This window comes from Sphingomonas sp., from assembly GCF_019746015.1.
Classification (GTDB): domain Bacteria; phylum Pseudomonadota; class Alphaproteobacteria; order Sphingomonadales; family Sphingomonadaceae; genus Sphingomonas.
In genome coordinates this window covers 1-47,084 of the sequence record NZ_JAIESM010000077.1, presented here as the reverse complement: position 1 = coordinate 47,084, position 47,084 = coordinate 1, and the positions used below count along the sequence as shown (strand labels likewise).

General features: G+C 68.1%; 51 protein-coding genes. 27 read left to right on the top strand and 24 right to left on the bottom strand.

Features of this window, described 5'->3' with window-relative positions; all coding sequences use genetic code 11:
• The 8 genes from K2Y03_RS11205 to K2Y03_RS11170 all read left to right on the top strand — a co-directional run.
• On the top strand, positions 1 to 863 hold an 863-nt coding region (locus K2Y03_RS11205), incomplete at its 5' end, for a cbb3-type cytochrome c oxidase subunit I (protein ID WP_294090780.1).
• 81 nt (positions 864 to 944) lie between these two features.
• On the top strand, positions 945 to 1,850 hold the full coding sequence (locus K2Y03_RS11200; protein ID WP_294090779.1) for a heme o synthase: 906 nt from the start codon (positions 945 to 947) through the stop codon (positions 1,848 to 1,850).
• Positions 1,850 to 1,987 carry a hypothetical protein gene (locus tag K2Y03_RS11195; protein WP_294090778.1) on the top strand — a complete coding sequence of 46 codons (138 nt, stop codon included), beginning with the start codon at positions 1,850 to 1,852 and terminating at the stop codon, positions 1,985 to 1,987. The genes K2Y03_RS11200 and K2Y03_RS11195 overlap by 1 nt, the downstream gene beginning before the upstream one ends.
• Complete coding sequence (locus K2Y03_RS11190; protein ID WP_294090777.1) at positions 1,984 to 2,517, top strand: cytochrome c oxidase assembly protein; 534 nt, start codon at positions 1,984 to 1,986, stop codon at positions 2,515 to 2,517. Before K2Y03_RS11195 ends, K2Y03_RS11190 begins: the two co-directional genes overlap by 4 nt.
• A 32-nt stretch (positions 2,518 to 2,549) precedes the next feature.
• Positions 2,550 to 3,410 carry a cytochrome c oxidase subunit 3 gene (locus tag K2Y03_RS11185; protein WP_294090776.1) on the top strand — a complete coding sequence of 287 codons (861 nt, stop codon included), beginning with the start codon at positions 2,550 to 2,552 and terminating at the stop codon, positions 3,408 to 3,410.
• A gap of 5 nt (positions 3,411 to 3,415) precedes the next feature.
• On the top strand, positions 3,416 to 4,087 hold the full coding sequence (locus tag K2Y03_RS11180) for an SURF1 family protein (protein ID WP_294090775.1): 672 nt from the start codon (positions 3,416 to 3,418) through the stop codon (positions 4,085 to 4,087).
• Positions 4,088 to 4,098: 11 nt separating this feature from the next.
• A complete protein-coding gene (gene thrC / locus K2Y03_RS11175; RefSeq protein ID WP_294090774.1) occupies positions 4,099 to 5,490 on the top strand; it encodes a threonine synthase in 1,392 nt (463 codons plus the stop codon).
• Positions 5,487 to 6,368 (top strand): class I SAM-dependent methyltransferase, encoded by an 882-nt coding sequence (locus K2Y03_RS11170; RefSeq protein WP_294090773.1) that lies wholly within the window; start codon positions 5,487 to 5,489, stop codon positions 6,366 to 6,368. The genes thrC and K2Y03_RS11170 overlap by 4 nt, the downstream gene beginning before the upstream one ends.
• Positions 6,369 to 6,388: 20 nt before the next feature.
• Here K2Y03_RS11170 and K2Y03_RS11165 read toward each other — a convergent pair whose 3' ends face one another.
• From K2Y03_RS11165 to K2Y03_RS11155, 3 genes are read right to left on the bottom strand one after another with little or no spacing between them, the layout of a single operon-like run.
• The gene (locus K2Y03_RS11165) at positions 6,389 to 7,024 is read right to left on the bottom strand and encodes a heme exporter protein CcmB (RefSeq protein ID WP_294090771.1); all 636 of its coding nucleotides are present in this window, start codon (positions 7,022 to 7,024) and stop codon (positions 6,389 to 6,391) included.
• A complete protein-coding gene (gene ccmA, locus K2Y03_RS11160) occupies positions 7,021 to 7,590 on the bottom strand; it encodes a heme ABC exporter ATP-binding protein CcmA (protein ID WP_294090770.1) in 570 nt (189 codons plus the stop codon). The genes K2Y03_RS11165 and ccmA overlap by 4 nt, the downstream gene beginning before the upstream one ends.
• Positions 7,587 to 7,973 (bottom strand): metallopeptidase family protein, encoded by a 387-nt coding sequence (locus tag K2Y03_RS11155; RefSeq protein WP_294090769.1) that lies wholly within the window; start codon positions 7,971 to 7,973, stop codon positions 7,587 to 7,589. The genes ccmA and K2Y03_RS11155 overlap by 4 nt, the downstream gene beginning before the upstream one ends.
• 16 nt (positions 7,974 to 7,989) lie before the next feature.
• Between K2Y03_RS11155 and K2Y03_RS11150 the strand changes: the two genes are divergently transcribed.
• Positions 7,990 to 8,310 carry a 4a-hydroxytetrahydrobiopterin dehydratase gene (locus K2Y03_RS11150; protein WP_294090768.1) on the top strand — a complete coding sequence of 107 codons (321 nt, stop codon included), beginning with the start codon at positions 7,990 to 7,992 and terminating at the stop codon, positions 8,308 to 8,310.
• Between the two features lie 9 nt (positions 8,311 to 8,319).
• On the opposite strand, the gene K2Y03_RS11145 is transcribed toward K2Y03_RS11150, so the two are convergent.
• Positions 8,320 to 9,096 carry an SDR family oxidoreductase gene (locus K2Y03_RS11145; RefSeq protein ID WP_294090766.1) on the bottom strand — a complete coding sequence of 259 codons (777 nt, stop codon included), beginning with the start codon at positions 9,094 to 9,096 and terminating at the stop codon, positions 8,320 to 8,322.
• A gap of 121 nt (positions 9,097 to 9,217) precedes the next feature.
• Here K2Y03_RS11145 and K2Y03_RS11140 point away from each other — a divergent pair, with 121 nt between their 5' ends.
• Positions 9,218 to 10,000 carry an ATP-binding cassette domain-containing protein gene (locus K2Y03_RS11140; protein ID WP_294090765.1) on the top strand — a complete coding sequence of 261 codons (783 nt, stop codon included), beginning with the start codon at positions 9,218 to 9,220 and terminating at the stop codon, positions 9,998 to 10,000.
• On the top strand, positions 9,997 to 11,529 hold the full coding sequence (locus tag K2Y03_RS11135) for an ABC transporter permease/substrate-binding protein (protein WP_294090764.1): 1,533 nt from the start codon (positions 9,997 to 9,999) through the stop codon (positions 11,527 to 11,529). The genes K2Y03_RS11140 and K2Y03_RS11135 overlap by 4 nt, the downstream gene beginning before the upstream one ends.
• A 33-nt stretch (positions 11,530 to 11,562) precedes the next feature.
• Here the strand turns inward: K2Y03_RS11135 and K2Y03_RS11130 are convergent, their stop codons facing one another.
• Positions 11,563 to 11,976 carry a DUF2147 domain-containing protein gene (locus K2Y03_RS11130; protein ID WP_294090763.1) on the bottom strand — a complete coding sequence of 138 codons (414 nt, stop codon included), beginning with the start codon at positions 11,974 to 11,976 and terminating at the stop codon, positions 11,563 to 11,565.
• 157 nt (positions 11,977 to 12,133) lie between these two features.
• Here K2Y03_RS11130 and mtnP point away from each other — a divergent pair, with 157 nt between their 5' ends.
• Positions 12,134 to 13,003, top strand: coding sequence for an S-methyl-5'-thioadenosine phosphorylase (gene mtnP, locus K2Y03_RS11125; protein WP_294090762.1), 870 nt, complete (start codon positions 12,134 to 12,136; stop codon positions 13,001 to 13,003).
• A gap of 131 nt (positions 13,004 to 13,134) precedes the next feature.
• Here the strand turns inward: mtnP and K2Y03_RS11120 are convergent, their stop codons facing one another.
• Entirely contained in the window at positions 13,135 to 14,562 is a 1,428-nt protein-coding gene (locus K2Y03_RS11120) for a glycosyltransferase (protein ID WP_294090761.1), read from the bottom strand.
• A 116-nt stretch (positions 14,563 to 14,678) separates the two neighbouring features.
• Between K2Y03_RS11120 and K2Y03_RS11115 the strand changes: the two genes are divergently transcribed.
• Together K2Y03_RS11115 and K2Y03_RS11110 are read left to right on the top strand one after the other, a co-directional pair.
• Positions 14,679 to 15,248 carry a cytochrome b gene (locus tag K2Y03_RS11115; protein WP_294090760.1) on the top strand — a complete coding sequence of 190 codons (570 nt, stop codon included), beginning with the start codon at positions 14,679 to 14,681 and terminating at the stop codon, positions 15,246 to 15,248.
• Positions 15,249 to 15,261: 13 nt separating this feature from the next.
• Positions 15,262 to 16,440: an aminoacetone oxidase family FAD-binding enzyme gene (locus tag K2Y03_RS11110; protein ID WP_294090759.1), complete on the top strand. Its 1,179-nt coding sequence runs from the start codon at positions 15,262 to 15,264 to the stop codon at positions 16,438 to 16,440.
• A gap of 1 nt (position 16,441) precedes the next feature.
• Here K2Y03_RS11110 and K2Y03_RS11105 read toward each other — a convergent pair whose 3' ends face one another.
• From K2Y03_RS11105 to K2Y03_RS11090, 4 genes are read right to left on the bottom strand one after another with little or no spacing between them, the layout of a single operon-like run.
• Entirely contained in the window at positions 16,442 to 17,026 is a 585-nt protein-coding gene (locus K2Y03_RS11105; protein ID WP_294090758.1) for an ABC-type transport auxiliary lipoprotein family protein, read from the bottom strand.
• Between the two features lie 8 nt (positions 17,027 to 17,034).
• Entirely contained in the window at positions 17,035 to 18,006 is a 972-nt protein-coding gene (locus K2Y03_RS11100; protein WP_294090757.1) for an MlaD family protein, read from the bottom strand.
• Positions 18,006 to 18,821 carry an ABC transporter ATP-binding protein gene (locus K2Y03_RS11095; RefSeq protein WP_294090755.1) on the bottom strand — a complete coding sequence of 272 codons (816 nt, stop codon included), beginning with the start codon at positions 18,819 to 18,821 and terminating at the stop codon, positions 18,006 to 18,008. Before K2Y03_RS11095 ends, K2Y03_RS11100 begins: the two co-directional genes overlap by 1 nt.
• Positions 18,821 to 19,930: an ABC transporter permease gene (locus tag K2Y03_RS11090; protein ID WP_294090754.1), complete on the bottom strand. Its 1,110-nt coding sequence runs from the start codon at positions 19,928 to 19,930 to the stop codon at positions 18,821 to 18,823. The genes K2Y03_RS11095 and K2Y03_RS11090 overlap by 1 nt, the downstream gene beginning before the upstream one ends.
• Before the next feature lie 62 nt (positions 19,931 to 19,992).
• Here K2Y03_RS11090 and K2Y03_RS11085 point away from each other — a divergent pair, with 62 nt between their 5' ends.
• Entirely contained in the window at positions 19,993 to 20,664 is a 672-nt protein-coding gene (locus tag K2Y03_RS11085) for an HAD family phosphatase (RefSeq protein ID WP_294090753.1), read from the top strand.
• Here K2Y03_RS11085 and K2Y03_RS11080 read toward each other — a convergent pair.
• From K2Y03_RS11080 to K2Y03_RS11060, 5 genes are all read right to left on the bottom strand, one after another.
• On the bottom strand, positions 20,661 to 21,917 hold the full coding sequence (locus tag K2Y03_RS11080) for a DUF445 domain-containing protein (protein WP_294090752.1): 1,257 nt from the start codon (positions 21,915 to 21,917) through the stop codon (positions 20,661 to 20,663). The genes K2Y03_RS11085 and K2Y03_RS11080 overlap by 4 nt on opposite strands.
• A gap of 42 nt (positions 21,918 to 21,959) precedes the next feature.
• On the bottom strand, positions 21,960 to 25,112 hold the full coding sequence (locus K2Y03_RS11075; protein WP_294090751.1) for an efflux RND transporter permease subunit: 3,153 nt from the start codon (positions 25,110 to 25,112) through the stop codon (positions 21,960 to 21,962).
• Between the two features lie 65 nt (positions 25,113 to 25,177).
• Positions 25,178 to 26,365, bottom strand: a complete 1,188-nt coding sequence (locus K2Y03_RS11070; protein ID WP_294090750.1) for an efflux RND transporter periplasmic adaptor subunit — start codon at positions 26,363 to 26,365, stop codon at positions 25,178 to 25,180.
• Between the two features lie 241 nt (positions 26,366 to 26,606).
• Positions 26,607 to 26,906, bottom strand: coding sequence for a DUF1153 domain-containing protein (locus K2Y03_RS11065; RefSeq protein ID WP_294090749.1), 300 nt, complete (start codon positions 26,904 to 26,906; stop codon positions 26,607 to 26,609).
• A gap of 100 nt (positions 26,907 to 27,006) precedes the next feature.
• Entirely contained in the window at positions 27,007 to 27,225 is a 219-nt protein-coding gene (locus tag K2Y03_RS11060) for a hypothetical protein (RefSeq protein ID WP_294090748.1), read from the bottom strand.
• 134 nt (positions 27,226 to 27,359) lie between these two features.
• On the opposite strand from K2Y03_RS11060, the gene mnmA reads away from it, so the two are divergent.
• Entirely contained in the window at positions 27,360 to 28,469 is a 1,110-nt protein-coding gene (gene mnmA, locus K2Y03_RS11055) for a tRNA 2-thiouridine(34) synthase MnmA (protein WP_294090746.1), read from the top strand.
• 8 nt (positions 28,470 to 28,477) lie between these two features.
• Here mnmA and K2Y03_RS11050 read toward each other — a convergent pair whose 3' ends face one another.
• The gene (locus K2Y03_RS11050) at positions 28,478 to 28,858 is read right to left on the bottom strand and encodes a hypothetical protein (protein ID WP_294090745.1); all 381 of its coding nucleotides are present in this window, start codon (positions 28,856 to 28,858) and stop codon (positions 28,478 to 28,480) included.
• On the opposite strand from K2Y03_RS11050, the gene K2Y03_RS11045 reads away from it, so the two are divergent.
• Entirely contained in the window at positions 28,842 to 29,882 is a 1,041-nt protein-coding gene (locus K2Y03_RS11045) for a serine hydrolase (protein ID WP_294090743.1), read from the top strand. The genes K2Y03_RS11050 and K2Y03_RS11045 overlap by 17 nt on opposite strands.
• A 13-nt stretch (positions 29,883 to 29,895) precedes the next feature.
• On the opposite strand, the gene K2Y03_RS11040 is transcribed toward K2Y03_RS11045, so the two are convergent.
• The 3 genes from K2Y03_RS11040 to pdxH are packed head-to-tail and all read right to left on the bottom strand — an operon-like array spanning position 29,896 to position 32,230.
• Positions 29,896 to 30,690: a PhzF family phenazine biosynthesis protein gene (locus tag K2Y03_RS11040; protein ID WP_294090742.1), complete on the bottom strand. Its 795-nt coding sequence runs from the start codon at positions 30,688 to 30,690 to the stop codon at positions 29,896 to 29,898.
• The gene (locus K2Y03_RS11035; RefSeq protein WP_294090781.1) at positions 30,690 to 31,610 is read right to left on the bottom strand and encodes a cation diffusion facilitator family transporter; all 921 of its coding nucleotides are present in this window, start codon (positions 31,608 to 31,610) and stop codon (positions 30,690 to 30,692) included. The genes K2Y03_RS11040 and K2Y03_RS11035 overlap by 1 nt, the downstream gene beginning before the upstream one ends.
• A 44-nt stretch (positions 31,611 to 31,654) precedes the next feature.
• Positions 31,655 to 32,230 carry a pyridoxamine 5'-phosphate oxidase gene (pdxH, locus tag K2Y03_RS11030; RefSeq protein WP_294090740.1) on the bottom strand — a complete coding sequence of 192 codons (576 nt, stop codon included), beginning with the start codon at positions 32,228 to 32,230 and terminating at the stop codon, positions 31,655 to 31,657.
• Positions 32,231 to 32,493: 263 nt separating this feature from the next.
• On the opposite strand from pdxH, the gene K2Y03_RS11025 reads away from it, so the two are divergent.
• The 6 genes from K2Y03_RS11025 to K2Y03_RS11000 all read left to right on the top strand — a co-directional run bounded on the left by K2Y03_RS11025 (position 32,494) and on the right by K2Y03_RS11000 (position 37,052).
• Positions 32,494 to 33,450, top strand: a complete 957-nt coding sequence (locus tag K2Y03_RS11025; RefSeq protein WP_294090738.1) for a J domain-containing protein — start codon at positions 32,494 to 32,496, stop codon at positions 33,448 to 33,450.
• Between the two features lie 6 nt (positions 33,451 to 33,456).
• Complete coding sequence (locus K2Y03_RS11020; protein WP_294090736.1) at positions 33,457 to 34,410, top strand: YihY/virulence factor BrkB family protein; 954 nt, start codon at positions 33,457 to 33,459, stop codon at positions 34,408 to 34,410.
• Complete coding sequence (gene fabI / locus K2Y03_RS11015) at positions 34,407 to 35,234, top strand: enoyl-ACP reductase FabI (RefSeq protein WP_294090734.1); 828 nt, start codon at positions 34,407 to 34,409, stop codon at positions 35,232 to 35,234. The genes K2Y03_RS11020 and fabI overlap by 4 nt, the downstream gene beginning before the upstream one ends.
• Positions 35,231 to 35,608, top strand: a complete 378-nt coding sequence (locus K2Y03_RS11010; protein ID WP_294090732.1) for a hypothetical protein — start codon at positions 35,231 to 35,233, stop codon at positions 35,606 to 35,608. The genes fabI and K2Y03_RS11010 overlap by 4 nt, the downstream gene beginning before the upstream one ends.
• Positions 35,608 to 36,675 carry a chorismate synthase gene (gene aroC, locus K2Y03_RS11005; protein WP_294090731.1) on the top strand — a complete coding sequence of 356 codons (1,068 nt, stop codon included), beginning with the start codon at positions 35,608 to 35,610 and terminating at the stop codon, positions 36,673 to 36,675. Before K2Y03_RS11010 ends, aroC begins: the two co-directional genes overlap by 1 nt.
• An 89-nt stretch (positions 36,676 to 36,764) precedes the next feature.
• Entirely contained in the window at positions 36,765 to 37,052 is a 288-nt protein-coding gene (locus tag K2Y03_RS11000) for a hypothetical protein (RefSeq protein WP_294090730.1), read from the top strand.
• A gap of 127 nt (positions 37,053 to 37,179) precedes the next feature.
• On the opposite strand, the gene K2Y03_RS10995 is transcribed toward K2Y03_RS11000, so the two are convergent.
• Entirely contained in the window at positions 37,180 to 38,469 is a 1,290-nt protein-coding gene (locus K2Y03_RS10995; protein WP_294090727.1) for an adenylosuccinate synthase, read from the bottom strand.
• An 88-nt stretch (positions 38,470 to 38,557) separates the two neighbouring features.
• Between K2Y03_RS10995 and K2Y03_RS10990 the strand changes: the two genes are divergently transcribed.
• The gene (locus K2Y03_RS10990; protein WP_294090725.1) at positions 38,558 to 39,247 is read left to right on the top strand and encodes a TonB-dependent receptor; all 690 of its coding nucleotides are present in this window, start codon (positions 38,558 to 38,560) and stop codon (positions 39,245 to 39,247) included.
• A gap of 22 nt (positions 39,248 to 39,269) precedes the next feature.
• On the opposite strand, the gene K2Y03_RS10985 is transcribed toward K2Y03_RS10990, so the two are convergent.
• From K2Y03_RS10985 to K2Y03_RS10970, 4 genes are all read right to left on the bottom strand, one after another.
• Positions 39,270 to 40,097, bottom strand: coding sequence for a hypothetical protein (locus K2Y03_RS10985; protein WP_294090723.1), 828 nt, complete (start codon positions 40,095 to 40,097; stop codon positions 39,270 to 39,272).
• A gap of 97 nt (positions 40,098 to 40,194) precedes the next feature.
• Entirely contained in the window at positions 40,195 to 41,298 is a 1,104-nt protein-coding gene (locus K2Y03_RS10980) for an ATP phosphoribosyltransferase regulatory subunit (RefSeq protein ID WP_294090721.1), read from the bottom strand.
• A 14-nt stretch (positions 41,299 to 41,312) separates the two neighbouring features.
• Positions 41,313 to 42,893, bottom strand: a complete 1,581-nt coding sequence (gene serA / locus K2Y03_RS10975) for a phosphoglycerate dehydrogenase (RefSeq protein ID WP_294090720.1) — start codon at positions 42,891 to 42,893, stop codon at positions 41,313 to 41,315.
• Between the two features lie 93 nt (positions 42,894 to 42,986).
• Complete coding sequence (locus tag K2Y03_RS10970; RefSeq protein ID WP_294090717.1) at positions 42,987 to 44,150, bottom strand: phosphoserine transaminase; 1,164 nt, start codon at positions 44,148 to 44,150, stop codon at positions 42,987 to 42,989.
• Between the two features lie 133 nt (positions 44,151 to 44,283).
• On the opposite strand from K2Y03_RS10970, the gene K2Y03_RS10965 reads away from it, so the two are divergent.
• From K2Y03_RS10965 to K2Y03_RS10955, 3 genes are all read left to right on the top strand, one after another.
• On the top strand, positions 44,284 to 45,525 hold the full coding sequence (locus tag K2Y03_RS10965; protein WP_294090716.1) for an MFS transporter: 1,242 nt from the start codon (positions 44,284 to 44,286) through the stop codon (positions 45,523 to 45,525).
• A gap of 35 nt (positions 45,526 to 45,560) precedes the next feature.
• Positions 45,561 to 46,205 (top strand): extensin family protein, encoded by a 645-nt coding sequence (locus tag K2Y03_RS10960; protein WP_294090715.1) that lies wholly within the window; start codon positions 45,561 to 45,563, stop codon positions 46,203 to 46,205.
• Positions 46,206 to 46,392: 187 nt separating this feature from the next.
• The coding region (locus K2Y03_RS10955; protein WP_294090714.1) for an LOG family protein at positions 46,393 to 47,084 on the top strand (692 nt) is incomplete at its 3' end.

Sequence of the window (47,084 nt, the reverse complement as noted above, 5' to 3'; positions counted from 1 at the left end):
AGCACCTGTTCTGGTTCTTCGGCCACCCCGAAGTGTACATCATGATCCTGCCGGGCTTCGGCATCGTCAGCCAGATCATCTCCACCTTCTCGAAGAAGCCGGTGTTCGGCTATCTCGGCATGGCCTATGCCATGGTGCTGATCGGCGTTGTTGGATTTGTGGTGTGGGCGCACCACATGTTCACCACCGGTATGAGTGTAAACGTGAAGCTCTACTTCACCGCCGCCACCATGATCATCGCGGTGCCGACCGGCATCAAGATCTTCAGCTGGATCGCCACGATGTGGGGCGGCTCGATCAGCTTTAAGACGCCGATGATGTGGGCGATCGGGTTCATCTTCATGTTCACCGTGGGCGGCGTGACCGGGGTGGTGCTGGCCAATGGCGGCATCGACGATGCCCTGCACGACACCTATTACGTGGTCGCGCACTTCCACTATGTGCTGTCGCTGGGCGCGGTGTTCGCGCTGTTCGCGGGCTTCACCTACTGGTTCCCGAAAATGTCGGGCCGGATGCTGAGCGAGGTGCTGGGCCAGCTGCATTTCTGGGTGTTCTTCGCGGGCGTGAACCTGCTGTTCTTCCCGATGCACTTCCTGGGGCTGCAGGGCATGCCGCGCCGCATGCCCGACTATGCCGACGGCCTGACCACCTACAATGAGTGGGCGTCTTATGGTTACGCCGTGATGCTGGTCGGCATGGTCTTCTTCTTCGTCAACATCTTCTACTCGCTGGTTGCCGGCCGCAAGGCGCCGGGCAATCCGTGGGGCGAAGGCGCGACGACGCTGGAATGGACGCTGTCGAGCCCGCCGCCGTTCCACCAGTTCGAAACGCTGCCGGTGATCGAGGATACGCCGCACCATTAAGGCCCATGGCCCCTTTCCCGGCCGGTGATCGGGAAAGGGGCCTGCCGCTTCCGGGCGGCTTGCGATTGGCAAAGACTGACTATGACCACGCTTACCCTGGCCCAGGGGCTGCCCGCAGACTGGCGCGATTTCGTCGCGCTCACCAAGCCGCGCGTGATGACGCTCGTCGTCTTCACCGGGCTGGCCGGCATGCTGGCGGCACCCACCGCGATCGACCCGGTGCTGGGCTTCACCGCGATCCTGTGCATCGCGCTGGGGGCAGGGGCCGCCGGTGCTCTCAACCAGTGGTATGAGGCGGATATCGACGCGGTGATGAAGCGCACGCGCGGTCGCCCGCTGCCGGCGGGGCGGATGGAGCGCGAGTCGGCGCTGCATTTCGGCGTCGGCCTGTCTGCTTTCTCCGTGCTGCTGATGGGGGTGGCGGTCAACTGGCTCGCGGCCGCGATCCTGGCGGTGTCGATCCTGTTCTACGTGCTGGTCTATACTGTGTGGCTGAAGCGCCGCACGCCGCAGAATATCGTGATCGGCGGGGCCGCCGGCGCGTTTCCGCCGCTGATCGGCTGGGCGGCGGCAACCGGCCAGGTCGCGCTGCTGCCGGTGCTGCTGTTCGCGCTCGTCTTCCTGTGGACGCCGCCGCATTTCTGGGCGCTCGCGCTGTTCGTCGAAACCGATTATGCCGCCGCTGGCGTGCCGATGCTGCCGGTGGTGGCGGGTGAGCGCGCGACACGGCGCCAGATCGGCCTTTACACCGTGCCGATGGCGGCGGCTGCCGTGCTGCCCTGGGCGCTGGGGCTGACCGGGCTGATCTATGGCGCGGTGGCGGGGCTGGCGACGCTCTATTTCGCCTATCTGGCGGTGCGCGTCACCTTCCGCCAGCGGCAGGCGACCGACACGATGCGCCCGGAAAAGCGGCTGTTTGCCTTTTCGATCGTCTATCTCTTCATCCTGTTCGGCGCGGTCGCGGTCGACCGGCTGGTGCTCGCCTGATGACGCCGGCCGAGGAAGAGATGATCCGCGCCCGCCAGCGCAGCCGCGCCCGCGTGATGGGGCTGGTGCTGGGCGCGTTCGTGATTCTGGTCTTCCTGATCGCGATTGCCAAGATCCGCGCCGGGGTGGCGGGATGAACCGCAACGCGCGGACCGCCCTGATTGCCGCCCTCGGCGTGTGCGGGATGACCGGGCTCGGCTATGCGAGCGTCCCGCTCTACCGCATGTTCTGCGAGGCGACCGGGCTGAACGGCACCACCCAGCGTGCCCTGCGCGCGCCGGGCGCCGTCAACGCCACGGTGCGCGTCGATTTCGACAGCAATGTCAGCGCCGGCCTGCCCTGGCGGTTCCAGCCAGAGAACCGGTCGCAGACGGTGCGGCTGGGCGCGCGCAACCTCGCCATCTTCACCGCGACCAACACCAGCGACAAGACGATCACCGGCACCGCCGCGTTCAACGTCACCCCCGATCAGGCGGGGCGCTATTTCAGCAAGATCCAGTGCTTCTGCTTCAGCCAGCAGACGCTGAAGCCGCATGAGACGGTGCGCATGCCCGTCATCTTCTTCGTCGACCCGGCCATGCTGAAGGATGCGGACGCCGCCGACGTGCAGACCATCACCTTGAGCTATACCTTTTATCCGGTGGATTCCGGCGCCGGCCAAGGGTAGAGCAGACCTGTAAAGCGAGTTGAGGAAAGACAATGGCAGGGGCCAAAACGCACGATTTTCACATTCTTCCGCCCAGCATCTGGCCGCTGGTTGGCGCTGTTTCGGCTGGCATCATGGCAACCGGCGGCATCATGTGGATGCACAAGGCGGCCTGGGGCGGCCAGCTGTTTGGCGTCGGCCTGATGGGCGTGCTCGCCACCATGTTCCTGTGGTGGGGCGATGTGATCCGCGAAGCGCACAAGGGTGACCATACCCCCGTGGTGCAGCTGCACCTGCGCTATGGCATGATCCTGTTCATCGCATCGGAAGTGATGTTCTTCCTCGGCTGGTTCTGGGCCTATTTCGACTTCTCGCTGTTCCCCGCGCCGGTTGAATATGTCGCGAAGGAAGTCACCCGCCTGCCCGAGACGGTGACGCAGATTTACGGCACCTGGCCGCCCAAGGGGCTGGAGGTGATCAACGCCTTCGGCTTCCCGCTGCTCAACACCGTCATCCTGCTGCTGTCGGGCACCACGGTCACCTGGGCGCACCACGCGCTGATCCATGGCGACCGCGAGGGCACCAAGCGCGGCCTGTGGATCACCATCCTGCTCGGCCTGCTGTTCAGCTCGATTCAGGCCTATGAGTATATGGAAGCGCCGTTCCCCTTTGCGGGCATCAATTATGGCGCGGCCTTCTTCATGGCGACCGGCTTCCACGGCTTCCACGTCATCATTGGCACGATCTTCCTGATCGTGTGCCTGGCGCGCGTCTATGCCGGCCACTTCACCCCCCGCCAGCATTTCGGCTTCGAAGCCGCCGCCTGGTACTGGCACTTTGTCGACGTGGTGTGGCTGTTCCTGTTCGTCTCCATCTATGTCTGGGGCGGCTGGGGCGCGACGGTCCACGGCTGACCGGCATGACCGGCGGGGAGAATGCCGGCGTGCCGCCCCCGCCGGCCCGCCCCCGGCGGGTGCCGGTATTCGCGACATTGCTCGTTGTCGCCGCCGTCGCAACGATGGTGGCGCTCGGCATCTGGCAATTGCAGCGCAAGGGCGAGAAGGAAGCGCTGATCGCGCGCTATGCCGCCAATCGTGCGCTGCCGCCGGTTGCCTTTCCCAATATCCCCACCGATCAGGCGCTGCTGTTCCGGCATACGACCGCCTTCTGCCTGTCCGTCACCGGCTGGCGGGTTGAGGGCGCGGGCAAGGCCGGCTGGCGCTATCTGGCGCGCTGCCGCACCGGGGCGGAAGGGCCGGGTTTCATGGCCGACATGGGCACCAGCCCCAACCCGCGCGCCAACCCGGCGTGGAAGGGTGGCGCAGTGAGCGGCATCATCGTTCCCGCGCCCGGCCATGCCAGCTGGATCGCGGGGCTGCTGGCGCCGGCGCCGAAGACGCTGATGATCGTCGCCGCCGCGCCCGCGCCGGGGCTGGCGGCAAGTGCGACACCCGATCCGCAATCCATCCCCAACAACCATCTGGTCTATGCCATCCAGTGGTTCTTCTTCGCCAGTGCAGCGGGGGTGATCTATGCGCTGGCGCTGCGGCAGCGGCTGGCGGGGCGGGCCGAACCGCCGCCCGGCGCGTGATCGACCCCGCGATGCACTATCTCAGCACCCGGGGAACCGCGCCTGTGCTGGATTTCCGCGCGGCGACGCTTGCCGGTCTCGCCAGCGATGGCGGGCTCTATGTGCCCGCGCAGTGGCCGCGCTTCTCGGCCGACGACATCGCCGGACTGGCCGGGCTGTCCTATGCGGAGACGGCGGCCAGGGTACTGGCGCCTTTTGTCGGTGATGCCCTGGCGCCCGCCGAGCTTCGGCAGTTGTGCGGGCAGGCCTATGGCGGCTTTGCCCATGCCGCCGTCGCGCCGCTCGTTCAGCTCGACGCGCAGCACTGGCTGCTCGAGCTTTTCCACGGGCCAACGCTTGCCTTCAAGGATGTCGCGCTGCAGCTGCTGGGCCTGTTGTTTGAGCGCTTCCTGGCCGATGACGCGCGCGCGCTGACGGTGATCGGTGCCACCTCCGGGGATACCGGTTCGGCGGCAATCGCGGCGCTTGCCGGGCGCGCTGGCGTCGACATCTTCATGCTCCATCCGCGCGGGCGCATTTCCGACGTGCAGCGCCGCCAGATGACGACGGTCCTATCGCCCAACGTTCACAACATCGCGATCGAGGGCAGCTTCGACGATGCGCAGGCGCTGGTGAAGGCGATGTTCGCGGCGCCCGGTTTTGCCGACCGCTTCGCGCTGTCGGCGGTCAATTCGATCAACTGGGCGCGGCTGGCGGCGCAGATCGTCTATTATTTCTATGCCGCCGTCCGGCTGGGCGCCCCGGCGCGGCCGATTGCCTTTTCGGTGCCGACGGGCAATTTCGGCGATGTCTATGCCGGCTATGTCGCCGCGCAGATGGGGCTGCCGGTCGCGCGGCTGATCGTTGCCACCAACGAGAATGACATTCTGCACCGCGCCTTTGCCACCGGCCACTATGCCGCCGGTGAGGTGGTGCCGACGCAGGCGCCGTCGATGGATATTCAGGTTTCCAGCAATTTCGAGCGGCTGCTGTTCGACCTGAACGACCGCGACGGGGCGGCGACGGCAGCGCAGATGGCAAGTTTTGATCGTGATCGGCGATTGGCGCTGTCGCCCGCGCAGCGCGCGCGCGCGGCCCTCTTCGCCAGCGCGCGGATCGACGGCGCGGTAATGGCGCAAGCGATGCGCTGGGCCTGGGACGAGGCCGGCATGCTGATCGACCCGCACACCGCCATTGGCCTGGCCGCCGCACGGGGCGCCGCTGGCATCGATGCGCCGATCGTGACGCTGGCCACCGCGCACCCGGCCAAGTTCCGCGATGCGGTGGAGCGGGCGACCGGGCGGCGTCCGCCGCTGCCGGCGCGGCTGGGCGACCTGTTCGCGCGCGAAGAGCGATGCGCCACGCTCCCGGCGACGCTGTCTGCCGTCACTGATTATATTGCCGCGCGGGCGCGCGCCGCATGACGCTGCAGACGCTGATCGCCGAACCCTGGGCGGATTATGGCCTGGTCGATTGCGGGCATGGCCGCAAGCTGGAACGCTATGGCCGCTTCCGCTTCATCCGGCCCGAGCCGCAGGCGCTGTGGGCGCCGGCCTCGGCCGACTGGCGCGCCGATGGCGAATTCGTGCCCGGCGCGGACGAGGATGGCGGGGGCCGCTGGCAGTTCGCCACCCCGGTCCCGCGCGAGGGGTGGCCGCTTAGCTGGCACGAGGCGCGCTTCACCGCCCAGACCACGCCCTTTCGGCATCTGGGCTTCTTCCCCGACATGGCGCCGATATGGGGCTGGATGCGCGGGCAGCTGGGCGATGCGCCGGCACCCAGCTGCCTCAACCTGTTCGGCTATACCGGCGTCGGCACGCTGGCGCTGGCCGCCAGGGGCGCGCAGATGGTGCATGTCGATGCCTCGAAAAAGTCGGTGGAGGCGGCGCGCGGTAATGCGGCGCTCAGTGGCCTTGCCGATGCGCCGGTGCGCTGGATCGTCGACGATGCGACCAAATTCGTCGCGCGCGAGGTGCGGCGCGGCCGGCGTTATGACGGTATCCTGCTCGACCCGCCCAAATATGGTCGCGGGCCGGAAGGGGAAGTGTGGAAGCTGGAGGAGGGGCTGCCCGGCCTGATCGCCGACTGCCGGCGCCTGCTCGACCGCGAGTCGCGCTTCCTGTTCCTCACTGTCTATGCGGTGCGGATGTCGGCGCTGGCGCTGGAGGAATTGCTGCGCCAGGCGCTGGGCGATCTGGGTGGCGTGGTGGAAGCGGGCGAACTGGCTGTGCGCGAGGAAGCGCGCGGGCTGTTGCTGCCGACCGCTATCTGGGCGCGCTGGTCACGCGGGGCTGAGGGCTGACCGTGGCGCCGGCCGCCTGATCAGTCGCGCCCCGCCCGGATGGCCGCCGCCCAAAGCAGCGGCGCGCCGGCAAGCAGCAGCAGCGTGACCGCGCCCAGCAGTTTGAGCGCGCCCGGCCCGCCCGAACTGGCGCCTGCCCCGAAGATCACCAGCGGCACCCCGAGCGGCAGCATCACCAGCCCGGCGACCGCGCCGCTGCCCCGCATGCCCGCCACCAGCGCCGATGTCGCCACCGCCAGCGCCGCCAGCCCCGGCGTGCCGATGAGCAGCGCCAGCTCGACTATGCCCAGCTCCGCCGCGCCCATGCCGAACAGCCCGCCGGCCAGCAGCGCCGCCAGCATCATCGGCGGGCCGAAGCTCAGCCAGTGCGCCGCGAGCTTGGCCGCGCCGACCAGCGTCAGCGAAATGCCGCGCACGGCGAGCTGATCGAGCACGCCCGCCTCCACATCGGGCGTCGCCAGCCGCTCCACCGGCAGCAGCGCGGCGAGCAGCGCGGCGGCCCAGATCACCCCGGCGCCGGCGCGGGCGAGCAGGGCACGATCCGGTCCGATGCCGAACGGGAACAGCACCGCCACCAGCAGGAAAAAGGCGATGGGCAGCACCGCGCTGCCTCCCGCAATCGCCCGGCGCAGATCGCGCAGCAGCAGCGCGGTCATCCCAGCCGCACCTCCGCCATGCCGGGCAGGGCAAGCGGCTGGTGGGTGGCGAGCAGGATCGCGCCGCCCGCCGCCCGGTGCGCCGCCATCAGTGCTTCCAGCCGCGCGGTTGCCGCCTGATCGAGCCCGCTTGCCGGCTCGTCGAGCAGCCAGACGGGTTGCCGCGCCGCCAGCAGCGGCACCATCGCCGCGCGCCGCCGTTGCCCGGTCGACAGCAGCCGCACCGGCACCTGGGCGAGTGCGGCCAGCCCCGCCGCTTCCAGCGCCTGTGCCACCGCGCCGCGCACGCCGTCGAGCGTTGCCCAGAAACCGAGTGCCTGGGCCAGCGTGCGGTCGCCATCGAGCGCGTGCAGCTCGCCCAGCCAGCCGCGCGGGGCCGTGCCGACCACGCGGCCGGCAGCGGGAGAGAGCAGCCCGGCGGCGATCCGCAACAGGCTGGACTTGCCGGTGCCGTTCGGCCCGCTCACCAGCAGCGCGTCGCCCGCGCCAAGCGAGAAGCTCAGATTTTCGAACAAGGTGCGGCCGCCGCGCGCGCCGGTGACGCCGTCAAACGCGATCAGGCTCACGCCGCCGCTTCCAGCGCGTGCATGTCTGCATCCGACAGGCCGAAATGATGGCCCACCTCGTGGATGACAATATGCGCGACCAGCGCGTCCAGCCGCACCCCGGTTGCGCTCCATTCGTCCAGGATCGCGCGGCGATAAAGATGGATGCGGTCGGGCAGGTCGCCCGAGGCCAGCGCCTTTTCCCCCACCGGCCGCCCGACATAGAGCCCGGTCAGATCGAACGGATCGTCGATGCCCATCTGATCGAGCGTTTCGTCATCGGCAAATTCCTCGACGATCAGCACCACGCCCTCCAGATGCTGCGCGAAGGGCCCGGGCAGCCGGTCGAGCGTGGCGCGGGCAAGACCTTCGATCGCTTCCAGGGATGGCGCTTGCCCGTACATGCGATGGTGATAGGCGTTGGAGCAACAATGTCGCAAGGGGAGCCGGATGATCGAGCCGCTGAACGAAACCGAACGCGCCGAAGCGCTGGATGGCCTGCCCGACTGGGATTTTGACGAGGAGCGCGACGGTATCCGCCGCACCTTCAACTTTGCTGATTTCGTCGAGGCGTTCGGCTTCATGACGCAGGTCGCGCTGCTCGCCGAAAAGGCCGACCACCACCCCGAATGGTTCAACGTGTGGAACCGGGTGGAAATCCTGCTGACCACCCACGATGCCGGCGGCCTTTCCGCCCGCGACATCGAGCTGGCACAGGCGATCGACGCGCTGGCGGAATAGCCGGCCCGCTCAGCGCATCGCCCGGCGCCGCAGCTGCTTGCGCAGGCCCCCGGGCATCCAGCGCGCGGCAAAGGCCATGCGCCGCGCGGTCTTGCCGACCACGGTGTGGACCGCATCGCCATGCACCGCGCGCCACGCCGCCTCGGCCGCGTCGACAACGGGGGTGATCTCCATCCCGCCGGCGCGCACGGTTTCGCGCACATTGTGGTTGGTGCCGGCCACGCCCGCGTCGAGCAGCGGCGTTTCGATGAAGCTGGGCATCAGCGAGCGGACGCGAATCCCATCTGCCGCCCATTCGATATCGAGCGATTCGGTCAGGCCGCGCACCGCGAATTTGGTCGCGGCATAGATGCCGATGCCCGGGCCGCCATAGATGCCGGCGGCCGATGCCGTGTTGAGCAGACAGCCACCGGCCGCCTTCAGGTGGCGGTGGCCGATCTTTGCCCCGTTCACCACGCCCATCAGGTTGATCGCCACCACCCGGTCGATCTCGTCCCAGCTATTGACGATCAGCGGGCCGCCCACCGCGATGCCGGCATTGTTCATCAGCACGTCGATGCCGCCATCCGGGCCGGCGAAATCGGCCAGCGCTGCCTGCCACTGGTCGCGGTCGCGCACGTCCATCACATGGGTGCTCGCGCGCCCGGCCGGCAGCGATGCCGCCGTCTGCGCAAGGGCTGTGGCATTGATGTCCGCCAGCCCCACCTGCCAGCCGCGCTCGGCAAACAGCCGTGCCGTCGCCGCGCCGATGCCCGATCCGCCGCCGGTAATGAAAATCCGCTTCATGCCACGCCCCTGTTGTCCGCTCCCCGCCTATTGGGGCCGGCGCGGGCGCGGACGCAAGCGCTTTGGCGGGCGTGGCGCCGGCGGTTTGACCTTGGCGCGCTGATCGCCCATCACTCTGGCGATGGCGCGCGGCCCTTCCCATGGACCCTCGGTGAGCTTTGCTAGCGTCGCCAAGCATTATCCGGGCGGTGTCACGGCGGTTGCCGGCGTCACGCTCACCATCGCGCCGGGCAGTCTGGTGGCGCTGGTCGGCGGCTCGGGCTCGGGCAAGTCGACGCTGCTGAAGACGATCAACCGGCTGATCGAGCCGAGCGCGGGCACAGTGCTGGTCAACGGCGCCGACGTGGCCGAAGAAAAACCGCACCTGCTGCGCCGGCGGATCGGCTATATCTTTCAGAACACGGGGCTTTTCCCGCACATGACGGTGGCGGAAAACATCGCCATCGGCCGTCGGCTGATGGGCCTGAAGGACCATGGTGCGCGGGTGGCCGAATTGCTCGATCTGGTCGAGCTGCCGCGCGATTTTGCCGCCCGGCTGCCCGATGCGCTGTCGGGCGGGCAGCGCCAGCGCGTGGGGGTGGCGCGCGCGCTGGCGACCGAGCCGGGGCTGCTGCTGATGGATGAGCCGTTCGGCGCGCTCGACCCCGTAACCCGCGATTCGCTGGGCACGTCGCTGCGCGCGCTGCACGACCGGCTGGGCCTGACCACGATCATGGTGACGCACGACATGGCCGAGGCGCTGCTGCTCGCCGACCGGGTGCTGGTGATGAGCGCGGGACAGGTGGTGACCGATTTGCCACCGGCAGCGCTGCTGGCGGGCGAGGGGAGCGCGGAGGCCGCCGCGCTGGTCGCCGTGCCGCGCGAGCAGGCCCGCCGGCTGGCCGCATTGGACAAGCGGCCATGAGCCCGTTTCTGGAAGCCATGCGCCGCGTGCCGGACCTGCTCGCCGCGCATCTGCTGCTGGCGGCATCGGCGCTGGCGCTGGGGCTGGCGATCAGCCTGCCGCTGGCGATCTGGTCGGCGCGGCGGCCGTTCGTCGCCCGCGCGGCGCTGGGCTTTGCGAGCCTGGTTCAGACCATCCCCAGCCTTGCGCTGCTGGCTTTGTTCTATCCGCTGCTGCTCAGCCTCTCGGCGCTGGTGGGGGGCGGCATTCCGGCGCTCGGTTTTCTGCCGTCGATGCTGGCGCTGACGCTCTATGCGATCCTGCCGATCCTGCGCAACGGCGTGACCGGGCTCGCCACGCTCGACCCCGCCGTGATCGAGGCGGCCGACGGCGTCGGCATGACCGGCTGGCAAAAGCTGCGGCTGGTCGAGGCGCCGTTGGTCTCGCCGGTGCTGATGGCGGGCATCCGTACCGCGGCTGTGTGGACGATAGGCGCTGCGACACTGTCCACGACAGTCGGCCAGCCGTCGCTGGGCGACATGATCTTTGCCGGCCTGCAGACGCAGAACTGGGCGCTGGTGCTGGCCGGCTGCGTCAGTGCCGCCGCGCTGGCGCTGGCGGTGGATGCGCTGCTGGGGCAGGTGGAACATGGCATCGCCACGCGCCAGCGCGTGCGGGCCGGCGTGGCACTTGCCGCCCTTGCCGCCGGCATCCTGGCCGCGCTGTCGCCGATGCTGGGCACGCGCGCGCCGGCGGTGGTGGTGGGCGCGAAGGGCTTTGGCGAGCAATATATCCTGGCCCGGCTGATCGGCCACCGGCTGGAGGCGGCCGGCTACCGCGTCACCTATCGCGAGGGGCTGGGTTCGGCGGTGGTGTTCGGCGCGTTGAAGGCGGGCGATGTCGATGTCTATGTCGATTATTCGGGCACGTTGTTCACCAACGAGATGAAGCGGCAGGACGTACTGCCCCGCCCCGCGATGGTGCGCGCCGTCGCGGACTGGGCCGGGCGGCAGCACGGCATCAGGCTGGTCGGCGCGCTGGGGTTTGAAAATGCCTATGCCTTTGCGATGCGCGGCGATGATGCGGCGCGGCGCGGCATCCGCACGCTTGACGATCTGACCGATCAGGCCGCGGCGCTGAAAATGGGCACCGATCTGGAGTTTCTGGAGCGGCCCGAATGGGCAGCGGTGAAGCGCGCCTATCCGCTGGGGTTCAAGGCGACACAGGCCTATTCGCCCACCTTCATGTACCGCGCCATCGCCAGCGGCGAGGCCGACGTGATTACGGCGTTCTCATCCGATGGCCGGATCGCGGCGCAGAAGCTGACGGTGCTTGCGGACCCCAAGGGGGCGATCCCCGGCTATGATGCGGTGCTGCTGATCGGGCGCCGCCACGCCGGCGATGCGGCCTTTGTCGGCGCGCTCAAGCCCCTGATCGACGCCATTCCGGTCGCGACGATGCGCGAGGCCAATTACATGGTCGACCGCGACCGCAACAAGGCCAGCCCCGAAGCCGCCGCCCGCTGGCTGGAGCGCCAGATCGGGCGGTAGAGCTTTAGGCGGCACCAGCCCGCTCAGAGCGTATCAGCGCCGCGGCTGCCAGATCTGGGTGCGGCACAGCACCGCTGCCAGGCACCCCTTCACCTGCAGCGTGCCGTCGGGCAGGCGCTGGACATAGGCGGCGTAATCGCGGCCATCTTCGGGGCTGTAGATGCGGCCCTGCCAGTCGCTGCCCGAGTCCTTCAGATTGGGCAGAATGGTCAGCCCCTCGATCTTGCGGCCCTTCAGCGCAGGGTCGGGGTTGCGTTCGTCAAGGCCGGTGCTGCCCGGGCGCGGCTTCAGGATCTTGACGATCCGGCCGCACATCCCCTGACCGCATTTGGCGATGCGCACGACAGCGCGGCCATTTTCGGTCAGCCACTGGCCGGTCAGCGGTTCCGACGCGTGCGCGGCGACCGGCACGGCAACAATCAACGAAACAGCGGCAATCAGGCGCATTGAAAACTCCCCCAAGTTGATGGCCGGGGGTTTAGCCGTTCATTTCGTACCCGTCCACGCCGCCCGGCCGATCAAACAGGGCGCTGGTCGCACGAGACCATTGCCCAATCGCGCGCGCATCGGCATGGGCGTCGCTTCAACAGCGGGGGATAGGGGCATGGGCGGCTGGACCATCGGCATCATTGGCGGATCAGGGCTCTATGCGATCGACGGACTGGAGGAGGCCGAGTGGCGCGCAGTCGACACGCCCTTTGGCGCGCCGTCCGACCAGCTGCTGTTCGGGCGGGTCGGCGCGGTCAACATCGTGTTCCTGCCGCGCCACGGCCGTGGCCATGTCATCCCGCCCAGCGAGCTGAACGCCCGCGCCAACATCTATGCGCTGAAGGCCGCCGGCGTCACCGACGTACTCGCCATTTCGTCGATCGGCAGCCTGCAGGAAGAGCTGGAGCCGGGCCGCTTCGTGATCGTCGAGCAGTTCATCGACCGCACCACCCAGCGCAACCCCAGCTTCTTCGGGCGCGGCCTCGTTGCGCATGTCTCGATGGCTGAGCCCGTCTGCCCGCGCCTGTCGGGCTTTGCTGCCGCCGCCGTTGCCCGGGCGGGCGGCAAGCTGAGCGAGGGGGCCACCTATCTGGCGATGGAGGGACCGCAATTTTCCAGCCGCGCCGAAAGCCTGCTCTACCGCCAATGGGGCGCCGACGTGATCGGCATGACCGCGATGCCCGAGGCGCGCCTGGCCCGCGAGGCGGAGCTGCCCTATGCGCTGATCGGCATGGTGACCGATTATGATTGCTGGCGCGAGAGCGAGGCGCATGTCGAGGTCAGCGAGGTGATTCGCCAGATGCACGCCAATGGCGATCTCGCCCGGCGCAGCGTGGCGCATTTTCTCGCCGCGCTTCCACCGGAGCGTACGCCCTCGCCGCTCGACACGGTGCTCGACGCCGCGCTGATCACCGCACCCGACCACCGCGACCCGGCGCTGATCGCCAAGCTTACGCCACTGCTGGCGCGGGTGCTGGGGGGCTGATCGGTTTTTTGCAGCGTAGAAGCGGCGCCGGCCCGCTCCCCCACCCGGCCTCCCACGGGCGTATCCTGATGGGTGGCCGGGTGGGGGAGTGGGCCGGTGCGGTAACCGTTTCAGCCAAGCTGACACCAGCCCTAACGGCCAGCGCCGATGGCCGTGCGGTGCTGCCGCCCCCAGGTTTCGCGCCCGGTCAGGAAGGCATGCCAGCCCCAGATTGCGCCGGCATGGCGCAGCAGCTGGAAACTGAACGGCTCCAGGATGGAGGCAAGCAGCGCCCAGCGCGTGCTGAGCCCGGTGCCGTGGCCGGTCCAGCGGCGATAGAGGTGCAGCGACCACAGATGGAATGAGAGATCGAGCACGACCTTTGCCAGCATCACGCCGACAATCGCGCCGGCGGTGAACAGCCGCCCCGTCGCCAGCAGCCAGATCAGGATGGCAAAGGCCGTGATGCCATAGACAGGCTGCAGCGTGTCAAGCGTCTTGACCGGCATATGCGCGGTGCCCAGCGTGCCGAAGCGCGCATTGCCGATCATGTCGCGGTTCCAATATTGCGTCTGCAGATAGCCGCCGAACCAGCGCCGCCGTTGCTTCAGGAACCCCAGGAACGACGCCGGCGCATCGGTGCGTGCGGTGGCGCCGCCCACCACCCGCACGCGCCAGTCGAGCCCGCGGTCGGCGGCATGGCGGTGGAGCCGGTGGATCAGCTCATAATCCTCGACCAGACAACCGGGGTCGAACCCGCCGACCTTCAGCAGCGCGCTCAGCCGATAGGCGCCGAACGCGCCCGAGACGAGCAACAAGCTGCGCACCTGCATCCAGGCATGGCGCGACAGGAAGTTGCGGACATATTCGTATCGCTGGAACCATTCGAAGAAGCGCCCCTTGGCACCCGGTCCGCAGATCGGCACCAGCACGCCGGTGGCGGCGACCAGTTCGGGCTCGGCGGCAAAGGCCGCGCGCATCGCCGTCAGCGCGCCCGGATCGAGCAGGGTGTCGGCATCGACCGTCAGCACCAGATCAGTCTCCGCGCACTGGATCGCGGCGTTCAGCGCGCGTGCCTTGCCGCCATGGGGCAGGCGCAGCCAGCGCAGCACCGGAAGGCCGGATGCGGGCGCGCTCAACTGGCCCATGTCCGGCGTAATCAGGCCATAGGCGCGCGCCAGCATGTCGGCCGTAGCATCGGTGGAGCCATCGTCCGCGATCAGAATCTGTTCGGGCGGCCCCTCCTGCGCCATCAGGTGCGCGATCGTGGTTTCCAGCACGCCCGCCTCGTTATGCGCGGCGATGATGACGCCCAGCGTCGGCCGCGCGACTGTGGCGTCGGCCGCTGGTGCGGGTGCGTTGCCCAGCCCCCGGATGTGCCATGCCGTGAACGCCAGCAGCACCGTATCGTACAGGATATAGGCCAGCCCCACCGACCAGCCCCATAGATCGGACCGCAGGGCGAGCTGCACCAGCGTCAGCGCAAACAGCAGCACGCCAGCCCCCGCAATCGCATAAGCGCGCAGCGGCACCGGGCGGGGCGTGAAGCGCGGCGATTCCGCGATGAGCGACCTGTGCATGAAAGTCATCGCGGAAAAAGGCCAATCCTGGATTGCTGCAGCGCGTCTGCTCGCTAAACTAGGGATTGCCGCGTTGCCCTGCCAGTGCACGGGGTGGATTTCGGCGGAGGAAAAGCATGGAACGCCGCTATACGACTATTGCCATCACGCTCCACTGGCTGGTGGCGGTGGCGGTGATCGCCAATGTCGCGCTTGCGCTGATCTGGCCCAATGTCGCCGATGAACAGGTGCGGCCGCTGATCAATGCGCACAAGTCGATCGGCATCACCGTGCTGGGGCTTGCCGTGCTGCGGCTGCTGTGGCGGCTGGGCAATCCGCCGCCGCCGCTTCCGGGAGGCTATCGCCCGTGGGAGCGGACGCTGTCGCACATCACCCATTGGTCGCTTTATGCGATCATTTTCGCGATGCCCATTACCGGCTGGGTGATGGACTCGGCATGGGACCGTGCGGCGCAGAACCCCAATTTCTGGTTCGGCCTGTTCGAATGGCCGCGCCTGTCGTTCATCATGGCGCTCGATCCGGCCACGAAAAAGGCCGTGCACGACGCCTTTGGCGAGGCGCATGAGCTGATCGGCTATCTGGTCTATGCGCTGACCGGGCTGCACATTGCCGGCGCGCTGAAGCACCAATGGATCGACGGCGTGCGCGAGATGCAGCGTATGTGGTGGGGCGGGCGCCCGATCTGACCGGCACCAGCGGTTGACGCCACGCCCGACCCGCTTTGACGCGATCATCCTGGGGGCGGGCGCTGCCGGGCTGATGGCCGCACGCGTTGCCAGCCAGCGCGGGCGCCGCGTGCTGGTGATCGACCATAATGCGGAGCCGGGCCGCAAGATCCTGATCTCGGGCGGCGGGCGGTGCAATTTCACCAATCTGGGCACCGCGCCCGACCGGTTTCTGTCCGCCAACCCGCATTTCGCCAAGTCGGCGCTCAGCCGCTACACGCCCGCTGATTTCCTCGCGCTGGTCAACGGCCATGGCATCGCCTGGCACGAAAAGACGCTGGGCCAGCTGTTCTGCGATGGTTCCGCCAAGCAGATCGTCGCGATGCTGATGGCGGAAGCCGCAGCGGCAAGCTTTGCGTTCGGGGCGCCGGTGCGCGCGGTCGAGCATGCCGATGGCGCCTTCCGCGTGGCGCACGGCGCGCATGTCTCGGTCGCGCCGGCGCTGGTTATCGCCACGGGCGGCCCCTCCATCCCCAAGCTAGGCGCCAGCGACTTTGCCTATGGCCTTGCCCGCCAGTTCGGCCTGAAGCTGGTGGAGCCCCGCCCGGCGCTGGTGCCGCTCACCCTGCCGCCGGCGGAGGCGCTGTTCCAGGCCCTGTCGGGCGTGGCGACCCCGGTCGTGGCGCGCGCGGGCAAGGCGGCGTTTCGGGAAGCGGCGCTGTTCACCCATCGTGGCCTGTCCGGCCCGGCGATCCTGCAGGCGTCGAGCTATTGGCGGCACCGCGAACCGCTCTGGGTCGATTTCGTGCCCGATTGCCCGCACGACTGGCTGACACAGGCCAAACGCGCCCGCCCGCGCGCGACGCTGAAGACGGTGCTGGCCGAGCAGCTGCCGTCGCGGCTGGCCGAGGCGCTGGCGGACCGGCTGGCGCTGGCGGGCGAGCTTGGCAGTCTGCCCGACCGCGCGCTGTCGCAGGCTGGCGAGCGGCTGGCGGCATGGGCATTCATGCCGAGCGGGACCGAGGGCTATGCCAAGGCCGAGGTTACCGCGGGCGGCATCGCCACCGCCGGGCTGTCGTCCCAGACCATGGCCGCGCGCCACCTGCCCGGGCTCCATGCGATTGGCGAGGCGGTGGACGTAACCGGCTGGCTGGGCGGCTACAACTTCCAATGGGCCTGGGCGAGCGGCTGGGCCGCCGGCATGGCGGTTTAGGTTATTGCCCCACCCAGGCGGCGACCTCGCCTGCCACTTGATTGGCGGCGCGGTTCAGCGCTGTGGCCGCGCTAACCGGCGCGATCGCGTCGTTGAGTGGCACGCGCGCCTCGAACCGGCGTTTTTCCCATGTCTTGACGCCGTCGCGCATCAGCGCGGCGTCATAGATGACGACCGCGCGATTGCCCGCGCTTTCCACGCCGAAGGACCGCAGCTCGCCCGACAATTTGGCACCCGGATCGCCGAAGCTTTCGGCGTTGGAGAGCACCAGCCGGCCAGTGCGTGCGGCGATGGTGTCGCTCATCAGCCGCCCAAACAGGCGCGCGGGCGCCTCCGACCAATAGGCCTGGCGGATATAGGCGATCGAGGCGGGGCCCGTCGCCACCGGCACGCGCGTGGTCGCCAGCGCCTGGGGCACCGCCGGCACCAGCACGGTGATGCTGCGCGCCTTGGCGCCCGTCACCGTGGCGCCGGCGGCGGGCGCCTGATCGGCGGTCAGCGTCAGCAGCGAGGGCGGCGCCTTGGCCGCTAGGCTGATACAGCCGCCAAGCAGCAGCGCGGTGCAGGGCACAAGGAGCAGCTTCATGGCGGGCCTCATTTCTTGCCGGGCTTGTAATCGGGCAGCGCGGGTTGGGTGAGCAGCGCGCCGGCGCCGCCCTGGTCGATCTTTTCAGCAACGCTGGTCAGCGCCGCAGACATCACGCGCAGGTCGCGCACCAGCTGGCCTAGTTCGGGCACCGTCTGCGTCGCAAAGGCGCGCACGCCCGGCCGCGCCTCAGCAAGCGTCGCGTCGAGCGTTTCCAGCGTGCGCTGCGCCGCGGCCACTGCCCCGCCCAGCTTGGCGGCAGCAGGCTTCAGATCGTCGCGCACCAGGCCGTTGGTGGTCTCTGCGAGCTTGCCGATCTGGTCGGCGGCGACCGCGACCTTGGCCAGCGCGGTGCGGGTTTCGACCAAGGTCGGCCCGATCTGGGGCGACTGGTCGGCGAGCGACTTGGTCAGCCGGTTGGTGTTTGCCAGAATGCCCTGGATCGACGCCTGGTTCTTGTCATCAAGCACTTCGTTCAGCCGCCCGGCGAGCGTCGACAGCCGTTCGAGCAGCTGCGGCGCTGATGAAAGCAGCGCGCCCAGCCCGCCGCGCCGCGTGGGGATGACCGGCACGCCGAACGGGCAATCGGCCAGCGGGTTGACCTTAGGGCATTCGAGCCGCTTCTGCCCCTTCACCCCGCCATCGAGCAGGATTTCGCTGACGCCGGTAAAGCCCACGCCCTGGATGGTGGCGGTCGTCCCTTCCAGCACCGGCACATCCTCGTTCACGCCAATGCGCACGCGCACATATTCGGGGTCTTCCTTCCACAGCGCGATTTCGCGGACCTCGCCCGAGGGAACGCCGGCATAGGCAACGTTCGACCCCTTGTTGATGCCGGTCACCGACTGTTTGAAGAAGATGTCGTACTCGCGGTCACCGCCGCCGTTCAGCCGCGCGATCCACACGAAGAACAGCGCGAGCATCAGCAGCATGATCAAGACCACCGAGCCGACGAGCACCTGGTTGGAGCGTGTTTCCATCAGTTCCCCATTTCCGGCTGGGCAAGAAGACGGGCGTGGCGTGCCCGATCGGTGGTGGCAGTGGCCGCGCGGCCACGTGGCCCATTGAAATATTGCTGGATCCAGGGATGGTCCAGTGCCAGCAGCTCGGCAATCGTGCCGACGGCGATCACGCGCTTGTCGGCAAGCACCGCCACCCGGTCGCAAATCGCATAGAGCGTATCGAGATCATGGGTGATGAGGAACACGGTCAGCCCCAGCGTCTGCTGGAGCGAGCGGGTCAGCTCGTCGAACGCGGCCGCCCCGATCGGGTCGAGCCCGGCGGTCGGCTCGTCGAGGAACAGCAGTTCGGGGTCGAGCGCAAGCGCCCGCGCCAGGCCCGCGCGCTTGCGCATCCCGCCGGAAAGCTCGGCCGGATATTTGGGCGCGGCATCGGGCGGCAAGCCGGTCATCGTCACCTTGTAGGCGGCAATTTCGTCGAGCAGCGCGGGGCCAATGCCGGGGTAGAATTCGCGCAGCGGCACCTGCACATTTTCGGCGACCGTCAGCGTGGAAAACAGTGCTCCCCCCTGGAACAACACGCCCCAGCGGCGGCGGATGGCAATGGCCTCGGTCTCGTCGCGGCCGATGGTCTGCTCGCCGAACACGCGCACATCGCCTTCCTCGGGCGTCTGCAGCCCGATGATCGAGCGCATCAGCACGCTCTTGCCGGTGCCGGAGCCGCCGACCACGCCCAGAATCTCGCCACGCTGAACGTCAAGGTTCAGCCCGTCATGCACCAACTGCTCGCCAAAGGCGTTGCGCAGGCCGCGCACGCAGATGACCGTCTCCGGCATCAGATCCACCCGATCCAGGTGAAGAACACCGCGAAGAACGCATCGAGCACGATCACCAGGAAGATCGCCTGCACCACCGCAGAGGTGGTGCGCTGGCCCACCTGTTCGGCATCGCTTTCCACCTGCATGCCCTGGAAACAGCCGGTCACCGCAATGATGAGGCCGAACACCGGCGCCTTCAGCAGCCCGACATAGACATCGGTCGTCGGCACCACTTCGCGCAGCCGCTGGATGAAGGTGACGGGCGGAATGTCGAGCGCGGCCCAGCACAGCAGCCCGCCGCCGATGATCGCGACGACCGACGAATAGAAGCCGAGCAGCGGCATCATCAGCACCGCCGCGATCACCCGGGGCAGCACCAGCGCCTCCATTGGCGAGACGCCGATCGTGCGCATCGCGTCGATTTCCTCGGTCAGCTTCATCGTGCCGATCTGCGCGGCAAAGGCCGAGCCGGAGCGGCCGGCGACCATGATCGCCGTCATCAGCACACCCAGCTCGCGCAAGGTGATGCGGCCGATCAGATTGATGGTGAAAATCTCCGCGCCGAACTGGCGCAGCTGCACCGAACCCTGCTGGGCGATCACCAGCCCGATCAGGAAGCTCATCAGCCCGATGATGCCCAGCGCCGAAATGCCGACCACTTCGAACCGGCGCACGGTTGCGTTCAGCCGGAAGCGTCGCGGATGGCGCAGCACCGTCAGGAAGGCGAGCACGGTCGCACCGAAGAAACCGAGCAGCCCGGCCAGCGTCGTCACCGCGCTGATGGATGCCTGCCCCACTTCGCCGACCAGCTTGATGAGGAAGTTGGACGGCGGCGGGCGCATCGCCATGTCGCGGTCGGCGGCGGCGACCTGCGCCATCAGATGCGCGGCCTCGGGGCTCAAGCCCTCGATGCGGGATTCGTGCTCGGCGGCGAAGCGGTGGATGAGCCAGGCACCCACCGTGTCGATCCGGTCGATCCCCGACAGATCGAGCAGATCGACCTTGCCCTCAAAACTGCGCAGCCGCTCTGGAAAGTCGCCCAGGCACGACAGCGACAGCCGCCCCGAAAAGCGCAGTGCCTCGCCGCCGTCAATCGTATCGTGTCGAAAGTCGGCCTGAGCGTTCATCGCCCGCTTCATTGCGGCAAAGCCACTGGATCGGCAAGCCGAAGCCTTGCAAAAAGGCAGGCGTGGAAAAATTCGCCATCTACGACATGGACAAGACGATTACCCGCGCGCCCACCTGGACGCGGTTTCTGGTCCATTATGCTGCCCGGCACGCACCGCACCGCCTGGCACTGCTGCCGGTGGCGGGGGTGATTGCCGCCGGGCACCCGCTGCGCCTCATCGACCGGGCACGGCTGAAGCAGGTGACGCACCGGCTGATGATCGGCCGGCGCACCGCGCCGCAGCGGATGGCGCGGGTGGCCGCAGGCTTTGCCCGGCGGCTTGATCGCAGCGGGCTGTTCGCCGATGCGCGCGCACAGATCGCGGCGGACCGGGCGGAAGGGTATCGCATCATCATCGCCACCGCCTCGCCGCGCTTCTATGCAGAGGCGATCGCGGCGCTGGTGGGCGCCGACGACGTCATCGCAACCGAGGCCGGGCACGATGCCGAGGGGCGCGTGCTGGCGCGGCTGGGCGGGGCCAATTGCTATGGCCCGGCCAAGCATGACCGGCTGGTCGCCTGGCTGGCGGGCCAAGGCGTGGCGCGCGCCGCCGCCCATATCCGCTTCTATTCGGACCATATTTCGGATGCTCCGGCGCTGGGCTGGGCGGATGAGGGGTTTGTCGTCAACCCCGACCGGCAGCTGGCACGGCTCGCCGAGGAGAAGGGCTGGGCCCGGCGCGACTGGCGTTAGAGCAGCACGTCGAGCGTGTGGAGCACCAGCCCCACCAGCCCGCCGACGATGGTGCCGTTGATGCGGATGAACTGCAGGTCGCGGCCCACCGCATTTTCCAGCCGCAGCGTGATGGTGCGCGCGTCCCAGCTGCGGATCGTTTCCGACACCAGCCGCACGATCGAATCGCCATAATTGGCGGCCGTGCCCACCGTCGCGCGGCGGGCAAGGCGGTTGAGCGTGGCCTTCAGCCGTGCGTCGCTCTGCAGCGTCTGGCCAAGCTGCTGCAGCGCTTCGCCGAGCCGGCCATTGTGGATCGCCGCCGGATCGCGCGTCAGCCGCAACAGCGAACCGCGCGCGGACTCCCACAGCCCGTCCAGCCAGCGCTGCATGGCGGGATTGCCGATCACTTCCAGCTTCCACGCCTCGACCCGCGCCTGCATCTCGGGGTCGTGCTGCATGTCATGGGCGAGGTCGGCCAGGCCCTGTTCCACCCGCATGCGCAGCGGGTGGCCGGGGTCTTCGACCATGTCCCAGAGCAGCTGGTCGAGCCCGTCGATCAGCCGGTTGGCAACCGTCTCGTCCAGCCCGGTCCAGCGCAGCAGGCTGCCCGCGCGTTCGTGCACCATCGCGCGGATGACATGCTCGTTGGAGGACAGCGCCCGTCCCGCCCAGCGCAGCAGGCTGTTCATCACCGGCACGTGCCGGTCGCGCGCAATCGCGGCGGCCAGTGCCTGGCCCAGCAGCGGCGCGGCGCGCATCGCCTGCAGCCGGCTGCCGATCGCCCCCTTCACCATGCCGCCCAGCCGTTCCTGATCGAGCGAGTCGAGCAGATCGGCGAACAGCCGTGCCGTCCCCATCCGCAGCCGCGAGTCCGCCTCTGCCGGCTGGGCCAGCCAGCGCCCAGCCGCACCCGCCACGTCGAGCGTCTGCATGCGCCGGGCGACGACGCGCGGCACCAGGAAATTGTCGCGCAGGAAAGCCGCCAGCGCCTCGCCGATGCGATCCTTGTTGCGCGGCACGATCGCGGTGTGCGGAATGGGCAGGCCGAGCGGATGGCGGAACAGCGCGGTCACCGCGAACCAGTCGGCCAGGCCGCCCACCATCGCTGCCTCGGCAAAGGCGCGTACGAAGCCCACCGCCGGGTGCACCGGGCCGATCGCGCGCGCGGCAATGAACAGCGCCGCCATCGCCACCAGCAGCGCCGCCGCCACCAGCCGCATGCGCACCAAGGCAGGCGGCGGCGGTGGGGGCGGGGGCGCACGTCGGGCCATGCCCCCTAGCATCCCCGATTGGGGCAAGGATGCAAGCGGCGCTTACTCGGCCGGCTGGGGCAGGCCGCCGCCGCCATGATAGTCAACCGGTTTTGCGGGTTCATGATCGATCGCCGGAACGCCATCGTCGCCCGTGCGATAGGTGAGCAGGCGGCGGCCAAGGCGCGGCCCGACCCAATTCTCGATCCCGACTGCGATCGAGAAGCTCGCCGGCACGATCAGCAGCGTGAGCAGGGTCGACAGCGTCAGCCCGCCGATCACCGTCACGCCCATCGGCGCGCGCCAGCTGCCATCGCCGTTCAGCGACAGGGCGACCGGCACCATGCCGGCGATCATGGCAACCGTCGTCATCACGATCGGCTGGGCGCGCTTGTGCCCGGCGTCCAGGATGGCGGTGGTGCGTTCCACGCCCTTGGCCATTTCCTCCAGCGCAAAGTCGATCAGCAGGATCGAGTTCTTGGCGACGATGCCCAGCAGCATGAGCAGGCCGATGAACACCGGCATCGAGACGGCGTCGCCCGTCAGCCGCAGCGCCATTGCCGAGCCGAGCGGCGCGAGCAGCAGCGAGGCCAGGTTCACCAGCGGCGGCATCAGCCGCTTGTAGAGCAGCACCAGCACCGCAAACACCAGCAGGATGCCCGCAATCACCGCGATCACGAAATTGATCAGCAGTTCGGCCTGCCACTTGGCTTCGCCGATGGTCAGCCGGCTGACGCCCACCGGCAGCGACTTGAGCGAGGGCAGCGCGTCGATCTTGGGCATCGCGTCACCGGTTACCTTGCCCGGCGCCAGATCGACGCCGATGCTGATCCGCCGCGTCTGGTTGGTGCGCTGGATGAGCGTCGGGCCGGCGCCAAAGCCGATATCGGCGACCACCTTCAGCGGCACCGAGCCGCCATTCGTGGTCGGCACCGGCAGATTCTCGATGGTCGACAGATTGCGGCGCGATGCCTCGCTTAGCGCGACGCGGATCGGGATCTGCCGGTCGGAGAGCGAGAATTTGGCGGCGTTCTGGTCGATATCGCCCAGCGTGGCGATGCGGATCGACTGGCTGAGCGCGGCGGTCGTCACGCCCAGATCGGCGGCCAGATCAAGCCGGGGCCGGATGGTGATTTCGGGCCGCTGCAGATCGCCCACCACACGCGGCGCGCGCAGTTCGGGGATCGTGGCCATTTCCTCGACCACCCGGTTGGCGACTTCCTTGAGCTGATCGGGGTTCGAGCCGCCCAGCGTGATGGTGATGTCGCGGCCCGACGAGCCACCGCCGCCCTGCGACTGGAAGAACACGCGCGCATCGGGAATGGCGGCGAGTTGCGGCGCATAGGCGCGCTCAAACTCGGTGCTGGTGCGGGTGCGTTCCTTCTTCAGCGTCAGGAAGATGCTGGCTGACGCTGGGCTGACATAGACGAATGCCGATTGAACATCGGGCGCGGGCTTCACCACCGCCAGCGCCTCATCGGCCACCGCGCGCGTCTGGTCGCGGGTGGTGCCCGGCGCCATGGTGATGCGGATCTGGCTGTTGTTCGAATTGATCTTCGGCTGGAAAGCAAGCGGCAGCGGCTTCAGCAAGCCCGGCACGCCCGCGAACAGCGCGATCATCAGCACGAACGACAGGCCGCCAATGCCCACGGTCCACCAGCGGTGGCGCATCGTCCAGCGCAGCGCCACCATGTACCAGTCCATCAACATGCCTTCGCCATGTTCGGCATGGCCCTGTGCCTTCAGGAAATAGGCGGCGATCATCGGGGTGATCATGCGCGCCACGCCCAGGCTGATCAGCACCGCGACCACGACGGTGAGGCCGAAATTCTTGAAGAACTGGCCCGAAATGCCGGGCATCAGGCCAACCGGCAGGAACACCGCGACGATCGACATGGTGGTGGCGAGCACGGCCAGGCCGATCTCGTCGGCGGCGTCGATGGCCGCCTGATAGGCTGATTTGCCCATGCGCATGTGGCGCACGATATTCTCGATCTCCACGATCGCATCATCGACCAGCACGCCCGCGACCAGGCTCAGCGCCAGCAGGCTGAGGAAGTTGAGCGTGAAGCCCATCAATTCCATGAAGAAGAAGGCTGGAATGGCGGACAGCGGGATCGCGATCGACGAGATCACCGTCGCGCGCCAGTCCCGCAGGAACAGGAACACGACGATCACCGCCAGCACCGCGCCCTCGATCATTGCCTCGATCGCGGAGACATATTGGCCCTTGGTGTAATCGACCGAGGTCCACAGCTGGGTGAACTTGATCTTGGGATTGGCCTTTTCCAGCTCGCGCATCGCCTTGATCGCGCCGTCATAGACGGACACGTCCGACGCGCCTTTCGCGCGCAGAATGTCGAACGCCACCACCTGGCGGCCGTCCATGACCGCATAGGAGCGCTGCTCGCCGTACAGGTCCTTCACCTCGGCGATATCGGCCAGCTTGATCCGCCGGCCGCCGGGAATCGAGATTTCGCTGTTGGCCAGCGTCAGCGCACTGCGCGCATTGCCGATCACGCGCACCGACTGTTCGGAGCCCGCGATTTCGGCCCGGCCGCCAGCGGCGTTCAGGTTCACCGAGCGCAGCTGCTGGTTCACCTGCACGGCGGTGAGGCCATAGGATTGCAGCTTCACGGGGTCGAGAATGACGCGGATTTCGCGGTTCACCCCGCCCTGGCGCGACACCTGCGCCATGCCCGGCACCGCCAGCAGCCGCTTCGACACCGTGTCATCGACATACCAGCTCAGCTCTTCGAGCGTCATGTCGGTGGCGGAAACCGAGAAATAGCCGATCTCGCCGCCGCCAATGTCGACGCGCTGCACCTGCGGCTCCAGAATGCCGTCGGGCAGGTCACCACGGATCTGCGAGATGGCGTTGCGGACGTCGTTCACCCCGCGGTCGACGGGCGTGCCGATCGCGAACTGGACGAAGGTGCTGCTCGACCCTTCATTGACGCTGGAATTGATTTCATCGACGCCGCTGATGTTGCGGACGGCCGCTTCCACCTTGCGCGTGACCTGGGTTTCAAGCTCGGTCGGCGCGGCGCCCGGCTGGCTGATGATGACCTGCGCGGCGGGGAAGTCGATGTCGGGATTGTCCGCCACGCTCATCCGCATGAAGCTGACCATGCCGGCAATCGTCAGCGCGACGAACAGCACGATCGGCGGCACCGGATTGCGGATCGACCAGGCCGAGATATTGCGGAAACCCATCACCTAACCCCTGTTACGCTTTAGCCCTGGCGCGAAGCTACGTCGGCCAGGGCGCCACGGATGCATCAGCCCTGCTTCTTCCGGCGCACCGGCACCACCTTCTGGCCCGGATTGAGGAAAGCGCCGGCCAGCATCACCACCTGCTCATTGCCCGAAAGCCCGTTGAGCACCGCAACGCCGGCGTCGGAGACCGGGCCGGTCTTGATGTCGCGCCGCTCGATCTGGTTCTTGGCGCCGACGATGTAGAGATAATTGCCCTTGTCATCGCTCTGCACCGCCGACTGCGGCACCAGCGGTGCCTCCGATGTGCCGCTGGTGATGCGCGCCGCCGCAAAGCCGCCCGGGCGCAGCGACGTGTCGTAGGAAAGCGCGATGCGCGCGACGCCCTGGCGCGTCTGCGGATCGATGACGGGCGAAATCTGCCACACGCGGCCGCTGAAGACGCGCGTGTCGCCCACCGGCGTCACCTGCGCCCGCGCGCCCGTGCGCAGCTGGAGCAGATCGGTATCCGAAAGCAGCGCGCGCATTTCCAGCTCGCCATCCTTGGCCAGGCGGAACAGCGTGCCGGAGCCGGCACTCACCACCTGACCCGGCTCGACCGAGCGGGTCAGCACCAGACCGGCGGCAGGCGCGCGCACGAACAGGCGGCCGGTGCGCGCGCGGGTTTCGCTGAGCTGCGCCTCGGCCACCTTCACGCGGGCAAGCGCTGCGTCGCGGGTGGCGGTGCGGCGGTCCAGATCGGCCTTTGAAATGAAGCCGCGATCAACCAGCTGCTGCGCGCGGTCAAGCTCGGCCTGGGCCAGGCGCGCGTCGGCGCGCGACACCGCGATCGAGGCGGCAAGCGATTCCTGCGTCTGCACCTGCACCGAGCGGTCGATCGTGGCGAGCACCTGGCCCGCGCGCACCCAGTCGCCGGGCTGGACCAGCACCTGCGTCACCTCGCCACCTTCGCCGGCCACGCCCACGGGCATGTCGACGCGCGCGGCCAGCGAGCCGGTTGCCGCAATCTCGCGGTCGATCAGGCGCTTGCCGGGGATTTCCACGGTAACGCTGGGCACCTGCTGCTTGTTGCCATTGTCGAGCGGGTCGCTCTTTGCGCTGCCATGGCTGGTGGCGTACCAAGCGCCGCCAGCCAGCGCGACCGCGGCTGCCGCCCCCACCAGCCACAATGTGCGCCGTGGCCGGGCCGTGGCACCGGCCTCACCGGTCAGCAAGCGTGCATCATTCCCCATAACACCCGTCTCGTAATTCATGTCGCATCACCCTAGCCGGGCATGTGCAACCATGCCGGACCCGTCAGCTGTATTATCGAAATATATCACCGTCCACAAGGACAATCAGCACGCGCGCCCTTGCCCGGATTTATGATTATTCGCAAGCCATGCTCTGGGCCGGCGGCAGCGCGCAGCCGTTAGGGAATCGGGCCGCCCTGAAAGCATTGAGCCGCCCGGCGGCTGGCCGGACGGCTCAAGGCGTTGGCGCGCAGGAGCGCGTTCAGTATTTCTGCTGGCGCTCGTAGAGCGAGCGGTAATGCTGGATGCGCGTCACCCGCAGGCCCGGCATGCCCGAGCGATCGATCGCCCGCTGCCAGCCGGCAAATTCCTCGACGGTCAGGTTGTAGCGTTCGCACACCTCGTCAACGGTCAGCAGACCGCCATTGACGGCAGCCACCACCTCGGCCTTGCGCCGCACCACCCAGCGCGTGGTGGACGGCGGCGGCAGCGACTCGATGGTCAGCGGTTCGCCAAGTGGCCCGATGACTTTTGCCGGGCGGATTTTCTGGTTCTCGATCATCCATCAACCTCGATTGGGCGGGGGGAGCCCATCACTGTGTGTAACGACCGATAGCAGCCGGAGTTGAATGCCGATTGAAATGGCTGGGTAAACATCGCGTTCATGCCTCTTGCCAGCCCGTAAGCGACTGTGCCGCAGCCGTATTGAAAGCGCCGCGCCGCGCCTGGAGAAGATCGCTTGCCGGCTTGGCCGATGCGCCGGCGGCAAGGCGCGCAGTAGGGCTGGAGGCGGCGCGCGCGGCGGCGGCAGCGAGCAGAATCGCCAGCCCCGGCACCGGCGTCGCTTCCGCCGAATCGAATCGCAAGGCGCTTAGGTCCATTGCCGGGATCAACCTTTTTTCGCGTTGAGACAGAGAGTTGGTCGACCGTAGCAGCCATGGTTGAAAGAGCCGTAAAGGCGGGTGCCCGGCGCTTCTTTTGCAAGCGGCGGCCAGAGCGCCTATGTGCGCGCGCAATGAGTGAAGGTGATTTTCAGCTTGGGGCGGACCTGCGCGGGCGCCGCATCGTCGTTGCCATGTCGGGCGGCGTCGACAGCTCGGTCGTGGCCGCGCTGGCCGCACGCACCGGCGCGGAGACGATCGGCATCACCCTCCAGCTTTACGATCACGGCGCCGCTGTCGGCCGGGCCGGCAGCTGCTGCGCCGGCCGCGACATCCGTGATGCGCGCGCGGTGTGCGACCGGCTGGGCATCGCGCATTATGTGTTCGACCATGAAAGCGCGTTCCGCGAGGCGGTGATCGACGATTTCGCCGACGAATATCTGGCCGGGCGCACGCCCATTCCGTGCATCAAATGCAATATGGGGCCCAAATTCACCGACCTGCTGGCACTGGCGCGCGATCTGGGCGGGGATTGCCTGGCGACGGGCCATTATGTGCGCCGCGTGCCGGGGCCGGCCGGCGCCGAGCTGCACCGCGCCGCCGACCCGGCGCGCGACCAGAGCTATTTCCTGTTCGCAACGACGCCGGCGCAGCTCGACTATCTGCGCTTTCCGCTGGGCGGCCTGCCCAAGCCGCGCGTGCGCGAGCTGGCGGCCGAGCTTGGCCTGGGCGTCGCCGCCAAGCCCGACAGTCAGGACATCTGCTTCGTGCCCGATGGCGATTATGCGTCGCTGGTCAAGAAGCTGCGCCCGCAGGCAGCGCGCGGGGGCGAAATTGTCGATGCGACCGGCCGGGTGCTGGGGCAGCACAAGGGGCTGATCCACTATACCGTCGGCCAGCGCCGGGGCCTCGAAATCGGCGGCACGCCAGAGCCGCTCTATGTGCTGCGGCTGGAGCCGGAGACGCAGCGCGTGGTGGTCGGCCCGCGCCGGGCGCTGGCGGTGCGCGCCGCCCGGCTGAGCGGCATCAACTGGATCGGCGGCGATCATGCCGGGCCGCTCAGCGCCAAGGTGCGCTCGCTCGCCCGGCCGGTGCCGGCGCGGCTCGACGGCGGGCGGCTGGTGTTCGATACGCCCGAATATGGTGTCGCGCCGGGGCAGGCGGCGGTGCTCTATGCCGGCGAGCGCGTGCTGGGCGGCGGCTGGATTGTGGAGACCGAGGCGGCCGACCTCGCCCCCGCCTGAACCGTTGCTCAGTGCACCTTGAGCGGCGTGCCCCGGAACGGCGCCGCCTGGCACCCCAGCACCGGATCGAAGGTGACCGAGCGTGACGCGACCAGCGGGACGGAGGCTGTGACCGTCTTCGTTGCCGGATCGTCGGCCAGCTGGATCACTTCCATCCCCGGCTCGAAATCCTTGTAGCACTGGCCGAGCGGGCGATTGCCGATATAGCGGCACGCGCACGCCACCCGCGCGCCATAGCCGACGCCCAGTTCAAGCTGTGCCCGGCGCTGGTCGATATAGAACCAGCCACCCGCCACTGCCATTATCAGGAGGGCCGCCACCCCCAGGCCGATCCGTCTTGCCATCATCGCTGCCCACTCTATCGTGGCGGGCATGATCCGCAAGCTCATCCCCGCTCTTGCCCTGCTTGCCGGTGCCAGCGCCGCGCCGTCGCAGCCCGCCGATCTGCTGGCGCCGCTGTTCGCCGCCGACCAGGGCGATACGCGCGCGGCGATCCTGCTGGTCGATGGCGAGGTCGTCGCCAAACGCTATGCGCCGGGCTATTCGGACGCCAACCGCTTCATCAGCTGGTCGACCGCCAAGACGATGACGGCAATGCTGGTCGGCGAACTGGTGGCCGATGGCAAGCTGCAGCTCGACGCCCCCGCCCCGATTGCCGAATGGCGCAAGCCCGGCGATCCGCGCGCGGCGATCACGCTGCGTCAGCTGCTCAACATGGCCTCGGGCCTGCAGCATACCGAAGTGGGTCAGCCGGTCGAACTATCGGACACCAATCAGGTGCTGTTCGTCTCCGGCACAGGCGACATGGCCGCGCGCGCGATCGGCGCGCCGCTGGAGGCGAAGCCCGGCGAGAAATTCGAATATAGCTCGCTCACCACCATCATCCTGGCCGAGATCGTCACCCGGACACTGACCGACAGCCGCGACCCCCAGGTGCGTGCCCGCGCCTATCGCGATTTTGCGCTGGCGCGGCTTTATGGACCGGCCGGGGTCGGCGGGGTCTTTCTGGAATTTGACGGCGGCGGCACGCAGATCGGCGGTTCGCTGATCCATCTGCCGCTGTCGGACTTTGCGCGAATGGGGCAGGTGCTGCTGACCGGGCGCAATCTGGCGGGGCAGGAAGTCATCGCGCCCGACTGGCTGGCCTTCATGAAAACGCCCTCTGCGCAGAAAAATGTCTACGGCGGCCAGACTTGGCTCAACGCATTTCCCGATGACGCCGTCGGGCAGCCGCCCATTGCCTCGATGAACGGGCATCTGGGTCAATATGTCGTCACCTTCTCGGGCGTGGGGACGGACGGCAAGCCGCATGGCTATGTGCTCGTTCGCCTGGGTAACACGCGCGAGGACCGGCTCGACCGGGTGGAACAGGCGATCGGCCGGGTTGTCAGCCAGCTGGTGCCCAAGGCCTGAACGCGGCGCGCGTTCAGAGCAGGAACACGCCCTCCAGCACGGTGACGGCCTGCCCGCCCAATATGGCGCGGTCGCCCTCCAGCCGGCAGGCGACATGGCCGCCGCGCCGCGACGCCTGATAGGCGGTGAATGAGGGCCGCCCCAGCCGCTCTGCCCAATAGGGGGTGAGCACGGAGTGGGCGGAGCCGGTGACCGGGTCTTCATCGATCCCGGCGCCGGGGGCGAAGACGCGGCTCAGCACATCGGTGTCGGTGCCTGGCGCGGTGACGATGGTCAGCACGTCGCCCTCGCGCGCAAGGGCGCGGAAATCGGGCTCCAGCGCCAGCACTTCGTCGGCCGTCGCCAGCACGACCAGCCCATAGCGATGGGGGTGCCAGCGCGTCTCGGCCGCGCCGGACAGGCCAAGCCCGGCCAGAATCGCCGGCAGCGGCTTGGGCTCGGCCCGCCAGGCGGGGAGTGCCATGCGATAGCCCGCACCGTCGCGCGACACTTCCAGAATCCCTGATTTGCGCGTGCGGAAGGTAACGGTTTCCCGCGCTTTGTCGCCGCTCAGCAGATAATGCCCGCTGGCCAGCGTCGCATGGCCGCACAGCACCACTTCCGCCGCCGGCGTGAACCAGCGCAGCTCATAATCGGCCGCGCCGCTTGCGTCCTTCACCAGAAAGGCGGTTTCGCTGAGATTATTCTCGGCCGCGATCGCCAGCAGCACGTCATCGTCCAGCCACGCGTCGAGCGGCATCACCGCCGCCGGATTGCCGCGAAACGGCCGGTCGGCAAAGGCGTCGATCTGAACGATGGGCAGGCGCATCATGGTTCCTTCAGTTGGGCGACCAGATCGGCCTCGACCAGATCGTTGCCGGGATGGTCGATCTTCCCTTCCGGGTCGATATGGATGAACACCTCGGTGCCGGGGAAAGCAATCGCCAGGTCGCGCTCGATCTGCTCGACCACATCATGCGCTGCGGCCACGCTCAGCGCCGGGTCCATCCAGATGTGGAACTGCACGAAATCATGGCTGCCGCTGGTGCGGGTGCGCAGGTCGTGCAGGCCGCGCACTTCCGGGTGGCGGCTGGCGACGGCGACGAAATCGCGCCGGCGCTCCTCGGGCCATTCCTTGTCCATCAGCTGGTCGATCGCCGTGGCCGACCCCTGCCACGCGCCCCAGAGCAGCCACAGCGCAATCGCCATGCCGGCGAGCGGATCGACCATCGCCCAGCCCAGCAGCCGCTCGATCAGCAGCGTGGCAATGACAGCGACGTTCAGCACCACATCGGCCTGATAATGCGCATGGTCGGCGCGGATCGCGACCGAGCCGGTGCGCGCGATGACGTGGCGCTGATAGGCGAGCAGGCCGGCGGTGATGACGATGGCGGCGAGTGAGGCACCGATGCCGAACCCGGTGTCCTCGGTCGCGGCGCCGCCCAGCAGCCGCTCGATCGCGCGGGCGAAAATCGCCAGGCCCGACGCCGCGATCAGCGCCACCTGGAACAGCGCGACCAGCGCCTCTGCCTTGCCATGGCCGAAGCGGTGATTGTGGTCGGGCGGCAGTGCTGCAAAGCGCACGCCGAACAGCGTCATCGCCGAGGCAACCAGGTCGAGCGCGGTGTCGGCCAGCGAGGCGAGCATCGCCACCGATCCCGTCACCCAGGCGGCATAGCCTTTGAGGCCGAGCAGCAGCAGCGCGGTGGCGACGCTGGCCATCGCCGCGTGCTGGGCAAGGCGCCCCATGGCGGCTTGGCGGGCGTGCCGCTCGTCATGGTGGTTGGCGGTGGTCAAGGGTAGAGCAGCCCTTCCTCCCACCCCTCATCGGTGCGCGTGAACAGCCGCCGCTCGTGCAGGCGGTGCTCGCGGTCCTGCCAGAATTCGATGCGGCGGGGCGCGACGCGATAGCCCGACCAGTGCGGCGGGCGCGGCACCGCGCCACCCGCGAACCGCTGCTGCACCTCGGCAAAGCGCGCCTCGAAGGTCGCGCGGGAGTCGAGCGGGCGCGACTGGTCGCTGGCCCAGGCGCCCAGCTGCGAATCGCGGCCTCGGCTCGCGAAATAGGCATCGGCTTCGGCGTCGCTGACGGTCGTCACCGGCCCTTCGATGCGGATCTGGCGGCGCAGCGACTTCCAGTGGAACAGCAGCGCGGCCTGCGCATTGGCGGCTAGGTCGCCCGCCTTGCGGCTCTGCTGGTTGGTGTAGAAGACAAAGCCGTCCGCCCCATGCCCTTTCAGCAGCACCATGCGCAGCCCCAGTCGTCCCTCTGCATCGCTGGTGGCGAGCGCCATGGCATTGGGGTCGTTGGGCTCGCTCGCCTTGGCTTCGGCGAACCAGGCGTCGAACAGCGCGATCGGATCAGTCATGCGCTGCCCTCTAGCCCCGGCAACCCATGCTTTCCAGCTTTTAGGCGCTGTTTGGAAATTGGCGAAAGGGCCAATTTTGAACGGCACCGGCCCGCTCCCCCGCCCGGCCACCCACATAATACTCTACTGGGTGGCCGGGCAGGGGAGCGGGCCGGCGCCGTGCGAAATGCATCGCAGATGCATTTCCAAACCTGCTTTTAGGCGTTTGCGCATCGCGGCCAAAATGCGCACATAGGGCGCGTGCGAAAGGCTAAGTAGACTATATGGCAGATCCCTATCACGTGCTGGGTGTGGCGCGCAGCGCCGACGAGGCGGAGATCAAGAAGGCGTATCGCAAGCTCGCCAAAGAACTGCACCCCGATCGCAACAAGGATAATCCCAAGGCATCTGAACGCTTTGCGACGGTGACGGCGGCCTATGACTTCCTGACCGACAAGGACAAGCGCGCCCGTTTCGACCGCGGCGAGATTGACGGGGACGGCAACCCGCTCAACCCCTTCAACTTTCGCAGCAGCGGCGGCAGCGGCCCGACCGGGGGCGGCTTTTCCCCCGGCGGCGCGGGCTTCGACGTCGGTGGCGATGCCGATTTCGGCGACATTTTCGAAGGGCTGTTCGGCGGGCGGCGCGGCGCGGGCGCTGGTGCTGGTGCTGGCGCCGGCGGCTTTTCCAGCGGCTTTGGCCGGCGCCCGGCGGCCAAGGGCGCCAACACCGCCTATAAGCTGGCCGTTTCCTTCGTCGAGGCAGCGACGCTCAGCCCGCAGCGGATCATGCTGCGCGACGGCAAGACGATTGATCTGAAACTGCCGGCGGGCCTGGAAAGCGGCCAGCAGATGCGCCTGAGCGGCAAGGGCGAGCCCGGCCCCGGCGGCGCGGGCGACGCGATCGTCACCATCGACATTCTGCCGCACCGCTTCTTCACGCGCGAGGGCGACGATGTCCGGCTCGACCTGCCGATCAGCCTGGCCGAGGCGGTACTGGGCGCCAGCGTGCGCGTGCCGACGGTGGAGGGCGCGGTGATGCTCACCATCCCCAAGGGCTCCAGCTCGGGCAAGGTGCTGCGGCTGAAGGGCAAGGGGTTCCACCAGAAGGGCGGCGGTCGGGGCGACCAGCTGGTCACGCTGATGGTCGATCTGCCGGTGGCCGATGATGCGCTGGTCGAATTTGTGCGGACCTGGCCCGGCCGCGACCAGGGCAATCCGCGCGGCCGGCTCGACATATAGCGGGCGATGCGCTCGGTCTCGCCGCAATCGCCCGAGGAGCGCCGTCTTCACCCGGAGCGCGGGGTCCGGCTCAACCGGCGCCTCGCGTTCATGGCGCCGGGCAGCTATCTGCATGAAATCGGCCGGCGCGTGCTGTCTGGCGTGCTGGCGGACGGGTTCATCCATGCCGGCAATCTGGCCTATCTGTCGCTGCTGACGCTGTTTCCCTTTTTCATCGTGGCCGCAGCCCTTGCCCAGCTGGTCGGCCGGACCGAGGTGGGGCTGAACGCGGTCGAAACCTTCCTGCAAAGCGTGCCGCCGGAGGTGGCAGATGTGCTGAAGGATCCGATCCGGGCGGCGCTCGGCGCGCGCTCGGGCCGGGCGCTGTGGCTGGGGGCGCTGGTCTGCCTGTGGAGCACGACCAGCTTTGTCGAAACGATCCGCGACATTCTGCGCCGCGCCTATGGCGTGCAGATGATCCGCCCCTTCTGGCATTACCGGCTGTTCTCGATCGTCTCGATCATCGGCTCGCTGCTGCTGGTGCTGCTGGCGTTCAGCCTGCAGGTGACTTTGGTCGCCGCCGAGCAGCTGCTGTCGCGGCTGTTCCCCTTTGCCACCGATGCGCGGCTGATTTTGACGCTCACCAAATTCGCGCCGCCGCTGGCCCTGTTCGGCGCGCTTTACGCGCTGTTCTACACGCTCACCCCGCCCCAATATCGCGAAAGCCGCGCGCCCAAATGGCCCGGCGCGTTGCTCACTGCGCTGTGGTGGATCGGCGTCACCACTGCGCTCCCCTTCGTGCTCAGCAACGTGGTCAGCTATGACCTTACCTATGGCGGGCTGGCCGGCGTGATGGTGGCGCTGATCTTCTTCTTTCTGGTAGGGCTGGGGCTGGTGGTCGGCGCGCAGCTCAACGCGGCCCTAGCCGAGGCCGAGGAACAAGGCGTAAGAGACGAAAACACAATGGAGATTGCGGCGTGACCGGATTGATGCACGGCAAGCGCGGCCTCATCATGGGGCTGGCCAACGACAAGTCGCTGGCCTGGGGCATTGCGAAGAAGCTGAGCGAGGCGGGGGCCGAACTTGCCTTCAGCTATCAGGGCGAGGTGATGGAAAAGCGGGTGCGCCCACTGGCCCAGTCGCTGCTGGATGAAGGGGCAGGGGGCGCCAACGGCCCGTTCCTGATCGATTGCGACGTGGCCGACATGGCCGCGCTCGACCGCTGCTTTGCCGAGCTTGCCAGCCGCTGGCCGACGATCGACTTCGTCGTCCACGCGATCGGCTTTTCGGACAAGAACGAGCTGCGCGGCCGCTATTGCGACACCAGCCTCGACAATTTCCTGCTGACGATGAACGTCAGCGTCTATTCCTTCACCGCCGTTGCCCAGCGCGCGGCGGCAATGATGCCCGATGGCGGCGCGCTCCTCACCCTCAGCTATTATGGCGCCGAAAAGGTGGTGCCGCATTACAATGTGATGGGGGTCGCCAAATCGGCGCTGGAGACAAGCGTGAAGTATCTCGCCGCCGATCTGGGCCGCGACGGCATCCGCGTGAACGCGATTTCGGCCGGGCCGATCAAGACGCTCGCCGCCTCGGGCATCGGCGATTTCCGCCTGATCCTGAAGTGGAACGAGTATAACGCTCCGCTGAAGCGCAACGTCACGATCGAGGATGTCGGCGGCGCCGGGCTCTATCTGCTCAGCGACCTGTCGAGCGGCGTGACGGGCGAGACGCACCATGTCGATGCGGGCTATCACGTCATCGGCATGAAGGCCGAAGACGCACCGGACATTGCGCTGGCGTGAGCCGGACGGTTCCCGACAAGCTGGGCTTCAAACCGGGCATGACGGCCCGTGTCTTCGCGTTGCCCGAGGGTGTTGATCTCGCCCTGCCCGAGGGGGAGGCGCCGGCGCTGATCGTTGCGTTCGTGGCAACGGCCGCCGATGTCGCGCCGCGCCTGGCCGAGGCGCTGCCGCTCTATCGGCGCGGGGGGGCGCTGTGGTTCGCTTACCCCAAGAAAACCGGCGCGATCAAAACCGACATCAGCCGCGATTCCGGCTGGGAACCGCTTGCTGCGCACGATCTGCTGCCCGTCACCCAGATTGCGATCGATGCGACATGGTCGGCGCTGCGCTTTCGCTATCGCGACGAAATCCCCACCCTCACGCGGAAATTCTGATGTCGCACAACAGTTTCGGCCATCTGTTCCGCGTGACGACCTGGGGCGAGAGCCACGGGCCGGCGATTGGCGCGGTGGTCGATGGCTGTCCGCCGGGCATCGCGCTGTCGGAGGCCGACATCCAGCCTTTTCTCGAGAAGCGCCGCCCGGGCCAGTCGCGCTATACGACGCAGCGGCAGGAGCCGGACGCGGTGCGCATCCTGTCGGGCGTGTATGAGGGGCAGACGACCGGCACGCCGATCAGCCTCGTCATCGACAATGTCGATCAGCGGTCGAAGGATTATGCCGGCGTCGCCCAGGCCTATCGCCCCGGCCATGCCGATTATGCCTATGACGCCAAATATGGCCGGCGCGACCCGCGCGGTGGCGGGCGCAGTTCGGCGCGCGAAACGGCGATGCGGGTGGCCGCCGGCGCGATAGCGCGCAAGCTGATGCCGGCGGTCAGCATCCGCGCCTGGGTGGAGGCAATCGGCGGCGACGCGATCGACCCGGCGCATTTTGACGGCGACGAGATCGATTCGAACCCGTTCTTCTGCCCCGATGCGGTGGCGGCGGTGCGCTGGGCCGGGCTGATCGACGCCGCGCGCAAGGCCGGGTCGTCGCTGGGCGCGGTGATCGCGTGCGAGGCGGTGGGCGTGCCCGCCGGCTGGGGCGCGCCGATTTATGCCAAGCTCGATGCAGAGCTCGCCGCTGCCTGCATGGGCATCAACGCGGTGAAGGGGGTGGAGATCGGCGACGGTTTTGCGGCGGCGGCTGCGCGCGGGGAAGACAATGCCGATGCGATGCGCCCCGGCGCCGGCGGCCCGGTGTTCCTGGCCAACCATGCCGGCGGGATTGCCGGCGGCATCTCCACTGGCCAGCCGATCCGCCTGCGCGTGGCGTTCAAGCCGACCAGCTCGATCCTGACCCCGGTCGAGACGATCACCCGCGCCGGCGACGCGACCGAAATCTCGACCAGCGGTCGGCACGATCCGTGCGTCGGCATTCGCGGCGCGCCGGTGGTGGAGGCGATGGTCGCTCTGGTGCTGGCTGACCATATGCTGCGCCATCGGGGGCAATGCGGTTGAAAGCCGGGATGAGCCGCGCAACCGCCTGAAAGCCTTATCGGTTATAGGCGTGCGGCTTGCGTGATGGGCCGCGTCCCCGGAGTATCCCTATGCGTTATCTCACTTTTTTCGGCGTGGCCACGCTTGGGCTGGCGAGCGCCGCGCTTGCCCAGACCGTGTCGAACGCTGCGCCCCAGAACAGCACCGACCCCGGCGCCCCGGTCGCGCAGGGCGACCCCTATGCCAACAGCAGCAGCGCCAGCATGGGCAATGCCAGCGACGCCGCCACCGACCCGTCGCGCCCGGGCAAGCACAAGGGCAAGCAGCCGAGCGGCACCACGACGCCCGATGACAGCCTGTCGCGCCCCGGCGCCGGCGCGGTGCCGCCGCCGCGCTGATGTTTTTGGGTGGGTTTCAGCTTCGCTGAAGCAGTGCCGGCCCGCTCCCCCACCCGACCTCCCACAAGATACTGCCGTTGGGAGGTCGGGTGGGGGAGCGGGCCGGTGCCGCCAGGGTTTCAACCCATCAATCCGCGAACGGATCGCGGACCAGGATGGTGTCGTCGCGCTCGGGGCTGGTGGAGACGAGCGCGACCGGGCAGCGGATCAGTTCCTCGATCCGCTTGATATATTTGATCGCCGCCGCCGGAAGATCGGCCCAGCTGCGCGCGCCCGCGGTGGTTTCGTGCCAGCCGGGCAGGGTTTCGTAGATCGGCTCCACCCCGGCCTGCTCGGCGGCGTGCGCCGGGAAATAGTCCAGCACGCGCCCGCCCAGCCGATAGCCGGTGCAGATCTTCACCTCGTCAAACCCGTCGAGCACGTCGAGCTTGGTGAGCGCGATGCCGGTGATGCCGCTGACCGCCGCCGATTGCCGCACCAGCACCGCGTCGAACCAGCCGCAGCGCCGCTTGCGCCCGGTCACCGTGCCGAATTCGCGCCCGCGCATGCCCAGCCGCTCGCCGATGTCATCCTCCAGCTCGCTGGGAAAGGGGCCGGCGCCCACCCGCGTGGTATAGGCCTTGGCGATCCCCAGCACGAAGCCGACGCCCGACGGGCCGATGCCCGATCCGCTCGACGCCGTGCCCGCGACCGTGTTGGACGAGGTGACGAACGGATAGGTGCCATGGTCGATGTCGAGCAGCACGCCCTGCGCGCCCTCGAACAGGATGCGCCGGCCGCGCGCGCGCGCCTCGGCCAGGTCGCGCCAGACCGGCCGCATGAACGGCAGCACGAAACCGGCAATGTCGGTCAGCTCGGCGATCAGCGTCGCCCGGTCGATCGGCGGCTGACCAAAGCCTGCGCGCAGCGCGTCGTGGTGCGCGGTCAGCCGGTCGAGCTGCGGCCCCAGCGCATCCAGATGCGCCAGATCGCACAGCCGGATCGCGCGCCGGCCGACCTTGTCTTCATAGGCGGGGCCAATGCCGCGCCGCGTCGTGCCGATCTTGCCCGCGCCCGACGCATCCTCGCGCAGCGCGTCCAGATCGCGGTGAAAGGGCAGGATCAGCGGGCAGGTTTCGGCGATCATCAGCGTGTCGGGGGTCACGTCCACGCCCTGGTCGCGCAGCTTGTGCACCTCGTCGCGCAGCGCCCAGGGGTCGAGCACCACGCCATTGCCGATCACGCTGGGCGTGCCGCGCACGATGCCGGAGGGGAGCAGCGACAGCTTGTAGGTCTTGTCGCCCACCACCAGCGTGTGCCCGGCATTATGGCCGCCCTGAAAGCGCACCACCATATCCGCGCGCTCGGCCAGCCAGTCGACAATCTTGCCCTTGCCCTCATCGCCCCATTGGGCGCCGATCACGGCGACGTTTGCCAATTGATGCTTCCTTATCCGTTGCAGGCGTCCTCTAGACAGGGTGGCGCCCCCGGTCCAACATTTCGCGCACCAAGGGCGGGAGAGGGCGATGCAAAAATTTGTCTTGGCGGCCGTGGCGATTGCCGTGTTGGCCGTGCCGGTGCGCGCGCAGGAAATTGTCGTCACCGGCGCGCGGCGCACCGCCGCCGTTCAGCAGATATCGGGCGTGGGTATCAAGCGGCGGGCGGATTTCGCCGTGGTCAACGTGCGCATCTATGGCGACACGCGCGACAGGGACGCACGCCGCAAGGAAATTCTGGATACCGTCCGTGCTGCGATCGAGCTGGGCGCCAGCGGGCGCATCGCGCTTGCCTATGGCGGCGAGGTCATCCAGCCGCTCACGCTGGCCAACTACCGGGACAAGCTGAAATTCGAGAAGGACGATGATCGCGATGATGCGGAGGAAGTGGCCTTCTTCGTCAAGACGCCGCTTGAGGGCGACAATGCGCTCGCCGCAATCGACCGGCTGACCGCGTTCGTGAAGGCGGTGCCGAAGATCGGCCGGGCGCTGATGGAAGAAACCGGCGAACCGGGCGTTTCGATCGTCAACCCCAGCCAATATCGTGCGCAGATCATCGCCGCGATTGCTGCCGATGCCAATGCCGCCGCGCGCGCCTTTGGCGAGGGATATGTGGCAGAGGCTGGCCAGCTGACGCAGCCGGTGCGCTGGGCGCTGCTCGGCCCGACCGAGGTGCTGCTCTATATCGAGCACGACCTGCGCGTGGTGCCGCGGCGTTAGCGCGCGCCGGGGCGCGACGTGATCAGGCTGGCAGGGCGGCGCCGGCGCGGGGTCTGGCGGGGCGTCTGCCGGCGCGCCAGCCGGCCGCGCTTGCCACCGCGCCCGCGCCAAAGCCGATCGCGACCACCAGCACGCTTGGCGTCCGGCCGATCATCGTCAGCATTTGCAGCACCGGCGGCAGATTGCCCATGAACGCCATCGCGACCATCTGTGCGGCAATGAAGCCGGCGGCGACGACGAAAGGCTGCGCGCGTGCGCCGACCCGCCAGCGGACGACAAGGCAGAACAGCAGCGCGCTGGCATCCGCCCACAGGATGGACGGCAGGATCCGGTCAAAATCCTGCGGTCCGGCGATCTGCAGCCCGGGCATGACCATGTTCAGCACCCGGCTGAACGGCGATTCCCAGAGGATGAGCGGCGTGGCCAGCATATAGCCGGCATGCACCCAGGTTTTGCGCCGGTGCCGGAGCGCCGCCTGAAACAGGAACAGATAGGCGCACACCGCCACCACCAGCCCGATCAGAAAGGCGCCGCCATATTGGGTGCGCACCGGGTCGCCGCCCGCGACATAGCTTTTGCCGGTCAGGTCGATGATCGCGGCGAGGCCGCCGATCAGGAACGGAAACAGGATGAGGCTGGCCTTGCCGATCGCGCCGTGCACGCCGAACCAGCGCTGCTGCGCGGTCCATCCCTGTGCGGCGACCATCAATATCCACAGCCCGGCGGCAATGCCGTGCGCATGAAACTGCCACGGTCCCTGGCCCAGCACGGAGAAATAGGTCGGCCAGAACCCCAGCACCGTCACCGCGATGACGACCATCACATAAAGATGCGCCCTTGGATATGGCATGCCCCCGCCCCCCCCGGACTGGCTGCCCGTTGCGGCAGCGGATGATAGCGGGACTGTAGCCGATTTCGTTCCGGCCCTCAAACGATCATGCCCGTGGTCAGGCCGGGCGCGCGGCCTCTCCCTCCAGTACATGGGTGCACAGCTGGGCGCCGGGCGTGTCGGCAGGGTCGAGCTGTGCGACCGTCACCCAGCCTTCGACGCGCATCCGTGCGGCCAGCGCTGCGTCGGTGCCCAGCGGGACGAACAGCCGCCGCCGCTCGGGCGCGCTCAGGCCGCCATCGACAATGGCGTCGGGATAGAGCGAAAAGCCGATCGCCGGTTCCTCGCGGCCATCGTCGTGCATTACCGCATAGCTGCCGCCACGCCCGATCTCGCCGCGCACGCCATCGGCGAAGATCGAAAAGCCGATCCAGCTTTGATATTCGAAGCCGTGTCGCTCGGTGGGGTCGAGCGTCATCGCGATCCGGCCGTCGAGCGACTGGGCAATCTGCCACAGCCCGTCGAGCCGCGAGCGCAACGCACCGCCCACATCGAACGCGCACAGCCGGTCATGCGCGGCAGCGAACGGCCCTGCCGCTTCAATGAGCGGCAGATAGCGCGCGTCGATGGCGGCGACGCCGCCGGCATCCTTGGCATCGAGCCGGTCCTTCAGCGCCTCCAGCCGGTCCGCCGGGCAGGCCAGCGGCCCGGCCGCCAGCACATCGACCAGATCGGGCAGGGTGAAGTCGATCGACAGGCCGGCAACGCCGGCGGCCTGCAACGCCTCCACCGCCACGCCGACGATCTCGCGGGCCGCCGCGACACTGTCCAGCCCGATCAGCTCGCAGCCGATCTGGCGCGCCTCGCGCTCGGGCGTCAGCTCGCGGCCGCGCAGCTTCACCACCTGGCCGGCATAGGACAGGCGCACCGGGCGCGGATGGTGCGCCATCCGCGTCGCTGCGATCCGCCCGACCTGCGCGGTGATGTCGGGCCGGATGGCGAGCGTGCGCTGCGACACCGGATCGACGAAGCGCACCGCATCCAGCGAGCGCACCGCCTTCAGCCGCGCCGCCAGCCCCTCGAAATATTCCACCAGCGGCGCGTCGATCCGTTCATAGCCATGGGCAAAGGCGGTATCGAGCACGCCCGCTTCCACCCGCGCCGCGGCATCGGCAAAGGGGGGCAGCCGGTCGTGAAATCCTTCGGGGAGCAGGGCAGTCATGCGCGCTTCCTAGCTCAACTGAAGCTGAGCGCCATGGCCGTTTTCACGCCGGGCAGATGGCGCACCGTGTCGATCAGCCCGGTCGTTACCGGATCGTCGACCGACAGCAGCAGCACCGCCTCGCCACCCGCTGCGCGCCGGCCGAGATGGAAGGTGCCGATATTCACGTTCGCAGCGCCTAGGGCGGTGCCGATCCGGCCGATGAAACCCGGTGCGTCCTCGTTCACGACATAGAGCATCGGCCCGACCAGATCGGCCTCCACCTTGATGCCGAACAGTTCAACCAGGCGCGGCGCCTGATCGCCGAACAGCGTGCCCGCCACCGAGCGCTCGCCGGCATCGGTCTTCACCGTCACCCGCACCAGCGTGTGATAATCGCCTTCGCGGTCGTGCCGTACCTCGCGCACGTCGAGCCCGCGCTCCTTGGCCAGGAACGGCGCGTTGACCATGTTCACCGTGTCCGAATGGACGCGCAGCATGCCCGCCAGCACCGCGCTGGTGATGGGCTTCTGGTTCAGGCTGGCGGCCGCGCCTTCCACCTCGATCGCCACGCCGCCCAGCGCGCCATGCGCCAGCTGGCCGATCAGGCTGCCCAGCTTCTCGGCCAGCGCCATATAGGGCTTCAGCTTGGGGGCTTCCTCGGCCGACAGGCTGGGCACGTTCAGCGCATTGGTGATGCCGCCCGACACCAGATAATCGGCCATCTGCTCGGCAACCTGGATGGCGACATTCACCTGCGCCTCGGTGGTGGAGGCGCCCAGATGCGGGGTGGAAATGAAGCCCGGCGTGCCGAACAGCGGCGATTCGGTTGCCGGTTCGGTGGCGAACACGTCGAGCGCGGCGCCGCCGATATGGCCCGAATCGAGCCCCGCCTTCAGCGCCGCCTCGTCGATCAGCCCGCCGCGCGCGCAGTTGATGATGCGCACGCCCTTCTTCGTCTTGGCCAGTGCCTCGGCCGACAGGATGCCGCGCGTCTGGTCCGTCAGCGGCGTGTGCAGCGTGATGAAGTCGGCCCGCGCCAGCAGCTCGTCCAGCGTCACCTTCTCCACGCCCAGTTCGATGGCGCGTTCGGGCGTCAGGAAGGGGTCATAGGCAATGACCTTCATCTTCAGCCCCAGCGCGCGGTCGGCAACGATCGAGCCGATATTGCCCGCGCCGATCAGCCCCAAAGTCTTGGCGTAGAGTTCCACGCCCATGAAGCGGTTCTTCTCCCACTTGCCGGCCTGGGTGCTGGCGTCCGCTTCGGGAAGCTGGCGCGCGAGCGCGAACATCAGCGCAATGGCATGTTCGGCGGTGGTGATCGAATTGCCGAACGGGGTGTTCATCACCACCACGCCCTTCGCGCTGGCGGCGGGGATGTCGACATTGTCGACGCCAATGCCGGCGCGGCCGACCACTTTCAGCCGGGCCGCATGCGCCAGAATGTCCTTGGTCACCTTGGTCGAGGAGCGGATGGCGAGCCCGTCATACTCGCCGATGATCGCCTTGAGCTCGTCGGGCGTCTTGCCGGTGATTTCGTCCACCTCCACCCCGCGGGCCCGGAAGATGGCGGCGGCTTGCGGGTCCATTTTGTCGGAAATCAGCACTTTGGGCATCGGAAAGATTCCTTGAGAAAAATGTGTGTCCCCGCGAAGGCGGGGACCCAGACTGGGCTCCCGCCTTCGCGGGAGCACATCATTGAGGTGGGTTCAGCCGGCCTTGGCGGTGGCGTAGGCCCAGTCGAGCCACGGCCCGAGCGCCACGATATCGGCGGTATCGACCGTCGCGCCGCACCAGATGCGCAGGCCCGGCGGCGCGTCGCGATAGCCGGCGACGTCATAGGCGGCGCCTTCCTTTTCCAGCGCGCCGGCCATCTTCTTGATGAAAGCCTCGTCGGCGCCCTCCACGGTCAGGCACACGCTGGTCTTCGAGCGCGTCGCCGGATCGGGGGCGAGATGGCCCAGCCAGTCACGCGCGGCGACGATGCGGTCGAGCGCGGCGGCGTTGGCATCGCTCCGGGCGATCAGCGCGTCGAGCCCGCCCAGCCCCTCGGCCCATTCCAGCGCGAAGATCACGTCCTCCACCGCCAGCATGGAGGGGGTGTTGATCGTCTCCCCCTTGAACACGCCTTCGGTCAGCGCGCCCTTGGAGACGAGGCGGAAGATCTTGGGCAGCGGCCAGGCTGGGGTGTGGCTGAGCAGCCGGTCGACTGCGCACGGGCCGAGGATGATGACGCCGTGCGCGCCCTCGCCGCCCAGCACCTTCTGCCATGAAAAGGTCGTCACATCGAGCTTGGCCCAGGGCATGTCATAGGCAAAGACGGCGCTGGTCGCGTCGTTGAAGCTCAGCCCCTGCCGGTCGTCGGCGATCCAGTCGCCATTCGGCACGCGCACGCCGGAAGTGGTGCCGTTCCAGGTGAACAGCACGTCATGCGACCAGCCGACGGCGGTAAGATCGGGCAGCGCGCCATAATCGGCGCGCAGGACGGTGGGGTCGAGCTTCAGCTGCTTGGCCGCGTCGGTAATCCAGCCCTCGCCAAAGCTTTCCCAGGCCAGCGCCGTTACCGGCCGCGCGCCCAGCATCGTCCACATCGCCATTTCAAAGGCGCCGGTGTCGGAGGCGGGCACGATGCCGATGCGGTGCGTTTCCGGCACGCGCAGCACGCGGCGGATGAGGTCGATCGCATGCTGGAGCCGCGCCTTGCCGATTTTCGAGCGGTGCGAGCGGCCGAGCGAGTCGGTGGCAAGCTTGGCCGCGTCCCAGCCAGGCGGCTTGGCGCACGGCCCCGACGAGAAATAGGGGCGAGCCGGAATATTGGCGGGTTTTTGAATGGCGGACGCAAGGGTTGCGTCGAGCGCGGCAGGTGCAGTCATGTAAGTCTCTCCTTGCAGAGAGCACGCGCGGCGTTGGGACCGCGTGGCCCGTCAACCGCGGTAAAGATGTTTCACATGCTGTCAATGGCGGTTTCTGAAATCATGGGATATGCCGCCTGAACAAGGGGGGCGGATGACACAAGGCGATGGCGCGGGCTTCACGCCGCCGTGGCTCTTCATGCTGTGCTCGACAAAGGGGTTGCAGCTGGGGGTGGTGACGGTCGCCTTTCCCTATGTCGCGGCGCGGCAGGGCCTCTCCATCGCGGCGATCGGCTCGGTGATCGGGCTTGCCGCCTTTGCCGCGACGGTAAAGATCATCGCCACGCCGCTGGTGGATCTGGCCGGCTCGATGCGTGGCTGGGTCGCCGGCGGCGCGCTGGCGACGGCAATCCTTACCGCCGCTCTGCTGCTGGTGCCGGTCCGCCCCGAAAGCACCGTGCTGATCGCCGCCATCGCCTTTGCCGGCGCGCTGGCGGCGGAGATCGGCACGATTGCGATTTACGGGCTGATTGCGCTGACGGTCGACCCGAGACGGCTGGGCGCTGCGGCCAGCTATTTGCAGGGCGGGTTTCTGGTCTGCCAGGGGCTGGGCGGCGGCTTTGCGTTATGGTCGCTCACCCATTGGGGCGCCGGGGTGACGGCGGCGATCATCGGCCTGATCGAATTGCTGCCGGCGGTGGCGATGCTGGGCATGGCCGAACCGCACCGCCAGCACCTCAGCCAGTCGCTCGGCGGGCGCCTGGCCGCCATCGGGGGCGATCTGATCGACCTCGCTCGCCATGTCCGCAGCCGCTATGTGCTGATTATGTTCGCCACGCCGATCGGCGCCGGTGGCGCGTCCTATCTGTGGAGCGGCGTTGCCTCCGAATGGGGCGCAAGCGCCGATCTGGTCTCGTTGGTGACGGGCACCGGGGCCGCGATCAGCTCGGCGGTGGCGGCCCTGCTCTATGGCGCGGTGGCTGATCGGTTCGACCGGATCGATTCCTACCTAGTTGCCGGGGCGCTGCTGGTTGGCGGCGCGCTGTTCGTGCTGCTGATGCCGCGCACCCCCTGGGCCTTTGCCGTGACGACGACGACCTATGCCTTTCTGATCGGCTTTGCCTATACCGCCTTCGCCGCGCTGCAGTGCGAGGCGATCGGCACCGGCACGGCGGCCAGCAAGGGCGCGGTGCTCAGCGCGATCGGCAATCTTTCCGTCGCCTATATGCCCGCGCTGCTCGGGCTGCTGCATGATCGCGGTTCGACGACCATCATGCTGTGGGGCGAGATTGTGCTGACAAGTGCCTTCATCATCGGCTTTGCCCTGTTCCGGCCAAGGCGGCGCGCGCCCACGCTGCCGGCCGAGCGTGGAACGCAGACCGAAGCAACGGGTTGAGGGTGCGTTTACCAAGGCCTGTTAAGTGCTGTTCCATGCGCGTGCTTGCCCTTGCCCTGTTGCTTGCCGGGTGTTTCGGCGGGGACCGGCCGCAGGCGCCGGTGCCGAGCGCGCGGCCATCGGTGGCCGTGCCGGCAAGTGCGGAGACGCGCCAGTGCCTGGCCGATCTTTCGCGCCTCAATATTTCCTATACGCCGGTGCCGGACCAGAATTTCGGCGGCGGCTGCGCGCTCGCGGGCACGGTAATGCTGAACGACATCGGCGTTGCCGTCACCAATCTGAAGCCGATGCGCTGTGGCCTGGCGCGCACCTTTGTCGGCTGGGCGCGCGGCGGCGTCACCCCGGCCGCGCGCGAGATACTGGGCGGGCGGCTGGTGCGGATCGAGACGTTCGGCAGCTATGCGTGCCGCAACGTCATCGGCAATGCCTATAGCGCCGGGCGCCGTTCGGGCCATGCGATTGCCAACGCAGTCGATGTCGCTGCCTTCGTCATGGCCGACGGACGGCGCATCGCGGTGAAGCAGGGCTGGTGGAGCGGGGACGAGCGCGAGCGCGAATTTCTGCGCGTCATCCGGGCCTCTGCCTGCAAGCGCTTCGGCACCGTGCTCAGCCCCGATTACAATGCCGCCCATGCCGACCATCTCCACCTGGAAGACGACCGCGCCGGGTTTTGTCGTTAGATTTGGTTTCGGTTGAACCGAAACGCTTACCGCACCGGCCCGCTCCCCCACCCGACCACCCACAAGATACTGCCGTTGGGTGGTCGGGTGGGGGAGCGGGCCGGTGCCGCCTCAGTCACACCGAAAACCCATGCCCCGGGCATCCAGCGCTTTCCCTTGGCCGCCGCTTTGGGCTAGGGCCCAGCCAATGACTGACCGCAAGATACCGGCGCGCGTGTTCGCCCGTGCGCGCGAAGATGCCGCCACCGCCAAGGCGATGCCGCTCACCCCGCAAACGCTGGACCCGGCCTATCGGCTGGCGTTTCAGGACATGGACTTCCTGCTGCGCGAGGATTTGCGGCCGGTGCGCTTCCAGCTGGAGCTGCTGAAGCCCGACCTGATCCTGGAGGAGGCGAACATCGCCTCGACCTTCGTCTTTTACGGCTCGGCGCGGATCCCCGAGCCGGAGGCGGCCGCCCAGATGCTGGCGGCGGCACCCGAAGGCCCGGCGCGGCGGATCGCCGAAAGCCTAGCCGCCAAGGCGCGCTATTATGATGAAGCGCGCAAGCTCGCCCGGCTGGTCAGCCAGATTCCGCCCGACGCGCAGGGCAAGCGCCACTTCGTCGTCTGTTCGGGCGGTGGCCCCTCGATCATGGAAGCGGCCAATCGCGGGGCCACCGATGTGGGCGCCGAATCGATCGGCCTCAACATCGTGCTGCCACACGAACAGGCGCCCAATTCCTATGTCACGCCGCGCCTCAGCCTGCAGTTCCATTATTTCGCGCTGCGCAAGATGCACTTCCTGCTGCACGCACGCGCGCTGGCGGCGTTTCCCGGCGGCTTTGGCACGTTCGACGAGCTGTTCGAGCTGCTGACGCTCATTCAGACCGGCAAGATCGA

What these genes read in the sequence shown, in the direction of transcription:
- K2Y03_RS11200 (WP_294090779.1), top strand. Translation starts at nt 945, where the DNA reads ATGACCACGCTTACCCTGGCCCAGGGGCTGCCCGCAGACTGGCGCGAT.
- K2Y03_RS11195 (WP_294090778.1), top strand. Translation starts at nt 1,850, where the DNA reads ATGACGCCGGCCGAGGAAGAGATGATCCGCGCCCGCCAGCGCAGCCGC.
- K2Y03_RS11190 (WP_294090777.1), top strand. Translation starts at nt 1,984, where the DNA reads ATGAACCGCAACGCGCGGACCGCCCTGATTGCCGCCCTCGGCGTGTGC.
- K2Y03_RS11185 (WP_294090776.1), top strand. Translation starts at nt 2,550, where the DNA reads ATGGCAGGGGCCAAAACGCACGATTTTCACATTCTTCCGCCCAGCATC.
- K2Y03_RS11180 (WP_294090775.1), top strand. Translation starts at nt 3,416, where the DNA reads ATGACCGGCGGGGAGAATGCCGGCGTGCCGCCCCCGCCGGCCCGCCCC.
- thrC (WP_294090774.1), top strand. Translation starts at nt 4,099, where the DNA reads ATGCACTATCTCAGCACCCGGGGAACCGCGCCTGTGCTGGATTTCCGC.
- K2Y03_RS11170 (WP_294090773.1), top strand. Translation starts at nt 5,487, where the DNA reads ATGACGCTGCAGACGCTGATCGCCGAACCCTGGGCGGATTATGGCCTG.
- K2Y03_RS11165 (WP_294090771.1), bottom strand. Translation starts at nt 7,024, where the DNA reads ATGACCGCGCTGCTGCTGCGCGATCTGCGCCGGGCGATTGCGGGAGGC.
- K2Y03_RS11155 (WP_294090769.1), bottom strand. Translation starts at nt 7,973, where the DNA reads ATGTACGGGCAAGCGCCATCCCTGGAAGCGATCGAAGGTCTTGCCCGC.
- K2Y03_RS11145 (WP_294090766.1), bottom strand. Translation starts at nt 9,096, where the DNA reads ATGAAGCGGATTTTCATTACCGGCGGCGGATCGGGCATCGGCGCGGCG.
- K2Y03_RS11140 (WP_294090765.1), top strand. Translation starts at nt 9,218, where the DNA reads ATGGCGCGCGGCCCTTCCCATGGACCCTCGGTGAGCTTTGCTAGCGTC.
- K2Y03_RS11135 (WP_294090764.1), top strand. Translation starts at nt 9,997, where the DNA reads ATGAGCCCGTTTCTGGAAGCCATGCGCCGCGTGCCGGACCTGCTCGCC.
- K2Y03_RS11130 (WP_294090763.1), bottom strand. Translation starts at nt 11,976, where the DNA reads ATGCGCCTGATTGCCGCTGTTTCGTTGATTGTTGCCGTGCCGGTCGCC.
- mtnP (WP_294090762.1), top strand. Translation starts at nt 12,134, where the DNA reads ATGGGCGGCTGGACCATCGGCATCATTGGCGGATCAGGGCTCTATGCG.
- K2Y03_RS11120 (WP_294090761.1), bottom strand. Translation starts at nt 14,562, where the DNA reads ATGCACAGGTCGCTCATCGCGGAATCGCCGCGCTTCACGCCCCGCCCG.
- K2Y03_RS11115 (WP_294090760.1), top strand. Translation starts at nt 14,679, where the DNA reads ATGGAACGCCGCTATACGACTATTGCCATCACGCTCCACTGGCTGGTG.
- K2Y03_RS11105 (WP_294090758.1), bottom strand. Translation starts at nt 17,026, where the DNA reads ATGAAGCTGCTCCTTGTGCCCTGCACCGCGCTGCTGCTTGGCGGCTGT.
- K2Y03_RS11100 (WP_294090757.1), bottom strand. Translation starts at nt 18,006, where the DNA reads ATGGAAACACGCTCCAACCAGGTGCTCGTCGGCTCGGTGGTCTTGATC.
- K2Y03_RS11095 (WP_294090755.1), bottom strand. Translation starts at nt 18,821, where the DNA reads ATGCCGGAGACGGTCATCTGCGTGCGCGGCCTGCGCAACGCCTTTGGC.
- K2Y03_RS11090 (WP_294090754.1), bottom strand. Translation starts at nt 19,930, where the DNA reads ATGAACGCTCAGGCCGACTTTCGACACGATACGATTGACGGCGGCGAG.
- K2Y03_RS11080 (WP_294090752.1), bottom strand. Translation starts at nt 21,917, where the DNA reads ATGGCCCGACGTGCGCCCCCGCCCCCACCGCCGCCGCCTGCCTTGGTG.
- K2Y03_RS11075 (WP_294090751.1), bottom strand. Translation starts at nt 25,112, where the DNA reads ATGGGTTTCCGCAATATCTCGGCCTGGTCGATCCGCAATCCGGTGCCG.
- K2Y03_RS11070 (WP_294090750.1), bottom strand. Translation starts at nt 26,365, where the DNA reads ATGAATTACGAGACGGGTGTTATGGGGAATGATGCACGCTTGCTGACC.
- K2Y03_RS11065 (WP_294090749.1), bottom strand. Translation starts at nt 26,906, where the DNA reads ATGATCGAGAACCAGAAAATCCGCCCGGCAAAAGTCATCGGGCCACTT.
- K2Y03_RS11060 (WP_294090748.1), bottom strand. Translation starts at nt 27,225, where the DNA reads ATGGACCTAAGCGCCTTGCGATTCGATTCGGCGGAAGCGACGCCGGTG.
- mnmA (WP_294090746.1), top strand. Translation starts at nt 27,360, where the DNA reads ATGAGTGAAGGTGATTTTCAGCTTGGGGCGGACCTGCGCGGGCGCCGC.
- K2Y03_RS11045 (WP_294090743.1), top strand. Translation starts at nt 28,842, where the DNA reads ATGATCCGCAAGCTCATCCCCGCTCTTGCCCTGCTTGCCGGTGCCAGC.
- K2Y03_RS11050 (WP_294090745.1), bottom strand. Translation starts at nt 28,858, where the DNA reads ATGAGCTTGCGGATCATGCCCGCCACGATAGAGTGGGCAGCGATGATG.
- K2Y03_RS11040 (WP_294090742.1), bottom strand. Translation starts at nt 30,690, where the DNA reads ATGCGCCTGCCCATCGTTCAGATCGACGCCTTTGCCGACCGGCCGTTT.
- K2Y03_RS11035 (WP_294090781.1), bottom strand. Translation starts at nt 31,610, where the DNA reads ATGGGGCGCCTTGCCCAGCACGCGGCGATGGCCAGCGTCGCCACCGCG.
- pdxH (WP_294090740.1), bottom strand. Translation starts at nt 32,230, where the DNA reads ATGACTGATCCGATCGCGCTGTTCGACGCCTGGTTCGCCGAAGCCAAG.
- K2Y03_RS11025 (WP_294090738.1), top strand. Translation starts at nt 32,494, where the DNA reads ATGGCAGATCCCTATCACGTGCTGGGTGTGGCGCGCAGCGCCGACGAG.
- K2Y03_RS11020 (WP_294090736.1), top strand. Translation starts at nt 33,457, where the DNA reads ATGCGCTCGGTCTCGCCGCAATCGCCCGAGGAGCGCCGTCTTCACCCG.
- aroC (WP_294090731.1), top strand. Translation starts at nt 35,608, where the DNA reads ATGTCGCACAACAGTTTCGGCCATCTGTTCCGCGTGACGACCTGGGGC.
- K2Y03_RS11000 (WP_294090730.1), top strand. Translation starts at nt 36,765, where the DNA reads ATGCGTTATCTCACTTTTTTCGGCGTGGCCACGCTTGGGCTGGCGAGC.
- K2Y03_RS10990 (WP_294090725.1), top strand. Translation starts at nt 38,558, where the DNA reads ATGCAAAAATTTGTCTTGGCGGCCGTGGCGATTGCCGTGTTGGCCGTG.
- K2Y03_RS10985 (WP_294090723.1), bottom strand. Translation starts at nt 40,097, where the DNA reads ATGCCATATCCAAGGGCGCATCTTTATGTGATGGTCGTCATCGCGGTG.
- K2Y03_RS10980 (WP_294090721.1), bottom strand. Translation starts at nt 41,298, where the DNA reads ATGACTGCCCTGCTCCCCGAAGGATTTCACGACCGGCTGCCCCCCTTT.
- serA (WP_294090720.1), bottom strand. Translation starts at nt 42,893, where the DNA reads ATGCCCAAAGTGCTGATTTCCGACAAAATGGACCCGCAAGCCGCCGCC.
- K2Y03_RS10970 (WP_294090717.1), bottom strand. Translation starts at nt 44,150, where the DNA reads ATGACTGCACCTGCCGCGCTCGACGCAACCCTTGCGTCCGCCATTCAA.
- K2Y03_RS10965 (WP_294090716.1), top strand. Translation starts at nt 44,284, where the DNA reads ATGACACAAGGCGATGGCGCGGGCTTCACGCCGCCGTGGCTCTTCATG.
- K2Y03_RS10960 (WP_294090715.1), top strand. Translation starts at nt 45,561, where the DNA reads ATGCGCGTGCTTGCCCTTGCCCTGTTGCTTGCCGGGTGTTTCGGCGGG.